Source organism: Rhodothermales bacterium (genome assembly GCA_017643395.1).
Taxonomy (GTDB): Bacteria; Bacteroidota; Rhodothermia; order Rhodothermales; family UBA10348; genus JABDJZ01.
This window is the reverse complement of the sequence record JAEPNP010000005.1, coordinates 346,029-403,277: the sequence shown is the minus strand read 5'-3', so window position 1 is coordinate 403,277 and position 57,249 is coordinate 346,029. Positions and strand designations below refer to the sequence as shown.

General features: G+C 63.0%; 53 protein-coding genes (2 of these 53 running past the window's edge). 24 read left to right on the top strand and 29 right to left on the bottom strand.

Annotation, left to right across the window (positions count from 1 at the left end; genetic code table 11):
• A protein-coding gene (aroC, locus tag JJ896_16165) for a chorismate synthase (protein MBO6781191.1) crosses the window boundary here: on the top strand, window positions 1–506 show its 3' portion. It extends 667 nt beyond the left edge of the window; only the last 506 of its 1,173 coding nucleotides appear in the window; its start codon lies off the left edge, out of view; the stop codon is at window positions 504–506.
• A 65-nt stretch (window positions 507–571) separates the two neighbouring features.
• Here the strand turns inward: aroC and JJ896_16160 are convergent, their stop codons facing one another.
• The 4 genes from JJ896_16160 to JJ896_16145 all read right to left on the bottom strand — a co-directional run bounded on the left by JJ896_16160 (window position 572) and on the right by JJ896_16145 (window position 4,503).
• Entirely contained in the window at window positions 572–1,321 is a 750-nt protein-coding gene (locus JJ896_16160) for a hypothetical protein (protein MBO6781190.1), read from the bottom strand.
• 122 nt (window positions 1,322–1,443) lie between these two features.
• Entirely contained in the window at window positions 1,444–2,361 is a 918-nt protein-coding gene (locus JJ896_16155) for a metallophosphatase (protein MBO6781189.1), read from the bottom strand.
• Window positions 2,358–3,101 carry a 5'-nucleotidase C-terminal domain-containing protein gene (locus tag JJ896_16150; GenBank protein MBO6781188.1) on the bottom strand — a complete coding sequence of 248 codons (744 nt, stop codon included), beginning with the start codon at window positions 3,099–3,101 and terminating at the stop codon, window positions 2,358–2,360. The genes JJ896_16155 and JJ896_16150 overlap by 4 nt, the downstream gene beginning before the upstream one ends.
• A gap of 34 nt (window positions 3,102–3,135) precedes the next feature.
• Window positions 3,136–4,503, bottom strand: a complete 1,368-nt coding sequence (locus tag JJ896_16145; GenBank protein MBO6781187.1) for a DUF839 domain-containing protein — start codon at window positions 4,501–4,503, stop codon at window positions 3,136–3,138.
• Between the two features lie 100 nt (window positions 4,504–4,603).
• Here JJ896_16145 and JJ896_16140 point away from each other — a divergent pair, with 100 nt between their 5' ends.
• The 3 genes from JJ896_16140 to JJ896_16130 all read left to right on the top strand — a co-directional run bounded on the left by JJ896_16140 (window position 4,604) and on the right by JJ896_16130 (window position 9,992).
• Window positions 4,604–6,790: a carbohydrate binding family 9 domain-containing protein gene (locus tag JJ896_16140; protein MBO6781186.1), complete on the top strand. Its 2,187-nt coding sequence runs from the start codon at window positions 4,604–4,606 to the stop codon at window positions 6,788–6,790.
• Window positions 6,791–6,936: 146 nt separating this feature from the next.
• On the top strand, window positions 6,937–9,003 hold the full coding sequence (locus JJ896_16135) for a PAS domain S-box protein (protein MBO6781185.1): 2,067 nt from the start codon (window positions 6,937–6,939) through the stop codon (window positions 9,001–9,003).
• A 44-nt stretch (window positions 9,004–9,047) separates the two neighbouring features.
• On the top strand, window positions 9,048–9,992 hold the full coding sequence (locus JJ896_16130; protein MBO6781184.1) for a hypothetical protein: 945 nt from the start codon (window positions 9,048–9,050) through the stop codon (window positions 9,990–9,992).
• On the opposite strand, the gene JJ896_16125 is transcribed toward JJ896_16130, so the two are convergent.
• The 15 genes from JJ896_16125 to JJ896_16055 form a co-directional block, all read right to left on the bottom strand.
• Entirely contained in the window at window positions 9,897–10,295 is a 399-nt protein-coding gene (locus JJ896_16125) for a hypothetical protein (GenBank protein ID MBO6781183.1), read from the bottom strand. The genes JJ896_16130 and JJ896_16125 overlap by 96 nt on opposite strands.
• Window positions 10,296–10,422: 127 nt before the next feature.
• On the bottom strand, window positions 10,423–11,181 hold the full coding sequence (locus tag JJ896_16120; protein ID MBO6781182.1) for an SDR family NAD(P)-dependent oxidoreductase: 759 nt from the start codon (window positions 11,179–11,181) through the stop codon (window positions 10,423–10,425).
• Complete coding sequence (locus JJ896_16115) at window positions 11,181–11,435, bottom strand: DUF2164 domain-containing protein (GenBank protein MBO6781181.1); 255 nt, start codon at window positions 11,433–11,435, stop codon at window positions 11,181–11,183. The genes JJ896_16120 and JJ896_16115 overlap by 1 nt, the downstream gene beginning before the upstream one ends.
• 62 nt (window positions 11,436–11,497) lie before the next feature.
• A complete protein-coding gene (locus JJ896_16110; protein MBO6781180.1) occupies window positions 11,498–11,944 on the bottom strand; it encodes a nuclear transport factor 2 family protein in 447 nt (148 codons plus the stop codon).
• Window positions 11,945–11,981: 37 nt separating this feature from the next.
• Window positions 11,982–13,073 carry an endonuclease/exonuclease/phosphatase family protein gene (locus JJ896_16105; GenBank protein ID MBO6781179.1) on the bottom strand — a complete coding sequence of 364 codons (1,092 nt, stop codon included), beginning with the start codon at window positions 13,071–13,073 and terminating at the stop codon, window positions 11,982–11,984.
• A 21-nt stretch (window positions 13,074–13,094) separates the two neighbouring features.
• Complete coding sequence (locus tag JJ896_16100; protein ID MBO6781178.1) at window positions 13,095–14,372, bottom strand: PD40 domain-containing protein; 1,278 nt, start codon at window positions 14,370–14,372, stop codon at window positions 13,095–13,097.
• 5 nt (window positions 14,373–14,377) lie between these two features.
• Entirely contained in the window at window positions 14,378–15,046 is a 669-nt protein-coding gene (locus JJ896_16095) for a hypothetical protein (protein MBO6781177.1), read from the bottom strand.
• Entirely contained in the window at window positions 15,033–15,497 is a 465-nt protein-coding gene (locus JJ896_16090) for a DUF1499 domain-containing protein (protein MBO6781176.1), read from the bottom strand. The genes JJ896_16095 and JJ896_16090 overlap by 14 nt, the downstream gene beginning before the upstream one ends.
• A gap of 15 nt (window positions 15,498–15,512) precedes the next feature.
• Window positions 15,513–17,189, bottom strand: a complete 1,677-nt coding sequence (locus tag JJ896_16085) for a hypothetical protein (GenBank protein ID MBO6781175.1) — start codon at window positions 17,187–17,189, stop codon at window positions 15,513–15,515.
• Between the two features lie 106 nt (window positions 17,190–17,295).
• Window positions 17,296–17,493, bottom strand: coding sequence for a hypothetical protein (locus tag JJ896_16080; GenBank protein MBO6781174.1), 198 nt, complete (start codon window positions 17,491–17,493; stop codon window positions 17,296–17,298).
• A gap of 184 nt (window positions 17,494–17,677) precedes the next feature.
• Entirely contained in the window at window positions 17,678–18,193 is a 516-nt protein-coding gene (locus tag JJ896_16075; GenBank protein ID MBO6781173.1) for a dihydrofolate reductase family protein, read from the bottom strand.
• Window positions 18,190–19,050, bottom strand: a complete 861-nt coding sequence (locus tag JJ896_16070) for a hypothetical protein (protein MBO6781172.1) — start codon at window positions 19,048–19,050, stop codon at window positions 18,190–18,192. Before JJ896_16070 ends, JJ896_16075 begins: the two co-directional genes overlap by 4 nt.
• A complete protein-coding gene (locus tag JJ896_16065; GenBank protein MBO6781171.1) occupies window positions 19,047–19,556 on the bottom strand; it encodes a hypothetical protein in 510 nt (169 codons plus the stop codon). The genes JJ896_16070 and JJ896_16065 overlap by 4 nt, the downstream gene beginning before the upstream one ends.
• 4 nt (window positions 19,557–19,560) lie before the next feature.
• Window positions 19,561–22,341, bottom strand: coding sequence for a hypothetical protein (locus JJ896_16060; GenBank protein MBO6781170.1), 2,781 nt, complete (start codon window positions 22,339–22,341; stop codon window positions 19,561–19,563).
• 60 nt (window positions 22,342–22,401) lie between these two features.
• Complete coding sequence (locus JJ896_16055) at window positions 22,402–23,874, bottom strand: serine hydrolase (GenBank protein MBO6781169.1); 1,473 nt, start codon at window positions 23,872–23,874, stop codon at window positions 22,402–22,404.
• A gap of 255 nt (window positions 23,875–24,129) precedes the next feature.
• Here JJ896_16055 and JJ896_16050 point away from each other — a divergent pair, with 255 nt between their 5' ends.
• Both JJ896_16050 and JJ896_16045 read left to right on the top strand, forming a co-directional pair.
• Window positions 24,130–24,492 carry a nuclear transport factor 2 family protein gene (locus JJ896_16050; protein MBO6781168.1) on the top strand — a complete coding sequence of 121 codons (363 nt, stop codon included), beginning with the start codon at window positions 24,130–24,132 and terminating at the stop codon, window positions 24,490–24,492.
• 171 nt (window positions 24,493–24,663) lie between these two features.
• Window positions 24,664–25,470 carry a hypothetical protein gene (locus tag JJ896_16045; GenBank protein ID MBO6781167.1) on the top strand — a complete coding sequence of 269 codons (807 nt, stop codon included), beginning with the start codon at window positions 24,664–24,666 and terminating at the stop codon, window positions 25,468–25,470.
• A gap of 23 nt (window positions 25,471–25,493) precedes the next feature.
• On the opposite strand, the gene JJ896_16040 is transcribed toward JJ896_16045, so the two are convergent.
• Window positions 25,494–26,159, bottom strand: coding sequence for a response regulator transcription factor (locus JJ896_16040; GenBank protein ID MBO6781166.1), 666 nt, complete (start codon window positions 26,157–26,159; stop codon window positions 25,494–25,496).
• Between the two features lie 344 nt (window positions 26,160–26,503).
• On the opposite strand from JJ896_16040, the gene JJ896_16035 reads away from it, so the two are divergent.
• From JJ896_16035 to JJ896_16005, 7 genes are all read left to right on the top strand, one after another.
• Entirely contained in the window at window positions 26,504–27,787 is a 1,284-nt protein-coding gene (locus JJ896_16035; GenBank protein MBO6781165.1) for a response regulator, read from the top strand.
• A gap of 3 nt (window positions 27,788–27,790) precedes the next feature.
• A complete protein-coding gene (locus JJ896_16030) occupies window positions 27,791–28,969 on the top strand; it encodes an HDOD domain-containing protein (protein MBO6781164.1) in 1,179 nt (392 codons plus the stop codon).
• A 93-nt stretch (window positions 28,970–29,062) separates the two neighbouring features.
• Window positions 29,063–32,656 carry a PAS domain S-box protein gene (locus JJ896_16025; GenBank protein MBO6781163.1) on the top strand — a complete coding sequence of 1,198 codons (3,594 nt, stop codon included), beginning with the start codon at window positions 29,063–29,065 and terminating at the stop codon, window positions 32,654–32,656.
• 140 nt (window positions 32,657–32,796) lie between these two features.
• Window positions 32,797–33,621, top strand: a complete 825-nt coding sequence (locus tag JJ896_16020; protein ID MBO6781162.1) for a nuclear transport factor 2 family protein — start codon at window positions 32,797–32,799, stop codon at window positions 33,619–33,621.
• Window positions 33,621–34,403: an alpha/beta hydrolase gene (locus tag JJ896_16015; protein MBO6781161.1), complete on the top strand. Its 783-nt coding sequence runs from the start codon at window positions 33,621–33,623 to the stop codon at window positions 34,401–34,403. Before JJ896_16020 ends, JJ896_16015 begins: the two co-directional genes overlap by 1 nt.
• Window positions 34,404–34,449: 46 nt before the next feature.
• Window positions 34,450–34,665 (top strand): hypothetical protein, encoded by a 216-nt coding sequence (locus JJ896_16010; GenBank protein ID MBO6781160.1) that lies wholly within the window; start codon window positions 34,450–34,452, stop codon window positions 34,663–34,665.
• A gap of 257 nt (window positions 34,666–34,922) precedes the next feature.
• Window positions 34,923–35,393, top strand: coding sequence for an EVE domain-containing protein (locus tag JJ896_16005; GenBank protein ID MBO6781159.1), 471 nt, complete (start codon window positions 34,923–34,925; stop codon window positions 35,391–35,393).
• Between the two features lie 543 nt (window positions 35,394–35,936).
• Here the strand turns inward: JJ896_16005 and JJ896_16000 are convergent.
• Together JJ896_16000 and JJ896_15995 are read right to left on the bottom strand one after the other, a co-directional pair.
• Window positions 35,937–37,310, bottom strand: coding sequence for an amidohydrolase family protein (locus tag JJ896_16000; GenBank protein ID MBO6781158.1), 1,374 nt, complete (start codon window positions 37,308–37,310; stop codon window positions 35,937–35,939).
• 5 nt (window positions 37,311–37,315) lie between these two features.
• Entirely contained in the window at window positions 37,316–38,425 is a 1,110-nt protein-coding gene (locus JJ896_15995) for a glycerate kinase (GenBank protein ID MBO6781157.1), read from the bottom strand.
• A 52-nt stretch (window positions 38,426–38,477) separates the two neighbouring features.
• Here JJ896_15995 and JJ896_15990 point away from each other — a divergent pair, with 52 nt between their 5' ends.
• Both JJ896_15990 and JJ896_15985 read left to right on the top strand, forming a co-directional pair.
• Entirely contained in the window at window positions 38,478–38,726 is a 249-nt protein-coding gene (locus tag JJ896_15990; GenBank protein ID MBO6781156.1) for a hypothetical protein, read from the top strand.
• 2 nt (window positions 38,727–38,728) lie between these two features.
• A complete protein-coding gene (locus JJ896_15985) occupies window positions 38,729–39,298 on the top strand; it encodes a nicotinamide mononucleotide transporter (protein MBO6781155.1) in 570 nt (189 codons plus the stop codon).
• 5 nt (window positions 39,299–39,303) lie between these two features.
• Here JJ896_15985 and arfB read toward each other — a convergent pair whose 3' ends face one another.
• Both arfB and JJ896_15975 read right to left on the bottom strand, forming a co-directional pair.
• The gene (arfB, locus tag JJ896_15980; GenBank protein ID MBO6781154.1) at window positions 39,304–39,720 is read right to left on the bottom strand and encodes an aminoacyl-tRNA hydrolase; all 417 of its coding nucleotides are present in this window, start codon (window positions 39,718–39,720) and stop codon (window positions 39,304–39,306) included.
• Window positions 39,717–40,571, bottom strand: coding sequence for a DoxX family membrane protein (locus tag JJ896_15975; GenBank protein MBO6781153.1), 855 nt, complete (start codon window positions 40,569–40,571; stop codon window positions 39,717–39,719). The genes arfB and JJ896_15975 overlap by 4 nt, the downstream gene beginning before the upstream one ends.
• 86 nt (window positions 40,572–40,657) lie before the next feature.
• Between JJ896_15975 and JJ896_15970 the strand changes: the two genes are divergently transcribed.
• From JJ896_15970 to JJ896_15955, 4 genes are all read left to right on the top strand, one after another.
• The gene (locus JJ896_15970; GenBank protein MBO6781152.1) at window positions 40,658–41,740 is read left to right on the top strand and encodes a DNA alkylation repair protein; all 1,083 of its coding nucleotides are present in this window, start codon (window positions 40,658–40,660) and stop codon (window positions 41,738–41,740) included.
• 63 nt (window positions 41,741–41,803) lie between these two features.
• Complete coding sequence (locus JJ896_15965) at window positions 41,804–42,670, top strand: hypothetical protein (GenBank protein ID MBO6781151.1); 867 nt, start codon at window positions 41,804–41,806, stop codon at window positions 42,668–42,670.
• A gap of 64 nt (window positions 42,671–42,734) precedes the next feature.
• Complete coding sequence (locus tag JJ896_15960; protein MBO6781150.1) at window positions 42,735–43,637, top strand: mechanosensitive ion channel family protein; 903 nt, start codon at window positions 42,735–42,737, stop codon at window positions 43,635–43,637.
• A gap of 63 nt (window positions 43,638–43,700) precedes the next feature.
• On the top strand, window positions 43,701–44,960 hold the full coding sequence (locus tag JJ896_15955) for an NAD(P)/FAD-dependent oxidoreductase (GenBank protein ID MBO6781149.1): 1,260 nt from the start codon (window positions 43,701–43,703) through the stop codon (window positions 44,958–44,960).
• Here the strand turns inward: JJ896_15955 and JJ896_15950 are convergent.
• From JJ896_15950 to JJ896_15940, 3 genes are read right to left on the bottom strand one after another with little or no spacing between them, the layout of a single operon-like run.
• A complete protein-coding gene (locus JJ896_15950) occupies window positions 44,957–46,303 on the bottom strand; it encodes an ammonia-forming cytochrome c nitrite reductase subunit c552 (GenBank protein MBO6781148.1) in 1,347 nt (448 codons plus the stop codon). The genes JJ896_15955 and JJ896_15950 overlap by 4 nt on opposite strands.
• On the bottom strand, window positions 46,303–46,722 hold the full coding sequence (nrfH, locus tag JJ896_15945; protein ID MBO6781147.1) for a cytochrome c nitrite reductase small subunit: 420 nt from the start codon (window positions 46,720–46,722) through the stop codon (window positions 46,303–46,305). The genes JJ896_15950 and nrfH overlap by 1 nt, the downstream gene beginning before the upstream one ends.
• Window positions 46,723–46,779: 57 nt before the next feature.
• The gene (locus JJ896_15940; protein MBO6781146.1) at window positions 46,780–47,268 is read right to left on the bottom strand and encodes a SprT-like domain-containing protein; all 489 of its coding nucleotides are present in this window, start codon (window positions 47,266–47,268) and stop codon (window positions 46,780–46,782) included.
• Window positions 47,269–47,350: 82 nt separating this feature from the next.
• Here JJ896_15940 and JJ896_15935 point away from each other — a divergent pair, with 82 nt between their 5' ends.
• Window positions 47,351–48,226, top strand: coding sequence for a hypothetical protein (locus tag JJ896_15935; GenBank protein MBO6781145.1), 876 nt, complete (start codon window positions 47,351–47,353; stop codon window positions 48,224–48,226).
• A 1-nt stretch (window position 48,227) separates the two neighbouring features.
• Here JJ896_15935 and JJ896_15930 read toward each other — a convergent pair whose 3' ends face one another.
• Window positions 48,228–50,432 carry a hypothetical protein gene (locus JJ896_15930; protein MBO6781144.1) on the bottom strand — a complete coding sequence of 735 codons (2,205 nt, stop codon included), beginning with the start codon at window positions 50,430–50,432 and terminating at the stop codon, window positions 48,228–48,230.
• A gap of 3 nt (window positions 50,433–50,435) precedes the next feature.
• A complete protein-coding gene (locus JJ896_15925) occupies window positions 50,436–51,326 on the bottom strand; it encodes a hypothetical protein (GenBank protein MBO6781143.1) in 891 nt (296 codons plus the stop codon).
• Window positions 51,327–51,433: 107 nt separating this feature from the next.
• On the opposite strand from JJ896_15925, the gene JJ896_15920 reads away from it, so the two are divergent.
• The 4 genes from JJ896_15920 to JJ896_15905 all read left to right on the top strand — a co-directional run.
• Window positions 51,434–53,149, top strand: coding sequence for a chorismate-binding protein (locus JJ896_15920; protein MBO6781142.1), 1,716 nt, complete (start codon window positions 51,434–51,436; stop codon window positions 53,147–53,149).
• Window positions 53,150–53,316: 167 nt separating this feature from the next.
• Complete coding sequence (locus tag JJ896_15915; protein ID MBO6781141.1) at window positions 53,317–55,701, top strand: ABC transporter permease; 2,385 nt, start codon at window positions 53,317–53,319, stop codon at window positions 55,699–55,701.
• Between the two features lie 79 nt (window positions 55,702–55,780).
• Entirely contained in the window at window positions 55,781–57,079 is a 1,299-nt protein-coding gene (locus JJ896_15910; GenBank protein ID MBO6781140.1) for an amidohydrolase family protein, read from the top strand.
• Window positions 57,080–57,197: 118 nt separating this feature from the next.
• Window positions 57,198–57,249, top strand: the 5' end (the start) of a protein-coding gene (locus JJ896_15905) for a hypothetical protein (GenBank protein ID MBO6781139.1). It continues 596 nt past the right edge of the window; only the first 52 of its 648 coding nucleotides appear in the window; the start codon lies at window positions 57,198–57,200; its stop codon lies beyond the right edge, outside the window.

The window sequence follows — 57,249 nt, the reverse complement described above, 5'->3', positions numbered from 1 at the left end:
TCGGCGGAGCCTATGAGGTTGTCGTCACGGGTCTTCCCGTGGGCCTTGGCTCCTACGTCCACTGGGATCGGCGCCTGGACGGCCAGTTGGCCCAGGCAATCCTGTCCATACAGGCACAGAAGGCCGTTGAGGTCGGCGACGGAATTGCTGCGGCCTCCGAACCCGGATCGAAAATCCACGACCCCATCACGGCCGAAAACGGCGGATACGGCCGAACCCAAAACAGGTCTGGTGGAATCGAGGGGGGGATGACCAACGGGCAGCCCGTGCTCGTCCGCGGGTACATGAAGCCCATTCCGACACTGATCAAGCCACTCGGCACTGTGGACATCGCCAGTGGCGAGTCGCAGCCTACGAGGTATGAGCGTAGCGACGTGACCTCCGTGCCGGCAGCATCGACCGTTGCGGAGGCCACCGTCTCAGTCGTACTGGCAAACGCGGTGCTGCGCAAGTTCGGCGGGGACTCGTTCGATGAGATCCGCGAGCGCGTCGAGGCTGCGCGCTGAGGACCGGACAACAAAAAAACGCCGGCGCCTGGGGGCACCGGCGTTCCTGGTCCCAGGCGGGACGATTATCTGCGTCGCATGCGATGTCGATCATTGGCCGCCATACGCGGCGGTGCCAGTATGGCCGCCAGGGCGCCATGAATCTCAATGATCTGCTGCTGCTCTTCCGTTAGCTGAAGGGCCGAATCGCGGGAGCGAGATCGGTCTCGCGTTCGATTCATCTGTGATGAGCGGCGCCGCTCCATGGTCTCGAGGCGCTGCTTCTGCTCTTGCGTCAACACATTGTGAGCGCGATCGCGCATGTCATTGCGCATGTCCCGGCGGGCCGCCTCGAAACTCTCCCGATCCAGCTCTCCCGCCCGGCGCTGCTCGGCCAGCGCTCTGGACCTCTCGCGATACTCGGCGCGCATGGTCTCGAACGCCTCCTTCTGCTCGGGTGTCAGGTCATCGAGTCGATCCACCATGGGTCTGCGCTCGGATCGGCTGCGGTCACGGCTTCGACGATCCGACCGCTGTCCGCGGGTTCTGGCGTGCTGACGCGTGCGGCCGTCCCTGACGCCTTTTCGGTACGCACCGGCCACGCGGCCATCCTCCAACAGCTGTTCCCGTTGGGCTGGCGTCAGCACCTCGCTGAGAGCACCGGCAAGCGCCCAGAGGTTCGGCTGAGCATCCGCTGTGTGCTCCCTGATGGCCTGAAGTTGGTTGTCGGAAAGGTCCAGTCGCTCCGCAATGCGGCCGGTCCAAGCACGGTTCTGAGACAACGCGGGGACTGCTGTCAGAACCGCAAGCGTGACAATCGAAAGTAGTCTGTACATGGTTCTGGTTGGGTTTTGGCTCCACTACGGCCCTCGACCAGGCGTGTTGTCACGACACGGTCACAACCCAAGCGCGATTTCATCGCGGTTCCTTCACAAACCACCCCTCGGGGCAGGCCAGGCTAGACGTAGTCCAGTCGACGGTCGATGTCGTAGGTGCTCGCAAACCAGCGCCGTGTGCGCCCGTCACGATCGACAATCAGGTCCAGACGCCCCAGCCGAATGCCGGCAAAACCGACCTGATTCACAATGCGCGTGCGTGCGCCGTCCTGCACGACCTCCGGTTCATCGAGGAAGGTGTGGGAGTGCCCGCCCAGCACGATGTCCACCTCCGGCACCTCGCGGGCGATGGCGTGATCGGACGGCCGGTCGCCGCGACTGAAGTGGCCAAGGTGGGAGAGGCAAACCACCAGGTCGCATCCTTGCTGACGGAGCTCTTCAGCGGTTGATCGCGCCGAGAGAATGGCGTCGTTATAGGACACCCCTTCATGAAGCGGGGCAAGTACCAGGCCGTCGAAGTCGATCCCGATGCCGAAAATGCCCACCTGGATTCCGGCAATGCGCCGGATGGTGAAGGGCTTCACATACGGCTCAAGTCCGGAACCGGCCACGTCGTAGTTGGCCGAGACCCACTGCCAGTTGGCATGAGGCTGCATGGCCACGAACCCGTCCACAGCGTTGTCAAAGTCGTGGTTACCAAGCGTCGCGACATCGTAGCCCATGGCCGACATGGCTTTGAACTCCACTTCCCCGTGGTAGAAGTTGAAGTAGGGCGTGCCCTGAAAGATGTCGCCGCTGTCGAGCAACAACACGTGCTCCTGTGCTGCTCGAATTCTCTTGATCAGCGCGGCGCGCCGTGCCACGCCGCCCAGTCCGGAGTTGCGTCCGCCGTCCTCCGGAAACGGGTCGATGCGGGAGTGCGTGTCGTTGGTGTGCAGAATCACCAGGCGGGTCTCGTCCCACGCCAGCGCCTCCAGCGGCAGCAGCGTCGAGCCAATGGTTCCGGCAGCTACGGTCCTGAGAAAACGTCGTCTGTTCATTGCTGTACCCGGATGAGTCCGTCCACGCGATTCTCCATGATGCCGATGGCGCGCAGGTGATCTGTGAAGGCGTCCCGAAGCAGGTAGGCCAGCTCCTCCCGTGGCACGTCTCCCCACAGCACGCTGTACGGACCGCCTCCGTTGGCCAGATAGTCTGACGTAACCAGGCGATAGGTGCGAGCGGAATCCAGCGGTTCATCCGCTACACGCACATTGACCGCGCGCTCGTCGGGCGTAATCAGAAAGGAAAAACCGGCGATGGGGTCTCCGCCGGACCGCGCCAATTGCTGGGCCAGCGAGTCCACCTGGGCCGCAGAGAAGTCGAGCACAATCATCATGTTCTCGAACGGCATCAACTCGAACATCTGCCCGACGGTGATGGCCCCGGGCCCCAGCGGCCTCCGCAGGCCTCCATTGTTCGTGAGCGCGAGGTGCACAGGCCGGTCCGTCAGGCCCTGCACGACCGAGAGCATGGCCTCGGCGGCGAAGGTGCCCAGCGGGCCTTCGGGGCGCCCCTTCTGAATCTCCACTTCGGCTCGTCCGACGACTTCCGAGACCTGAGCCTCCAGATTCTCCCGATAAGGCGCCACCATCGCAGCCACCTCGGGATCCGGGGCCAGGGAGTCACTGAGGACCGTAAATGAGACGGCCGCTTCCGGTGTGGGGGCCTGGAAAACGTAGTTGGTGCCGCCACAGCCCGCCAGGACGAGGGCAGCGAGAAACAGAAGAAGACGTGCCATGTCGCTACTTATTCCGCGTCGGCGCGGAGGTTCGTCAGGCCCACGGCCCGGTGATCGCCAGCGTGACGCCTTCATGCTGGATGTTGAGAAACAGCGTCGACCCGTCTGGCGAGAAGGTCGGACCCGCCAGTTCGGAATTGGATCGGGAGTTGCGTCCGATGATCCGGATTGTTCCGTCCGAGCCGATCATGGAGAGGCGCGGATGTGTGCTGGCGTCCTCGGCAATCACCACATCGCCCCAGGGAGCGACGGTCAGGTTGTCACAGTTCTCCAGAAGCCCGGTGTCGTTCGGCTCGGCGTACAGCTGTAGCATGCCTGGTGCCTGCGATTCGCGGTCAGTGCCTTCGTACGGGCTGGGCACATAACGAAGAATCTGCCCCTCGCGATTCTGGCCTCCGCTGGTGCACGCGATGAACACCTGCCCGTTTGCATAGAAGATGCCTTCGGCGCGCGCCATCGGCAGTCCGCCGCGTTCCATGCCGCGGAAGCGCAGATCGTCGTCGGGATTGTCCATGTTGTCCATGGGAATCCATTCTACGGGCTCGGAACGCCCGGGCTCGAACGCGGCACTGTCCCAATTGCGCACGTCCAGGTTCGGGTTGTCGCGCAACTTGAGCGCCTCCACGCGGCCACCGGCCCGGAGGTCACCCGGCACATCCGGCAGATATCGGTAGAGCAGCCCATCGCCCAGGTCTTCCGTCATGTACACCGCGCCGGACTCCGGGTCCACCGCAACGGCCTCTCGATAGAAGCGCCCCATGGCGCGAAGAGGCTCAGGATTTGCCAACCCGGGTTCGGCGCTCGCGGGGACTTCAAAGATCCACCCGTGGTCGCGCACGTAGCGCTCGCTGGCCCGGGTTACGTCTTCCTCACAGGTCAACCAGGAGCCCCAGGGAGTCGGCCCGCCGGCGCAGTTGCGCAGCGTGCCCGCGAGGCTCAGGAAAACACGCACGGTTTCTCCGGTCCGGGTGTCGTAGACCACATTCGTGGTGCCGCCGAGCGCTGGTACCTGACCTTCGTGGCCGCCATCGAACAGTCGGCCACCGGCCAGTTCGAGCCGTTCCAGCCCGGCACCGAATGCGCCCTCCTCGGGACCGGCGCTGCGTCCGTGAACCTCATGGTTGCGCACCAACACCGTCAGCCCGTCGGGGCCCGGAAACGCGGCCATGCCGTCCGGGCGATGGGGTACGAGCAGCCCGTCGGCCATCTCATCCCCATAGCGCGAGATGATGCGGTAGCTGAAGCCTTCAGGCAGATCAAACAGGCCTTCCGGATCGGGCACCAGTTCGCCAAAGTCGACCGGTTGGTCGGGTCCACAGCCGGTCACCAGGTGCTGTAACCCACCGAAGCCGAGCGCCGCAGCGCCGGCGTTGCGAAGGAAATGTCGTCGGGAGAGCGTCATGCGCGTAGGGGTTTGGGTCAAACTAGCGTGCCCGACGGCATAGAAAAGCCCCGCTGGCCGTCTTAACGATTAGTTTAGGGCACCCAAACCCGGAATGGCGATGCGAGCAGTTCCCGTCCTGATTCTGACCGGTATGCTGACCCACGGCGCGCTGGCGCAGGCGCCCGAGCCAGTGCGAACTGAGGCCGTGGCGCACTATGCCGAAACGGCACCTCGCATTGACGGCATTCTGGACGATGCGATCTGGGCGTCGATTCCCCCGGTCACCGATTTCCGGCAGCGATGGCCGGAGGAAGGTGCGGAGCCGACCGAACGCAGTGAAATGCGCATCGCGTTCGACGAGGATCATCTCTACTTCGGATTTCGGTTCTTCGATTCGGAGCCGGATCAGATCCGCGCCAACATCTTCGAGCGGGGCGGCCGCATCGACAAGGACGACAACATCTGGATCACCATCGACACCTACGATGACGACCGGAATGCGTACCTGTTCGAGATGAATCCCCTGGGCACCCAGGATGACGCGACGATCACAGACGAGTCCATGTCCATGGACGACTGGAGTTGGGATTCGGTCTACTACTCGGAGGGCAACATCGATGAGGAGGGGTGGACGCTGGAGGTGGCCATCCCATTCAGGCAGATCCGGTTTTCCAAGGAAGACCGTCCGCTGATGGGTCTTGCGGTCGAGCGGCGGATTAATCGCAAGAATGAGCGCGTCATATGGCCGTTCATCCCGCGCAGCTACACGGCCGGTATCCTGGCGGTCTCTCAATACGGCAGCTTGCGCGGCCTCGAAAACCTGCGTCGAGGCAAGAACATCGAGGTGAAGCCATACGTCATCACCGGTGCGCAGGAGTCGCGGCCGGACCTGGCTGTCGCCGCCACCGAGTCCGAGGTGACGCGGGATCTGGGGATCGACATGAAGTACGGCATCACGTCCAACCTGACGCTGGACCTGACGGTCAATACGGATTTCGCGCAGGTCGAGGCCGATGCGGTGCAGATCAATCTCACGCGCTTCAATCTCTTCTTCCCGGAGAAGCGCGAGTTTTTCCTGGAGCGCTCCGGACTCTTCACACACGGTGCGGCCCGCAATGCACAGACATTCTTTTCCAGGCGGATAGGAATCGCCAACGAGATTCTTGCGGGTGCGCGACTGACCGGTCAGGTGGGCCGGTTTTCGGTCGGCTTGCTTAACATCCAGACCAAGCGCGACAGGGTGCTGGATGCACCGGCCACCAACAACGCGGTGGCCCGGGTGCGCACCTCGCTGACACCGAGAACCACGCTCGGCGGGATCGTGACGAATTTTGATCAGGGCGAACGCTACAACCGGGCGTTCGGCGTAGATCTGCAGCGGCGTTTCTGGAGCTCATCAAGCGTGGAGGCCTGGTTTACCCGCGTTCAGGACTCCATGCCGGACCTGGACGGAGGCACAGCGGGGGAGGTGCAGCTTCGGTTGGCCAACGATCTCTACTCTGGAAGCGCCGGCTTTCGAAGTGTCTCCAGTTCCTATGCCCCGGCGCTGGGGTTCGTCGCCCGCCGTGACATTCGGCGCTACACGGCCGATGTGGCCTACAGTCCGCTATTCAGAAGCGAGCGCCATCCGATCCGCCGCATGGTTGCGGGGACCGGCGTGCACTACATCACCGGTCAGGACGGGGAGAAGCAGTCCTGGTCATGGGGCGGAGTGGCCAACTTTCAGCTGGAGCGGCGGGACCGATTCTCGGTCGAGCTGAATCGCTCATTTGAGCGCCTGGACAGGTCCTTCTTCATTCGTCCGGACGCCGAAATTCTGACGGGCGACTATTATGAAAATACAGTGTCTGTCAGGGGCGGCACGGATCCCAGTCGGCGCGGATTTCTCCAACTAGGTGCATCCCGGGGCGGGTTCTTCGGTGGCACCCGATACAATCTGAACGGTGGTGCCGGCTTCCGGCAGTCCAGGTATCTGAAGCTTGAGACCGGCTTCAGCTATTCCAACATCGACCTGCCGATCGAAGGCGGCTCCTTTGACGCCACCACCGTCTCGCTTGGTATCCAGGCTGCGACTGGCCGCAAGCTCTTCGCGAACGCGCTGGTCCAGTATGACAACTTCTCGCGCGATGTGCGCGCAAACATTCGCGTGGACTGGATCCACAAGCCGGGATCAGACCTCTTTCTGGTGATCAATACCAACTACCATGTCACCGAGCCCGGAGAGGATATTTTCGACCCCCGCCGGGATGTGGTCATGAACAATCAGTTGGGGGTCGCCAAGCTCACCTACCTGATTCTCCTGTAGACTGGTGCCGACTCTCGCGCCGGACCTGCAAACTCTTATTACAGGAACCTACAGTAATTAGGTAGTGACCCTCCCGGGACCTACCGATCTTTACGTAATTCGCGCCGACCTGCTTCTGCAGCGCCCCGATTCGCCGATGGTCCCGAGTGGACTCGCTCACAAACGGATCGGAAGCAGGTATGGAGGGGACGTTTGATCTTACACTCGTAAGCCTCTCGTATGTGGTGGCTGTCGCCGCATCGTATACCGCGCTGGAGCTCGCCCGCCGCGTCTCCAGCGCTTCCGGTCCGTCGGCAAAGGCATGGCTTGTTGCGGGAGCCCTCTCGATGGGCCTGGGCATCTGGACCATGCATTTTGTGGGCATGCTGGCCTTCAGCATGGAGATGCCGTTCACGTACGACGTGTTCACAACTGTGCTGAGCCTGTTTGCGGGCATGTTGGCGTCGGCCTTCGCCATCTATGTCGCGTCACGCCAGGACAATTCGTTCCGGACGATCGGCATGAGTGGCGTGCTCCTTGGCGGAGGCATTTGTGCCATGCACTACACCGGCATGGCCGCCATGCGCATGCCGGCGAGCATCTCGTATGACCCGGTCCTCCTCGCGCTGTCGATTCTCATCGCGATTACAGCCGCCTGTGCCGCCATTTGGATTATCGCCGCCCTGACTAGCCAGGTTGGCCGTCGGGTCATCCTCTGGAAAGCAGGGGCGGCCCTGATCATGGGTATCGCGATCTGCGGCATGCATTACACCGGCATGGCTGCCGCGGTCTACACTCCATTCGATACGGAAATGGTGTTTGGTGACGGCCAGCAGGACAACACGGCGATGGCGGTCATTCTGGGCATTGTGGCGCTTCTGATCCTCGGTTTTACCCAGCTGACTATCTTTTTCGATTTCAAACTCAGCCACGAGCGGCAATTGAGTCAGGCAGCGCAGGAGCGAGCGCTGAGACTAAGTCAGGTGCTCGATGAGTCGACCAACGAAATCTATTTCTTCGAAGTCGAAACCCTGCTGTTCGTCGGCGTGAACCGCGGAGCGAGCGACAACACGGGATTCACGGAGGAGGAGCTGCTGGAGATGCGGCCTACAGATCTGGCCGTGCGCATGCACGAGGACCATTTCTTCGAGCTGCTGCACACGCTGGTGAGCGGGATGCGCAAGGAACTGTTCCTGGAGACGACGCACCGTCGGCGTGACGACTCCGAGTACCAGGTTCAGATGCATCTGCAGCTATCCACCGTGATGGAGACGCCGGTGTTCGTGGCCATTGTGGCGGATATCACCGAAAAAAAGAACCTCGAGGCACAACTGCATCGGGCCCAGAAACTGGAGGCGATCGGTCAGCTTGCAGCCGGGATAGCTCACGAAATCAATACGCCGACACAGTTTGTGAGTGACAATGTCAGTTTCCTGAGAGAGGCCGTTGACGACCTGCTGGAGACCGCCCGCGCAGCGGGCCGTTTGGTCGACGGCGTGGACGGTAGGCCCCTCGACTTGCTGGTTGCCGACCTCCGGGACCGGTTGGAGGCCTCCGACCTGGAATACCTCGAGTCAGAGCTTCCTGCCACCTTTGAGCAAACCGAGGACGGCATCGATCGCATCGCGACCATCGTGCGGGCGATAAAGGAATTCTCCCATCCGGGTGAGTCTGATCGAAAGTTGGCAGACATCAACCGGGGCATCCAGAATACCATCACCGTCGCGTCCAACGAGTGGCGGTACGTGGCGGATATCGAGACGGACTTCGACGACAACCTCCCCAGGGTGATGTGTTTTGCGCAAGAGGTGGACCAGGTCGTTTTGAACCTCATCGTAAATGCTGCGCATGCCATAGAGAAAACGCAGGAAGAGGGAGGCGACAATGTCAGGGGCACCATCCGGATCGCGACTCGCAGGCTGTCGAAGGCCGTGGAGATCACGGTGTCCGACACCGGATGTGGCATCCCGGAGTCCATCAAGGACCGGATCTGCGATCCGTTCTTTACGACGAAGGAAGTAGGGAAGGGAACCGGTCAGGGTCTTTCCATGGCTCACCACACCATTGTCGAAAAGCATGGAGGTGCCCTCAAGATTGACTCCACGGAGGGCGAGGGTTCGACCTTCACGATTGAGCTTCCTCTGGAAACCACTCCGGGGCGTCAAGATCGCCCCGCCCGGATGGCCGGGGCCCCTGCCATATCCAACTGGGCGGACCGGAAACTCGGCGCTTGACCCTGGATCACCTGCGAACGCCAACCGCTCTCCAACCACCAACCATGTACGCCTCCCCGGATCCCCTGCTGGGCGCGGTCGCGCTGCTTGCCGCTGTTGCGGTGGCATTCTCTACGTTCGGCGTGCTGCAGCGGGTTCTTCGGTCAACGGGTCGACGCGCTGCCTACTGGCATTGGGGCGGCGCCGTGTCCACGGGAATCGGGATGTGGGTGACGCAATTCTGCACCATTCTGGCCTTCGATCCGTGGATTCCCTTTCGCCTGGCACCGCTCGCTATTCTTGCAGGCCTCTGCATCGGCGTACTGACGGCGGCCATCGCCGTGACACTGCTTGTTTCCGAGCGTTCCGTGCACCACCACATGGCGGGCCTTGTGCTTGGCCTGGGAGTCTGCCTTTTGCACGTCGCCGGTGTGCAGGCGCTGCAGATGGAAGTCGCTCCGGAGATTACCCGATGGAAGCTCTGGTTGGGCGCGTCCTTCGCCGTAGCCGCTTCCGTAGTGGCGACGCGGGTAGTGGCCGCGCTTGCGCACTCCCAAGACGCCTACGCGATCTGGACGCGCAGCCTGTTCGCAGCGCTGTTCCTCGGGATTGCGTTGACAGGAGTGCTCAGTCTGGGGGCATCGGCCTACGCCTATCTGCCGCCCTCCTCCATGGAAGTCGCCGACGGGCATTTGCGGAGATGGCTGGGCTCCCTTGCCGGCCTCTTCTCGCTCTTCGGCACCGGCCTGTGTCTCCTGGCCCTGGTGTTCGAGGAGCATATCACGCGGGCAAGGCTGCGCTACATCGAGGCCGAGCGCAAGGTCCGTCGCCTGCATGACGTCATGCGAGTCACCAACCGCGTCTACCGGCCGGGCATGTCGGTGGAAGACGTGCACACGCCGTCCCTGCCGGCGTCACCGCATGCGATGGAAGCCGACGCGATTTCGGGTGCCGGCCGGCGTGTAGACCACAATGTTGCTGAGGCGAGCGCCCTCTGGCAGGGTCGGTAGTACTACCGTGGTGTCGATCCGGAACTCCTTGAGGCCGTCGCGCTGAAGAATGGGTACCTGCTCGACCCTGAAGGACGTGCCGATCTCTTCAGCGTCCAGGCCAAACTCCAGATCCGCGCTGCGCACGTCCAGCGCACTGATGATGTCTATCAGGACGCGTACCTCACTGCCTGCCTCGACCGTTTCCGACCGAGCAGGTTCGAGGAAGGACAGTGCGAATTCGGGAGCGGCCTGGTAGGAGTCGCACGAAACAAGGGAGACCAGCACTGGGAAGACCAGCAGGAGGGCAGGGAGGGCTCGCATGGCGATCAGAGATAAGTGAAACCCGTATCCAGTGTCGGCGACGATCCCGGTCTTGTTTGCTCTGTAAGGTATAAACCCGGACTGGGCCAGCAACCCAATCCGGAGTCCCTGTCGGGCTACCCAGGGCTCACTGGGAATACCCGGTGGATCTGAGCAGATAACGCGTCAGCCAGGGGGCTACGGCAAAAAGCGCGTAGTTCAGCCTCAGGCTGAGCGGGTGGTACACGTTCTTCCGGGGATGAAGCACCGTCCTGACAACAATGCGCGCCGCCTCCTCCGGCTGGATGGTGCGCACAATGTTGCCGATGCCCGGTATGCGTTCTGCCGCATGGGCATTCCGTTCAAAGTAGGGGCTTTCCACGCGGCCAAACACTACGTGGCAACTGGCAACGCCCGAGCCGTGAAGGTCCATGCACAGTGCTTCGTGAAGCCCTCGCAGCGCAAACCGCGACGCGGCATAGCCGACACTGGACGGCCAGGGGCACATGGAAGCGGGAGACCCCACATGCACAATGACGCCCTTGCCGCGCTGCAGCATGCCGGGCATGACGGCGTGTGTGGCATTGAATGCGGCCTGATAGGGAGCGTTCATCATGACCACGGCCTCCTGGGGCGAGGTTTCCTCAATGCGCTTCCATGCTCCGGCGCCTGCCGAGTTGACCAGCACATCGACCGCGCCCAGTGCTCCGACGAGATTGAGAACGGCATCGCCGTCTGACGCGTCCAGAGCATGCACGGTGGCCGCTTCGCCCAGGGGATCGGCCACTTCGAGCAGCCGGTCCATGGAGCGAGCGACAAGGGCCACGCGATAGCCCTCAGCGACAAGGGCGGACGCGGTCGCGGCGCCAATTCCGCTCGATGCGCCCGTCACAAGGGCCAACGGCATCAGCGCTTCCCGTTCCAGTGGGTGAAGGTCGGTTCTTCGAGTTCGGCCTCCACGTCCAGCAGTTTGGCCTGCGCACGCCGACTGGCATCCAGAACACCCTGGTTGTAGACCGACGGGGCGATCTCCTCCAGAAAGAAATCGATCAGGAAGCCCGCGGCCAGGTCTCCCATCGGCTCATCAAAGTGCTCGCGCGCGTACTCCTTTACGGAGTTCACCGCATTGGCGCGGTCCTCATCGTTCAGTGTGATGCCCATGCCGGCAATCTACGCACGCGAGGGCTGGGGAGGACCCAGGCCGGGAAGCACGGCGGCCTCGACTAGCGCCGATTCCCGTTGTCCATGTCAGATGCGATGTACCAGCGTCCGTCCTCCAGCCTGCGGAGTGTAAGCGTGTATTTCCCGGAGTCGATGCCGTCCGGGTCGTACCGGTATCCGCCGATGATGTACCCCACGTCTCCCTCATGGGCGTAGGCGTAAGCAGTCAGAATCAGACCGGCGCCCCCGCTGTTGGCGTAGGCCTCTCGGATAGCCTCGCGACCACGAACCGGACCGTGGCCCGGACGGAGGATGAAGCCGTCAGGTGTGAACAGTGCCGCAAGCGCGGCCTCATCGCTCCCCAGCCAGGCGGCCTCGTAGTCGCGCAGGACCCGGTCCAACTCGTCGGGAAGCTCGATCGCGTCTGGCACCGGTGGCAAGGGCGTGCGATTCTGGGCATTGGCACTGGCCGTGAAAGCAAGAAATACAACGAGGGGGAAGGCGCGCATGGCAAGTAGCGGACTTGGTGCGAATCGTGCTACGGACTTAACGCGGCTCGGGTACGTCTTCTGATGTGACATCCTTCCTTTCTGCCAATTCCTGTGCCAACGAACGGTCTTCGGCTTCGGCGGATTCCGGTTCCTGGTCGGCGTGCGGGCGCAGCACGAGTTCGCTGTACAGCGGAAAATGATCGGAGCCAAAGTGACCCAGGCGTTCCAGCTTCACCAACTGAAAATGGTGGCTGTGGAAGATGTGATCCAGCGGCCACCGGGCGAACCAGTAGTCGGAGTGGAACGTGTTGAACGTTCCGCGACCGATCCTCGGATCGAGCAGTCCGGAGATCTTGCGAAAGAGTCTGGTGGTCTTGGACCAAGCCACATCGTTCAGGTCACCGGTAACGACCACAGGCAAGTCGGCACCTTCTACGGCCTGCGCCACCACAATCAGTTCGGCGTCGCGTTCAGCCGATTCCGGGTTCTCCGTCGGGGACGGCGGAGCCGGGTGCAGGAAATGCGCACGCACGCGGTCTCCCGACGGTAGATGCACGCAGGCATGCATCGACGGCACGTCCCGCTCCACCAGAAACTCAATCCGGGGATCGCTCAGCGGCAGTCGGGAATAGACATGCATGCCGTACAGATTGTCCAGTGGGCAACGGATCGTGTGGGCATACGCTTCCTGCAGAGCGTCCAGCTGCGACTCCCACCAGGAATCAGACTCAAGGGTGACCAGAATGTCCGGATTCCGCTCACGCACGATGGCCAGCAGCTTCGCGGCGTTCCGGTTCGGCGTCAGCACGTTCGCGTTGATGATCCTCAGCGTTCGGTCCGGGTTCGATTCACGAGCCAGCTTCACCTGAGCCGGGTAGAAGGGCGTGTATGGAACGATCCACCACGCCTGGTAGATCAGGCAAGCTGCGGTGATTCCAGGCACCAGCCAGGTCTGCCACCAGACATACTCCAGCAGGGTCAGCTGGGCCCCGAGTAGCAGTAGTGCGAAGCCTGCCAGCTGCAGCCGTGGGAAATCCCAGCCGCGCACCCACCACTTTGTCGAGCGCGAGAGAGGAAGCAGCGTCACGCCCACCAGGAGGGCTGTAAGGGCTGCCAGATACGGAAAAGCTGCCGGGAACAGAGCCATCGACTACGATGACGGACCCGGTTAATCATGAGTCAGGTCCGTGTCCGGCAAAGGTAGCGCAAGAATGTCGTCGCCGTCGGTGAAGACCAGGATCCCCAGCGCCGGTACCGGCTGGGCGCCCCAGGCATAGGGCACACCCCGGATCTGGCGGAGCGAGCCGTCTTCAAGGATCTGCAATCCGTTGCCGGCTGCAACCCCGCATCGCTCGTCTCCACACCACGTCAGCAGCAGCCGGCCGTCGCCCAACGGAACCGCGTCGAAGGCCTCGCCCGACTCCGGCACGAAGAGTGGCTGCGGGGGTGCCCAGCCGGTGCCGTCGGCCGGCGCACGGGTGATGCCCCGGATCTCCGGATCATGGGCAAAGAGGTTGCCATCCTGGTCAAACGATACATAGCCGCCCTGGATGCCAAATTCGGCCGTCAGGTCGCGCACGGCTCCTCCCGCGACCGCTGCGCTGAACACGCGGTCCTCTCGCGAGAAGAAGACCGTTTCACCGTCCGGGGACAGGGCGAGGTTGTAGACCGGCCCCAGGTGTTCCAGGGGGCGCACGACAAAGGCTCCGTCCTGTTGGCGGGCTATGTAGGGGACTTTGGCACCCCAGTCTTCGTAGCGCGCAAAGACCATGACCTGTCCATCGACAGAGAAAGAGGGAGAGGTCTCGAATGCCGAGGTCGAAACGATACCTGGCAGGAACGGCACCGGGACGGGTTCGGTCGATGGGCTCCGTTGCTCAAGCCGTTCGGCGACGCCGTTTCGGGAGCGCGTGCGGCGCGTCCACGCTCCCCGTTGCAACGGCGCGTAGGAGTAGCGAAAGGAGGACCCGCCCTCCCGTTCCACATAGCTGAAATCCCACCCAAGCTGGTTTCCGGCCTCGTCCCAAAGGACCTCCTCACGACCATACTGTGTGCTGTCGCTACGGAAATAGCGTTTCCGGATTTCACGGCCTTTCGGATCGAGGATCGACTCGGTACGAGCTCCCGGAGAGCCGTCATCACGTAGGTAGGTGGTAGTCTTGAGGGAGTCGCCGGAATAGGAAAACCGCTCCCAGTTCGCGTCCAGGTTACCTCCCTCGAAATACACACCTTCCTCCTCGCGGCCCAACCGGTCGTGTCGCAGGAAGAAGAGCAAAGAGGCGTCTCCGGACGGATCGGTGATCTCCAGTCTCAGGCGATTTCCTGTTGGGGAAAACCAGCTGGTTTCGGCTCCGAGATAGCCCCCGTTACCAGGATCGTACAAATCGATCCGCTCAACGGGCACCTGCTGAGGGACAATCAAAACCAGGGACAACAGAGCAAGCATGGGTGTCAGATGCGATTCAGGGGCACCCAGTCCACGCCATCGTCAGTGAGCACGGTCTCTCCCTTGACGAACCAGGACCAGCCGAATGCCCACAGGGCGATGGACTCCAGCCAGAACACCGGCTTCCAGTGTGCCAGCGCCGTGTCCTCGAATCCCCATTTGTACACGGCAATCAGGGCGATGCAAAGCAGCATCAGCACCCCACAGATTCGGTAGACGCGGTTCCGTAGACGCTTCTCTCGCGTCATGGGGGTGCCGACGCGACTCTTGGTAAACAGATACAGTGAGAAGTAGGCCAGCACGAGAAACAAGAGGGCGGCACTGGCAAAGTGCACGTTGCGAATGGCCGGGTCGGCGCTGGTCGTGGGAAAAAGCGCTACGCCCATCGCGAACAGGCAGGCGAGGTCTCCGGCCAAATCGTCCCGCACATCGTACCCGCGATAGGAAAACAGGAACCAGCCGATGGCGAACAGTACGCCCACGAACACATCGCGCATGGCAGTGCCGTAGTAGTCGCTGATGCTTTCCTGCAGCCCCGGCTGGGGATCCAGAGCGTTGGATCCAAGGACCAGGACGATCGGGAGCAAGACACCAAGTGCCCCCACGACTCGCCGCAACGTCAGGAAGGAAACCAACGTGCGGCCATCGGAGCGTGACGTGTCACGAACTGCCATCCAGCGCGGCGCGGAATCGAGCACGGACGGCCTCAACACGCTTTCGATTCACTCCCAGGTCGGAGCGCCCGAGGCGAGAGGCTGATCGGATGGCGATGTGTCCTTCCTCGGCCCGAAGGTGGAGCTCGACATCATCGACGAAACGGAAGACCCGGCTCGTGCTCTCGGCATGTGCCCACCCTTCTTCCTCGGCAACGACCTCGGTGCGCGGATGGCTGCGTACAGCATCCAGAGCAGCGGCCCACGCGCTTTCTGCGGGGCCGCTGAACGACAGCGGATCTATGTAGTGCTCCTCATCATCCGGATCCGCGTCTGACGACACACAATTGGGCGTGCCGGGACACGGGGCAAGGCGTCCATCCCTCTGCACGCCGAGTGTATCGGGGCGTGTGCCGGTGCAGGAAAACAGGGCCATGGACAGAAGCACGAACGGAAGGGGTGAGCGGCGCATGCCGCAGAATAACGGTCAGGAGACCAGTTCGCCCAGGACTTCCTTGACCTTGGCGCGGGAGAAGCCCCATGCCTGCTCAAGTTCAATCTTGGGTGGCATGGTCAATTCCCCAGGGTTGACGTGCACGTCGAGCACGTAGGGGCCGTCATGCGCCAGCGCTTCCGCCACGGCCATGCGCAGGTCAGCGGGGTTTTTCACCGTCTGTCCGGTCGCTCCGAATGCTTCTGCAAGCAGCGCGTAGTCCGGATTGTGCAGTCCGGTAAGGTGCTCCGGGAACCCCTCGACTTCCTGCTCCATCTGGATGAGACCGAGTTTCCCATTGTTGAAGATGATGATCTTGATGGGCAGTCGGTACCGCACGGCGGTCAGCAGGTCCCCCATCAGCATGTTGAACCCGCCATCGCCCGATAGCGAAAGCACCTGGCGGTCCGGGAAGGCCAGCTGGGCGCCGATGGCTGCCGGCATGGCGTAGGCCATGGAGGCGAGGTTGTAGGAGAGTGACAACCGCTGAGAACCGGTCATGCGCAGATGCCGGGCGGCCCAGACCGAGACGGCTCCGGTATCACATGTGAATACCGCGTCTCCGTCGGCGAGCTCGCCGAGCACACGCGCCAGCCCCTGCGGATGAATGAGGTCCTTGCTTCGCTCTGGATTCGACGCCAGTTCGAGCAGACTGTCCCACCGGGACCGTGATCGCTGCACGGTGCGGAGCAGGGCGTCATCCGTCTTCTCATCCAGCTGCTCGAGAAGGGTGCGAAGACTTTCGGCGCTGTCGCCCACGATGCCGATGTCCCGGGGTGTACGCCGCCCAATGGTGGATGCGTTGCGGTCGATGCGAATGATGGGCGCGTCCGGATACCAATCCCGATACGGGAAATCCGAGCCGACGACAAGCATGACGTCACAGCCCTGCGCGGCAACCACGCCGCCACGATCTCCCAGCAAGCCCAGTCCGCCGGCGATGTTAGGATAATCCGAGGGCAGGAGGTCTTTGGCTTTGAGAGAATGGATGATGGGCGCTTTCAGGTGCTCGGCAATCGCTTTTAACTCCGGCACCGCATCGCGACATCCTTCTCCATACAGAATGGTGATGTCGTCCGCCCCATTGATGAGCTCGGCAGCATCGGCCACGTGCTCGGGATCTGGCAGCACGCGGTGTCGAGGGGACCATTCCTTTGCGTAGTCTGCATCCGGGACCTTCTGGCGACCGATATCGGCCGGCACGGTAAGCACCGCCACGCCAGACTCCGCCACCGCTGTATTGCATGCCTCCAGCGCAACGCGAGGCATCTGCTCGGCGGTGCGTACAGAGGTGTGATAGACAGCCACATCAGAGAAGAGGGCGTCCAGATCCACCTCCTGGTGGAAGGTGAGACCCAGTTCGTCCGACGGGACCTGGCCGGCGATGGCCAGCACCGGTGCGTAGTCCTTGCTCGCGTCGTAGAGGCCGTTCAGAAGGTGAATGGCACCCGGACCGACCGTGCCACAGCAGACGGCAAGGTTACCTGTCAGTTTGGCCTGAGCGCTTGCGGCGAAGGCTCCCGCTTCTTCATGGGCCACATGCACAAAGCGGACCTGGTCCTGCTTGCGTATCGCCTCGATGAGCGGGTTGATGGCGTCACCGGGCACGCCGAAAATGGTGGTCACTCCCCTGGACGCCAGGATGTCGAGGAGTTGGTCGTAGAAATGCATAACTGTCGACTTGAGGGTGGAAACGAAAAAAGGCGCCCCACGCCACGCGTGAGGCGCCCTTGAGTCGGCTGCTGCCGTTGCTGCAGCCGCTTCGCGCTAATTCGCGCTAATTCGTGCTGAACGATGCGCGGAGACGATCGATACCGTCGCTCACGCTGCGCTGGAACTCGTCAAATTTCTTGTCGAGGTCCAGGGCCGCATCGGCACCCTCCTGTCGGGCGCGGGCTTTCAACTGGTCGAGTTCGGCGCTCCACTCATCGAGTTTCGCTTCTGCCTTTTCGCGATACAGGGTATCCCTGTCCATAACTAACCTCCGAATACTGTTTGTTCAACGAACTGCCGGCCCAAGACTAAACTTGCGTCTGAGAGCCGGATTTCGACGGTCTGTAATTATCCGTCGCAACAACTATACGGGATCACCTCGCTCGAAGTTCCGAATTTCGTCCAAATCGTCCGCCGGTGGAGCGGAGCGGACCAGCCGGTTGGCGTCAGCGCTTCACCTCGTAGTCCAGCAGGACCGTGCCGGTTTTTCCGAACACGCGGGAACGGAGCAGGGTCAGCGAGGGCCCTCGCTTCCCGCTCGGCAGCAGGGGCAGCCCGCCACCCAGGAGCACCGGGATAACGGCAACCTGAACCTCATCCACCAGGGCCAGATCAAAGGCGGATCGGAACAGGTCTCCACCTCCGAACAGCCAGATGTCCCGGCCGCCGGAGGCTTTAAGCTCTGCCACCGTCGCAGCGAGATCCGGAGAAACCTTACAGCCCCGACCCTCATCCTCGGCCAGGGTCCTGGATATCACCCAGGCATCCAGGCCGTTGAACATGCCTCCCCCGTAGTTCTGCTGCTCCTCCCACGATTTGCGGCCGACCAACAGGGCATCGAAGCGGCCTATCAATTCCCCGAAATCGATGTCCGGATCCATCAGAATCCAGTCGATTTCGCCATCGGGGCCGGCAATGAATCCGTCCAGACTCACTGCGGCCGACAGAACGAGCTTTCTCATTGCGGTGGTCGAATGAAGGTGTGGAAATACGATCCGATTCCGCTCCAGAGACCGTAGCCCTGCTGTACGTTGGACAGCACTCCGGGCTGGGCCAGGACCTCCGGGTCAAACTCGCCGTCGGGTGGGTCCCACTCCTCGGCAAGCGTTCGGACCTGCAACTCGATGGCATGTACCCCCGCCAGCGGCGCGGTCGGGGGCAGCCCCATCACCTCTCGCATTTTGCCGGCATCGTCAGCCAGATCCACGGTGAACTCCCAGCCGCCGTCTACGCGACGCCCGGTCCGTCCGTAAGGCACCCGCACCCATCGCCCGGACAGATCGTACATCAGATGGATATCCCACGGTGACGTGATGCCCGGCAGAAAAACCCGCTGGGTCAGGGCCGAGTCCGGGTTCACCTCCCAGGGAAAAAACAGCGTGTCCGGCACGGGTCGAACAGCCGGAAACCGTGGAATGGTCGTTTCCGCCCAGGTCACTGTCCCGTCGTTCCTGGTGATCTCAAGGAGGTAGGAACGACCCGCGCGAGCAGGGAAGCGCGCTCGGAAGACGTGCCCGTAATTGCCGTCGCTCAGGCGATCCAGCCGGTGATTCCAGCGTGTGACCTCGCCCGTGCGCAGGTCCGTGGAGGTCACCACTCCGTCGATCGATGCCTGTGGGTCGGACGGATCCGTGATGTTCTCGGCCAGCCGGGTAAGTGGAATCACGCGGAGGGTGTGCTGGGCGTCCCGTTCGTCCAGATAGCCGAACACCGTGAAGTACCGCCGGTCGTTGTCGAACGGGTCGAAGTCGCCCGAATCGCAACTCAAGCCCGCCAGGCAGGCGAGAATGACGCCGAGTATGTTCGCGCCCCTTGTCACCATCCGCGGGTCTTCTTGTCCTCGGGCCTTGGCTTCGGCAGCGCGTTGAAGCGCTCGTGCCGGGGGCGCTCCTGGGGCTCGGACTCCGTGGCGTCGAGCTGCTCGGGGTCGGCGCTCCCGGTCTCCGTGGCGTCGAACTGATCGGTGTCGGCCCCCTCGTCCTCGGCAGTCGGATGGAAGGCCGAAGCCTCACCTCCAGTGAGGAACGCCTCCCTGAAGGTGACCGGGAGCTCCCGGCCGGATGCCCGCGCTTCGGTCAACTCCAGCTCGTCCGAGCTAAGCGCCCGAAACTCAGGCCGAGCATAGAACTCCAGATACCCGCAGTTGACGCACCGCAGCACTCCAATCGGGATTTCCTCCCCCGGGTTCTTCACGCCGGTGAAGAAGGACTTGCGCGGGTGTCCCGGGTGCCATCCCATCACCCGCCTGGAGCCCTGGTTGATGTCCAGGGTAAAGCCCAGCTCCATGCGCCCGGCGCAGCGCAGACAGACGTCGTGCTCACTCATGCGATCAGTGGTGTTTGGTCCACTCCAACAGTCCGGCATCGTCGGATTCGCCTTCCTCGTCATCGTCGCCCGGCCGCTCCGGCCAGCCTGTGCGCAGGTCGTTCCAGTGGAGGATGGTATTGAAGACCAGCGCGTGGTTTCCGTGGGTATTCCAGCGTCTCACGGGGCGACCGGCGAACAGCACGACATGCCCCAGCCCGACGGGTACGTTCACAACCGCAGGGGTGCCCTGCAGTTCGGACTCACCGGTCAACATCCCCGACATGCGCAGGTCTCGCTTGGCAAAGGAGACGACCGTGCGAGGCACCTCGGCGCTCCAGGCGGCATCCTTGTACCAATCCGGCGTGCGCGCATCGCCCATGGAGGTGTTTACGCTGAACACAGGCCCCGCGCTGAAGTACATCGGGATGTCTCCGGTATACCCGTAGGTGATAGGGCTTGCGGCATCCTCGACGGTGGTGCGAACCAGCGAGCCCCGGGCTTGCAGGTTGCGGGTATCCCGGATGGAAATCCGTCGCGTGATGCCCATGTCAATCGGGAATGCGGACGATGAGCCCGAGGTGATAAAAACGCCGCCGTCCTGAATCCACGAAGCCAGATTGCCCAGGCCGTCATAGCCCATGCCGCGCCGCTGATCGTCCGTCTGATCGATCTTGCCGATGTGCGGGTAGTCCTCCGAAGGCATCCAGGGCAGGGCGGGCCCTACCCGGCTGTTGCCGGCCACAAGAGCCTGACTGGAAGACCGTGCCCGGGGAAGGATGAGTACGTCGTAGCCGGAAAGGTCTCCGGCAAGGTCCTGTTCGGAGAGGTAATCGTACGGAATGCCGATCTCGTCGAAAGCAAAATGCCACCAGCCCGCGTCCTGTGGCGTGGAGGTCCAGGTATGGATCAATCCGACCCGGGGCACCTCCACGACGTGGGTGGGCACGTCCGGCCTGTCCCTGAAGGCACGAACCTCTACGCCAAGCCCATCGGCCAGGGTCTCCAGGCCGTCCACCGGACCGCGCATGATGTAGGATCCTGCATTGAACCGATGGTCTCCGTGCTCGAAGGCTTGCTCTGCCGCGAGCACCTCGACGTCGGCGCCCAGTTCAAATCGAAGCACGGCGATGTTGTCATCGGTGGTGTGGTTCACAACCAGCCAGCGCCCGCGACCGTCGATGCCGCCGCTGTGTGACACATGATCGCTGAGCAGCGTCATCGGCGCATCAAGGACGGCTTGGTCCTTCACTCGGTGCACGTCCACGTTGTGGGCCAGGGGCAGCGTCCACCCGGTGTCGTCGTACGGCGCGTTGGCACCGCGAGGAAAGGTCTGTTCCTCCAGCAGGATGCGAGCCAGGGTATTGTAGGGCTGATCGGACCGCACCACGTAGTCGCCGGCCGAGGCAGCTCCCTCATCGTTCCAGCTGAGATCCTCATCGGCGCGATGCACCTCGAGACCCTGATCCATCAGCAGATTCACGAAGTTGGTCACGCCGGCACGGCGTACCTGGTCACGCGGGATGATCCAGGCAAACGGGGGTTCTGTGCGACCACGCTCGAGCGAATTGTTGGACTTGATCCAGAAGTTCTCGACGAACTCCGTGGAGTTGTCCGCCATGTATCGAAGTGCAGCCAGAACGCCCGATTGCATGTAGTTGGTATTGTTGCGCAGGCTCCACATCACCTTCTCCAGTGGTGGATTCGGTCTGTACCACTGGCGACTGGTGGACCGCGACGACAACTCCCGCTCGACCGTCTCGGGAATGGAGTTGCCAAAGGTCTCGTAGAACTTGCCGGCTGAATTTCGGGTGTTGGCCATCCAGATGAGATAGTTGGCCGCCCAGCCGTTGTAGAACGCGTGTGTCCACACGCCGGGCATGCCCCGCCGAGTCAGCTCGGAGACTTCCTCGTACGCCAGGTTGTGCCACTCGTCCACCGTGATCGGGTCAATCCACTCGTTGTACGGCCCGAGCCCGGTCGATGTGTAGAGGTAGGGCACCGACTCGTGCAGATCATGCATGAGCTGCGGCTTCCAATGGTTGAAGCTGCCCAGAATGTTGCGGGTCAGGTTCAGTGCCATACCGTACCCGTCACGGTTGTTGTCGTGCGCGGCGTAGGCACCCCAATAGGTCAGGCTCGGACCCACACCCTCATGGTCGGCGCGGTAGCGGTAAATGTCGACGATGCGGTCTCGCCCGTCTGGTTCGGCGGCGGGAGTGAAAATGAGAATCACGTTGTCCCGAATCGCCTGGATCATGGGCGATGCGCTCACAGCCATCCTGTAGGTGAGCTCCATCACCATCTCCGGGCTGCCAGTCTCGGGTGAATGCAGCCCGGCCGTGATGTAGTAGATGGGCCGGGTGGAGGCAATCAGTTCGGCCGCTTCCTCCTCCGAGACACCGCGTGGATCCGCAAGCCGGTTCAGGTTGAGGCGATTCTGCTCCAGGTCGGCCATGTTTGCCTCGCTGGTTACGATCACCTCAACCATTTCACGCCCTTCCTCACTGGTACCGATGGTTCGAACCGAGACCCGTGGTGAGGCGTCGGCTACGGCCCGCAGATAGCCATAGATCTCATCGGTGTAGTGCAGAATGCCGGGCGCGCCGACGATGGTGCCGAAGTGTTCCAGCGGACTCGGCACCGCATCGGACACGGGAAGGTGGTCGACCCAGTGGTTGAGAAACCGCTTGTCGGTCGTGTATTCGGCGATTTTCGCCGCGTACTCCTCGTCCATGGTCTGCTGGGCGATCAGGTCGAGCGGGACGGTGGCCGCGACGAGGGCGGCCAGAAGAAGCGTGCGCATGCGCATTCAGGGGTGAGTGGGGAGTCAATATCCCCACGCTCGCGCCGGAATGCACCTGGGCTACCTCCGGGTTAGCCTGCGGTCGAACATCTCGATGGCCGTGGCTGTGTCCTGTCCATCGAACACGAATCGAGCCACCGATCCACCCCCGAGCAATTCATGGCGCATCGCGTTGGTAGTGGCGTCGAAGACGGTCATCGGGCCGGAGAGCACGCCCCAGTGCATGTACAAGGTGTCCCCGCGCGTCTCTACGTCCACCACACCGAGTGCGGGGTCCTGATAACTGCCCGCGTACGCGGTCAAGGGGTGCGGTAGTGGCTGGTCGCGCTGCTCCTGGATCTGCTCAAACTGCCGCACGCGATCGGGAAGCTCAGCCGTTTGGGCGGCGAGTTCCGCGATGCGCGCATCTGCCAGCGAATCGGCGTCGGCACGGCCCTGCAGCACATCGAATGCGTAGGCGGCAACAATGTCTGTGATGGCCGAACCGGCGGGTCCGTTGACCTGGGCCACCACGCCGATGCCCGCCTCGGGCAGGAACGAAATGTGAGACCGGGTCCCCTGATAGCCGCCGAAGCGACTCACCATATGCTGTTCCCGGTAGCTGCCGATGTCGAAGCCCATGCCCCAGCCGTCGCGCTGGAAGAAGGCGAACTGGCGGTCCTGGGGGCGGAGAATGCGATGGGCGTTCGCGACGACATCGGCAGGAAACACCCGGTCGCCATTCAGCATGCCACCATTCATCTGGACGCGCACCCAGCGGGTCAAATCGCCAATGGTGGACAACGTGCCGCCCGCGGCGTTCATGGTTCTGTCCGTCTTGACGAAGGGCATCGTAGCCAGGGATCCGTCCACCAGGACTCGATGGGGCTTTGCGATGCGATCTCGATTGATGCCCGATGTGCGGGCATGCGTGTCACGCATACCGACGGGGCTCAGCACGCGCTCGTCAAGGAAGGACTTCCAGGACAGGCCCGTGACCCGCTCAATGACCATGCTCGCGACATTGTAGCCAAGGTTGCTGTACGCCAGCGAGCGATCCTCCCTCGGGGTGTTGTACTGCAGCAATCGCGGAAAATCGGACTCTGGAAATTCGCCCGTAAATGCCGCCGATAGCACCAGCGGTCCGTTTCCGAGGCCGTGTGTGTGGGCGAGGAAGTCGGCGACCGTACTCCCTGCCGCGTCGTAGCCCGAGGGCCACTCAGCGTCGGGCAAGTAGTCCGAAATGGGCGATTCTGCATCGACGAGGCCGTCCTCCACCAGCAGCGCAAGCCCAAACCCGGTCAGGGACTTGGAGGTGGAGGAGATGTACCACAGCGTCTGTTCAGTCACTGGAATCGCGGACGATGCGTCGGCAAGCCCCAGGTGGGCTTCGTAGATCACCTCGTCCCCCTGTACGATGGAAACTCCAAGACCTGCAGATCCGCCAGTCGCGAACGCGGCGCGCACCACGCGGTCAATTGCCGCCTGTTGAGGATGGTGAGCCTGGCGGCAGGACACTGACAGCAGGGCAAGCAGAATCAAAAGGGGGCGCATGGCACGAGGCGTTGGGCTTGCGGGCGCTACGGTCTGCGGAAGTGCCGGTTACGGTGACGGAGCAAAAAATCTTAAATCATTAAAAGTTTTGTGGCTGGTGCAGGGGTTGTGGCTCCGTCCGGCAACCCTGGCGGCCGGAAAGGGCACGCAGAAATAACCGCGCACATATATTGCACCTATACCGGGGCATTTGTACAGTGGTCGCGGCATCGGAGGCGCGCGGAGATGCCATTACCCACCATACCCGAAAGCACAATGAGCCTGAAAGACAACGTCCAGGATTTCGTCAACAAGTGTGACAGCGGCCAGATGATGGACGCATTCGAGCAGTACTACGCGGACGACATCAAGATCACCGAAGCCAACGGAGATACCTTCCATGGGAAGGATAACCAGCGGCAACGCATAGCGGACTGGATGTCCACCGTCGAAGAAATCCATGGGGGCGCCCATCCGGCATGGGGCGTCAATGAGGAGACGGGAAGCGCGTTCATTCAGTCACAAACGGACGTGACTTTCAAGCAGGGAGGCCGGATGCTGTTTGAAGAGGTCGCCGTACAGACCTGGAAGGACGGCAAAATCGTCGAAGAGAGGTTCTTCTATAACATGCCGGGGTAACGCCGTCCCGATTTTGCCCGAAGGGTCGCAGCACTACGTGTTGCGGCCCTTTTTTGTGACGTCTGGAACGCAAAACAGGCTTTAGTACACGCTCGGTGGCGCGATACCACGGGGAACCCACCACCACGACCGTCGAGGTCAACGGTCCCCCTGGCATCCCCTACCACGACCATGGAATCCCACAACGCTGCTCCCGGACGTATGGCTTCACTTGGCAAGCTTGCGGCCGGCGTAGCCCACGAGCTCAACAATCCTCTTGGGTTCATCCGAGCCAACATTGAAACCCTCACCGAATACACCGGGGCCCTGACGGACCTCGTCTCACGGTACCGGGCAGCCTGTGACGCGATGATGCGTGACGGTGCAGTTCCCCCACCGGGTTTCGACGCCATCGAGCATGACTGGGAAGAGCATGACGTGGAGTTCATCATCGAGGACTCAGAGGACATGCTACGAGAGACCATGGCAGGTGCCGATCGCGCCACAGAGCTGGTCTCTGCGCTGAAAGTCTTCGCCCGCAATGATTCGCCGGATACGGAGGCGTTGGATGTAAACAGGTGTGTGGGCGGCGCGCTGCTCATCGTCAACAACGAGCTGAAGTACCACTGCACCGTGGTCAAGGTATTTGGTGAGTTGCCACCCGTTACCGGCAATTCAACTCGGTTGAGCCAGGTGTTCGTCAACATTCTTCTGAATGCGGCTCACGCAATCCCGGAGAACGGCACTGTAGAAGTGCGGACGTGGGCCGAAGCCGGGACGGTAAACGTGAGCATCAAGGATGATGGCGTCGGCATGGATGCCGACACCCGGGCACTCATGTTCGAGCCGTTCTTTACGACCCGCGACGAACCCGAGGGCAAGGGGCTTGGGCTCGCGGTTGCCCGCGAAACGGTCCGGGAATTCGGGGGCAGCGTGCATGTCGGGACTGCGCCGGGAGCGGGCACCAAGGTGACGATCAGCCTTCCGGCACGCGTCTAGTCAGAGGCCGCCTCGGGTCGCACTCAAGCCGCCGCTACGGATCCCGAACCGGGACGCGCACGGCCCTCAAGAATCCACATGGTAGCGTAGTGTGTAAGTCCGCTTCCGGCCGGCACGCCCAGTTTTTCCTTGATGTTCGCCACGTGTTTGTAGACCGTGGCCAGCGCGATACTGAGGCAGTCCGAGATCCCCTGGGGTGACAACCCGCGACCTAGGAGTGTGAACACCTCCAATTCCCGATTCGAGAGAATCTCCTCGGGCTCACCGCCAATGGTCGACGACTGGTTGACCAGTGCGGAGAGCACGGCTTCACTAAAAGCGAGTTTACGTTTGGCAACCCGCTCGCACGCTTCAACAATGCGATCCTGGGTTGCGGTCTTCGGCAAGAACCCGGCCGCGCCTGCTCGCAGCACGCGCAGGGCATAGACCCGCTCCTCAAATGTGGAAATCACAAGCACCCGGGTATCCGAGCTGGACTTGATCTCCGCGATAAGCTCCAGACCGGCTCCACCACCAAGCGAAGGGTCGAGAATGAGCACGTCAGGCGCCTCGGCCTTAATGGCTTCTCGCACCGCCTCAATGGAGGCGCATTCCAGAACTTTTTCGAATGCCGGCGCATCCGCCAGCATTGCACGCAGCCCTCTGCGCACCACGGGGTGCGCGTCTGCGACGACGACTCGGAAGCTCATGCTGTAGGGGAGGCCTTGACTGGTTAGGCCTCAGACGACACCGTGCCTGCTCGATGACGTGTCGACCGCCAGAGGGAAAGCGGTCCAGGTATGGGGGAGACAAATCAGGGATGGCTATCTCTCGCCAGGATACCCGGGTCGCTGCCGGTCGACATGGGTATTCCTACGTAAAAAACTGGCCGGGCGTCAGAAAACACTTGGTCGAACTACATAAAATCTGTAGGCATATGGCGATTGAGTACCTAAAAACTGTAGATGCAAATACGTATCGCTACCTATTTGGGCTGGCACACACCGTTCGATACCAGCAGGAGTCAACCCCCCCCCAAATCGCCTTCAGTCTTATGAACGGCGCTCCAACATCAGGCTCCCCAAAGCTCGAGCGGGAGGCACGTCCACGTGTGCTTTGCGTGGACGATGAACCCCATATCCTGTCGGCGATCAGGCGCCAGCTCCGGAAGCTGTACGATGTGACCATCATCGACACTCCGGAGCAGGCGCTGGAGTTGCTCGAGGACCAGACTTTCGAGGTCATCATTTCTGACGAGCGAATGCCCGGCATACCGGGGCATGAGTTTCTGGCTGAGGCTAAAATGCGCGCTCCTGACGCGATGCGCATTCTCTTGACCGGGCAGGCAGACCCGGAGGATGTGGCCTCGGCCATCAACAAGTCCGGCATCTTCAAATACCTCCAGAAGCCCTGGGGAGACTCAGAGCTGAAAGAGGCCATCGAGGCAGCCCTCAACAAGCGGCGCGAACTCGCGATGCAGCGGGAGGCTCGGGAAAAGACCGAGGCCCAGAACTTCCGGTTCGCCGAATACAATCGGAAGCTGAGCGCCAAGGTCCAGAAGTCAAACATGGAGCTGACCGAGGCGCAGCGCACGATTCGGGAGGCGGCCGCTCAGTCAGCCGCCGCCATGGTCGCCATGATGGATTGGGCAGACCCCGTTCTGGGAGAACACTGCAAACGGGTGCACGACCTGGTCAAGGCCATGGTCGAGCGCATGAGCCTGGTCAAGGCGGAAGCGCGGGCTGCCTGCCACGCGGCGCTGCTGCACGACATCGGGAAGCTCAAGACGGGCCGAAGCCGGAGTCTGGATCCAGAGCTTGCGTTCGCACATGCTCAGGTGGGTGCGGAACTCGTTGCCTCCGTGCCCGGCCTGGAATACGTAGCGCAGTGCGTTGCTGCGCATCACGAACGATTCGATGGACGAGGCTATCCAGGTGCGCTGTCAGGCGAAGAAATCCCGCTTGGGGCCCGAATTATCGCCGTATCGAACGCATTTGACCATGCCTTGTATGGCGCGGGTCATCACAATACGGCCTCCAAGGAGAAGGCCATGGAGGAGGTCCGCAAGCTGACCTCAAGGGATTTTGACCCTCTCGTCGTCGCTGTCCTGATTGAGGAGGTGAGCAAAGACGCCTGGGTACCCTCGCCGGGCCTGACCAGCGTCGACATTCTCAACCTTCAGCCCGGAATGGAAATCGCACGAACCTTCCGAAGCCTCGATGGCAAGGTGGTCGCTCCTGAGGGCCACCTGCTGAAAGAGCAGGACGTCCAGCGAATCCGCAAGCTGGGCCAGACCAACACGGTTCCGACACACATCATCATAACGCAACAGGCCTAGATCATGAGTGTCCCGACACGCATCATCTTCGTTGATGACGAAGTCAACATCCTGACATCCCTTCGCAGACTGCTCAGACGCATGCGGTCCGAGTGGGACATGGCCTTCGTCGAGGGCCCGGAGGAGGCGATCGCTGAAATGTCAAAAGCGCCCTTCGACGTGGTGGTCTCGGACATGCGTATGCCGGGCATGAGCGGCGCCGAACTGCTCGAGATCACCAGAAGGGAGAATCCGGGCGTGGTGCGCATCATTCTTTCGGGGTACGCGACCCAGGAGGCGCTTCTACGCGCTGTCGGGCCGGCGCACAATTTTCTTTCAAAGCCGTGCGACCGGGAGACCCTGGTCGAGAATATCCACCGCTCGCTGGCTGTACGTCAACGTCTGGAATCACCGGCGATCCGGGACCTGATTCTGAAGGTGGACTCACTTCCCAGCTTGCCCAGCGCCTACGAGCAGCTGACTGCAGCCGTGGCGGCGGGCGAATCAGACGTCGAGGTGATGGGCCGAATTGTGCGGAAGGACATCGGGATTAGCACCAAGCTGCTCCAGTTCGTCAATTCCTCCTACTTCGGTTTGGCAGAGTCTCTCAGCGACCCACTGGAGGCGGTGCGCTTTCTCGGACTGGGCACGGTCAAGGGTCTGGTTGCATCCAACAAGCTGTTTAGCCAGGCCGAGTCCTCGGCCGTCGGAGCCTTGCATCAGACTGCCTATCAGACGGCGGCGATCGTGCGGGATCTCGCCAGCAGTGTGCCGGGAGTTCCGGAGGACCAGGCCTGTCTGGCGGCGCTTACTCATGAAGCGGGGCGACTGTTGCTGGCCGAAAGCTACCCCGACGCCTATCGCGAGGTGGTGACGGAGTCGGAGAACTCTGGGCGTGGCCTGTCGGATGTCGAGCGCGAGGCCTTCGGGCTGACGCACACCGAGATCGCCGGTCGACTGCTCGAAATCTGGGGCATCCCGGACCCGGTGGTCGAGGCGGTCACGTTCTGGCAAACGCCATCTGAATCCGGGGCCCAGACGGTCACACCGCTAGCCTTGTTACACACGGCAAAGGCCCTTCAGGCGGAGGCACAGGGCGCCTCATTTCTACCGGACTGCGAGTACCTCGATCGAGTCGGACTGGCCGGCAGGCTCGCAAGCTGGAAGCGCGAGTTCCTACCCCGTCTTGGCCATGCGGCGTGAGCGCCCTATGCCCGCAGCCTCCGAATCCCTCCAAGCGGCTCTAGTGCCCGGCCACCCACCGGCCGGGCACCTGAGCCGACAACTTCCAATGTCATGCGTCGACTCCAGCGCTGGGCCTTAGCCCTCCACTGTCTTGCTTTGACCCTGGCGGCATCCCCCGCTGTGGGTCAGGAGGCGATGCTGATTCAGCATTCTGTGGACGAGGGCCTGCCACAGTCTCAGGTGTACGATGTGCACCAGAGCGCCCGTGGATACCTCTGGGTCGCTACCCGCGGAGGCGGTGCCGCCCGCTTCGACGGCAACAGCTATTCGGAGTTTACCACCGCGCACGGGCTGCCCGACAACGTGGTCTACGACATCGCAGAGACCTCCGACGGGGCCATCTGGATGGCCACCTCCAGGGGAGTTGCGCGGTTTGACGGGCGTCGGGTCGAGATCGTCCAAGGCCTGCCGGACGACACCGAAGTGTACGCACTGGCTGTAGGACGGAACGGGGCCGTTTGGGCCGGCAGCGAGCGCGGACTGTTTGTCTCCCGGGACAAACGATTTGTCACTCCGGAAGGCTTTCTGCCGGTTGGGGCCGTTAGAGCTTTGCTGACCACGCGCGAGGGAGAACTGTGGGTGGGCACTGCGATGGGAGGACTGCTGCACTACAAGGCACAGGGCGACCACCGCGGTTTCAGTCCGTCCGGCGTAGCTAAGGGTGCGTCTGTAGAAGCGCTCGCCGAGTCCGAGGACGGCACGGTGTGGATCGGCACAACAGCGGGTATCGTCGTCTATGACGGCGAACGCATGCGCGGTCTTTCGAGCGATGGGCTCCCCCACCCATCTGTGAGGGCGCTACTCTCTAGCCGCTCCGGTCGACTTTGGGTCGGCACAGATCAGGGAGCGGCATTCTGGAACGGTGCACGCTTTGAAGAACTCGCCGGGTCCGAAGTGCGGAGAGTACCCGTCTGGGGGCTGGCCGAGGACCATGAGGGGAGCATCCATTTTGGTACCAGCGGGCGCGGATTCGTGACCTACGCCCCGAGCCGATTCCTTCACATCCCCGCGGGCCAGTTTGACGGGCGAACGGTTTGGAGCATCGCCCAAGACAAAACCGGAACTACCTGGTTCGGGCTGGAGGGCGGTCTTATGAGGCTCCGCAAGGGCTCCTTTGAGGACTTGTCTGGCCGGGCAGGTGTGGAGAGTAGCGCAGTGCGGTACCTCTTTCGTGACCGCAATAGTCGCTTGGTGGTTGGCACACGTGAAGGGGTCGGCTATCTGGGCGAGTCCGGACGCGTCACCCCGCTACCGGTGGCGCCCGGGCACACCTTGGCAGAGGTGCGGCAGATCGCCGAAGATTCTCGGGGTCGGCTCATTGTTGCGACAAACGGTTTTGGCGCGTTTCGAATGGAAAGGGGAGTGCTGACGCCACTTGCACCCCAGGCCCAGCTGGGCGTCTCGCAGTATGCCGCCATGGTGGACGCACAGGACCGGATCTGGCTTGGCGGAGAGGACGGTCTCTGGATCATCGAACCGTCCGGTGAGGTGACCCTCTACAGCGAGGCGAATGGCCTCCCTGATGCATTCGTCCTCAACTTTCATCAGGACCGGTATGGATCCATCTGGGCCGGCACGCACGGCGGAGGGTTGGTGGTGTTCGACCCCGACAGGGACCTGAAATCAGCCATTGTCGATACTGTGAGCACAACTGACGGGCTTTCCGATCCGGCCATCCTCTTTTCAAAGGTGGACCGGGAAGGCGGACTATGGATCGGCACGAATCATGGCCTGAATCGCATTGATCTTCCTCGATACCATGAAGAGGGTCAGGTTTCCATCGACAATTTCGGACATGCCGAAGGCTATACGGGTATCGAGGCAAATCTGCATGCGGCCTGGCAGGACGAACAGGGCCGCATGTGGTTCGGCGACGTGGGAGGTGTCTCCGTCCTTAACCCATCCCAGGAAGGGTCCAGCGTGGAGCGACCACTTACCCAAATCACAGGACTGCGTATCAAGTTCGATACGCCCAGTTGGGAAGGTGCCCTGGACGCCCGCGGCCTCCCGGTTCGCCCGGCTCTGTCCTATGCGGACAACCACCTCACATTCGACTTTGTCGGTCTCAGCTACAAGTCTGACCGAGTGGTACACCGCTACCGTCTGCTGGGCTTTGAGAATAGCTGGTCACCTGCAGGCAGCGCCAATTCGGCTACCTACTCGAACCTGCCGTCCGGAGACTACACGTTCGAGGTACAGTCGTCTCCGGACGGGGAAATCTGGCCGGACACGGCGGATCGTCTGTCTTTTCTAATCAAGGCCCCGTTTTGGGCTACATGGTGGTTCCGAGTGGCTTGCCTCATTGGGTTGGCGGCCCTTGTGCATGCCTTTGTCACGATGCGGACGCGATCGGCGCTGGCGGCCAAGCAGCGGCTGGTCGAAATCATCGAGAGACGAACCGGCGAGCTCCAGGATGAGATGGACCGCAGTCGAACCGCCATGGATGCACTCAGAGCCAGTGAGGAGCAGTTTCGTTATCTGGTTGAAAATGTCAACGACGTCATCTTCTCGACTACGCCCGACGGCCAGATTACCTACATCAGCCCGGCCGTGGAGCCCATTGTCGGCGTGGCCGCGAGCGTTCTGGTAGGCGAGAAGCTTTCCGTGCTCCTGCAGTGCGACGAGGAGGAACTCAACGCGCTGGCGTTAGGCAAAGGCAAATCGCGCACTCGCGAATACCGGGTGGGAGAAGGAGCACAACACCACTGGCTGCGGGTTTCGGAGAAGGCAACGATCGAGGATGGGGAGGTGATCGCCGTTCAGGGTGTCTTGACCGACATCACCCGCCAAAAGGGCCTCGAGCGGCGGTTGGCTCAGGCCGGGAAACTGGAATCGATCGGTCAGCTCGCAGCCGGCATCGCTCACGAAATCAATACGCCGGTCCAGTTTGTCTCGTCCAATACCAGCTTTCTGCAGGAGTGCGTAGAAGACATCCAGGAACTGGGAGAACGGCTTGAAGAACTCACGGCCAAGCGCCAGGACCCGAGTGCGGACCTTCACGAAGCGGTCGGACGCATCGAGGCTTTTGTCGACCGGATCGAGCTCGCTGCACTACTGGAGGACATACCTGCCGCTATTGAGGAATCGCTGGACGGCCTCGCGAGAATCACCGAGATCGTAGGAGCGATGAAGGAATTCTCACATCCCGGAGCCAAGGAAAAGGCTGCGGCGAGCATTGAAAGAGTGGCTCGCAGCAGTGCATCGGTAAGTCGCAATTCCTGGAAAGAACTTGCGGAGGTCGAGTTTGCGTTCCCCGAGGACATGCCTCTCGTGCCGTGCGTCGCCTCCGAGCTGAGTCAGGTCTTCCTGAACTTGATCGTCAACTCGGCGCACGCCATGGAGGGACTTGGTCGCGAGGGCCGAATCGTCGTGTCAGGAAGCGTGGAGGGCGATAGTGCCGTGATTACCATCGAGGACAATGGCTGCGGCATGCCGGAGGAGGTGCGGGCACGCATCTTTGATCCCTTCTTTACGACCAAGGGCGTGGGCAAAGGTACGGGCCAGGGACTGTCCATCGCGCGCGACGTTGTCGTAAGCCGTCACGGGGGACACATCGAGGTGGAGTCGGAGCCTGGACGCGGTACACGATTCATCATGCACCTGCCGTTGACCGCCATGGAGGCAGATCCGTCTCGGGCTGCGTGAGCCGCTCCGGCTACCGCGCTGTGGCGGCAACTCGCTGACAGCCCGGAGGCGCTGGCGCGCGGGCGGTGGACCCCGGAGGCGGGGCGCGCAACTCTGACCGGTACCGCGCGTCTTGGAGGCATCACCCAATCTCCAAGGCCATGTCCCGATTTCTGGCTCTATTGAGCTGCGCGTTCCTGCTTCTCCCCGTCACTGCACAGGATAGATCCGTCCATGAGGTCAGAGCCAAGATCGACCAAATGTTCGACGGCATGCGGGCAGGCGATTCCACCGCCGTTCGCGACGTGTTCGCTCCCGGCGCGCGCCTGGTATCTAGCGGCAACCGTCCCGACGGCACGCCGGTCATGCAGGCAAGCGACATTGATGGATTCGTGACCGCCGTAGGTTCGCCCCAGGACCGGGCCTGGAACGAAAAGATCTGGAATGTCGAGATAGATGTGCAGGACAACCTGGCATCAGCGTGGATGGAGTATGCCTTCTTCCTGGATGAGGATTTTTCGCACTGCGGCGTGAATCACTTTCAGTTTGCGCGCAACTCGGAGGGAGCCTGGAAGGCCATCGCCCTCGCAGACACCCGCGCGCGAGAGGCGTGTGACCTGGACCCCGTTGATCTGGCCACGTCCGAGGTGGAGACTGCCCTGCGACACTACCTCCGAGGTCATGCCACCGGAGACGGGAGTCACCACGAAATGGTCTTCAACCCGGTTGCCAGCCTGTATTGGATGCGAGACGGAGAACTGAACACGCGTTCCAGCGAAGCCTATATCGCCGGCGCCTCGGGATCGCCCGCCGACAACGAAAGTGACCGGTTCCGCTATGTAGACTGGGTCGATGTTAGCGGTGATGCCGCTGTGGGCCGCATCGTCCTGGATTACCCCGGTGCGTACATCGTCGACTACATGTCGCTGTTGAAGATCGATGGTCGCTGGCAGATCGTGAACAAAATCTTCAGCGTGGAGAACTGATGACTCCGCGATTTCGGGCGATGGGGTCCTGGGTGGCTCGGACCAGTGCACTGGCCGCGACCGTTCTGCTGATCAGCGCTTGCGGCGATCCCGGACCGGAGTCAGGTGAGGTGGTGCTTGTGGCGTCCGACGGGCTCGAGGTCGTCGCGGACTGGCATCGGGCCGAGGGCCCGGTCCGGGCGACCATCGTCGCTTTTCACCAGGGTGGTGGTGAGGTCCGGGGAGAGTATGCGCGCATCGTGCCCCGACTGACGGCCGAGGGGTTCCAGGTGCTGCTGGCCGACCTGCGACGCGGAGGTGACCGGTTCGGATTCGAGAATCGCACCGCGCCACCGGGTTCGGAAAGCCTGTACTCTTATTGCGATGCCGTGCTGGACGTCGAGGCGGCCGTGCAGGAGGCCTGGCGCTTCTCGGACCAGGTGGTGCTTTGGGGCAGCAGCTTCTCTGCGACACTTGTGATCAACCAGGCAGCCCGCGACCCGGCTGGTGTTCTCGGCGTGCTGGCGTTCTCCCCGGCAAGCGGGGATCCCATGGAGGGGTGTCGGCCGGAGGCTTCCTCGGCGGACCTTGATGTGCCGCTCCTGGTGCTGAGAGGCGCTCATGAGATGGAATTCCCATCCGTCCGGGAGCAGATGTCCGTATTTGACGAGCAGGGGCACCTGACGTTCGTGGCCGATCCTGGCCGCCACGGTAGCTCCATGCTGGATTCGACACGCGTCGAGGCCTCTACCGAGCACTCCTGGCGCGAGGTGAACGCCTTCCTCGATGGACTGACGCGATAAGGGAACGGGCCTTGCAGGGACGGGGGCAACCAATCCCCACCCCGCCATGCAGTTCATTATCTGGGCAGGAATCGCTGTTCTCGGCCTGATCACGCTCAGCGCCACCGGAATGGTTTTCTTCCATGCCGTCGGAGAATTCCGAAAAGGAAAGATCGCGGAGCCCATCGCAGAGCCGATTCGGCCGGCCAGTCGACGCAACCATTTGCGCAAGGTCGATCTGGACGCGCTACGCGATCGCCCACCGGTGCGGCGCGCAGCCTGAGCTGCCGCTGCGGGCGCGGCCTGAGCGGCCGCTGCGGGCGCGGCCTGAACGGCCGGTGCGGCTCGGGTCCTGAACGGCCGGTGCGGCTCGGGTCCTGAACCGCCGGTGCGGCTCGGGTCCTGAACGGCCGGTGTGGCTCGGGTCCTGAACCGCCGGTGCGGCGCGCGGCCCGGACCGCCCCCAGGGCGCGCTGCCGACCAGTCCCCCTGCTCCCGCGCGGGTAGTACCTTTGGATCTGAATCCAACGGAAAGATCTCATGGCGGACCACCGCTACTGGCTCATGAAATCGGAGCCGGACGTGTACTCCTTCGCGGACCTGGAGCGAGACGGCAAGACCCACTGGGACGGCGTGCGCAATCACCGCGCGCGTAATTTCCTTCGTGACGAGATCAAAGTCGGGGATCGAGTGCTCTACTACCACTCCAACGCCAAGCCGAGCTCCATTGTGGGCCTGGCCACTGTGGTGCGGGAAGGATATCCGGACTTTACGGCTTGGGACCCCGATTCGGCCCACCCGGACCCACGCAGCCCGGAGAGCAACCCGCGCTGGTACATGGTGGACATCAAAGCCGACATGGCGCTGCCGAACCCTGTCTCCCTGCATGATGCCAAGGCCAATCCGAAGCTGGCTGAGATGGTGCTTGTCCGGAATCCCCGCCTGTCCGTCCAGCCGGTGAAAAAGGAGGAGTGGGATGAGGTGCTGCGCATGGCGGGCGTAGAGGAGTAGGCGCCCGGTCGGATTCGCGCTTTCGCCGGCTGCGGGGCCGTTTCTCGCGGTGCCTGCGCAACCCTAAGTGTAATCAAGCAGGCTATTCCACTCGGGAGCAGTTGCTGCGACGCGGCGAGTGTAATCAGGTGGGGCTATTCCACTTGGGAGTGGTTGCCGCGCCTCGCCGGGTGTAATCGGGCGGGGTGATTCCACAACGGAGCTGTCTTCGTGCCTCGGCGGCTCGCCGGCTTGCCGGGCTGGATTTCCAGCGGCGCCCGCGCCGCCGGATGTGTGATCAGGCGGGGCTATTCCACTCGGGAGCATGGCCGCGGCTCGCCGGGTGTAATCGGGTGGGGCTATTCCACTCGGGAGCGGTGGCCGCGCCTCGCCGGGTGAAATCGGGCGGGGTGATTCCACCCCAGAGCCGCGCGCCCGCGAGCGCACCGCCGATCCACCCCGGAGCCGCGCGGCCGCAGGAGCACCGCCTGCCGATCCGCCCGCGCCCGAGCGCCCGCGCGGCCACACCAGCCCCCGGCACCCCGCCCACTCCGCCGCAGCCCCTCAGCGGCTGCGAACCACCACCCCCCTAGACACAACGGCCCGGATCTGCCGGGTGTTGTTGATGTCGTCCAGCGGATTTGCCCGCAGCAAGACCAGATCCGCGGCCATGCCGGGATCAATGGTGCCGAACCGGTCCTCCAGGCCCAGGAAACGCGGGGCAGCGCGGGTGCCGGCCCAGAGGGCGTCACGGTTTGAGAGACCTGCCTGCACCAACAGGTCCAGTTCGTTGTGCAGGCTGTATCCCGGCAACGCCAGTCCTATGGGTGTGTCGGTGCCGGCCCCAATGGGCACGCCCGCCTCGTGCATCATGCCCGTGAGCTGCATGCTCCAGCGAGCGAACGTGGTGTTGACGGGCGACGTGGACGCCTGCATCCTTCCGGCGCTCGCCCGCATCGACTCGGCCAGCTCCCGCGGCAAGCCGGAGAGGGCCCTCTCCCAGTCGGGTCGGGTGAACGGCGCAGCCATACTGAGTGTGTTCAGTCGAAGCGTCGGGACCTGAATCGTTTGCATCAAGGCCTGCACCACGAGGTCACAACGGTCCGGTTCAAAGGCGTCGATGGCCGGGATGCGCTGGGCGCCATGGATCTGCCCGCGCAAGGTGTGCCCGGGGATGCCGTCCTCGTTCCGGAGGAGATCCTGTCGCACGGTCAGCAGAGAATCGCCGTTTGCGGCACAGTCAAGCTCCACATTGCGCAAGTGCTCCATGGAGTCCACGTGCGGCCCGGCCTCCCGGGCCGTCATCGAGAGCGGGACGTGAGCGGCGACAGGCAGGTCCAACTCGCGCGCGGCTTCGACAAGCGCCGCAAACACCTCGGGACTCACCAATTCGTACACCTTCACGAAGTCAACCCCGGCGGCTGCCAGCGCCTGCACCTGCGCTCGCGCCGAGTCGGGATTGGGGTTGCCCACCCCGATGGCCGGGCGCTGCTGCCCATCGTACACGACATCCTCTCCGTCCAGCAGTGGGCCCGCGAAGAACACCCGCGGTGCCTCCGGCAGTGCTTCCAACCGGTCCACGATCGGCAGTATCTCTTCCAGAAGGCCACCTGTGTCCCGGACGGACGTGATCCCCCAATCCAGAAACTGGGCGGCTGCGACCTCGGGCTCCGGTCCCTCGTAGGCCAGATGCACGTGCATGTCCCACAGGCCGGGGATCAGAAATCCCCCCTGGCCATCGAGCACGCGGAGCGCCCGATGCCGGCTATCGGCCGGAATAACGTCCGCAATCTCGTCGCCACGGATGAGCACGGTGACCCGCTCCCGGATTCCGTTCTCGGCATCCACGGCGGTGACATTGCGGATGGCCAGATCGTACGATGGAGGTTCGCACGCCGCCAGCAGCGCCGCGAGAAGGAGGGGAAGGATGCGTCTCATACGCGTCAAAGTAGCGCGTCGTCCGGCCAGTCCGAAAGCAGTCTGGCCGCAGCATTTTCCAGGTGGAGAGCTGCTTGGCACAAGGCCACGCCGAGCGCAGTGCCCGGTGGATTGATCTCCACGGTGCGGTCGAACCCCGTCGAGCCCGGTGCCACGGATCCCCCAAACCCAGCCACCGGAATACCTCGCACCACGGCACGTCGCGCGACTTCTCCAGGCACTTTGCCCTGAACGGTTTGGTGGTCGATGCGACCTTCGCCCGTCAGGACCACATCTGCTTCTTCCAGCAGCGCGTCGAAGCCGACGAGGTCGAGCACGGCCGCACTTCCCGGCAGCAGTCGTGCGCCAAAAAAAGTCATTAGCCCAAAACCCAGGCCGCCTGCCGCTCCTGCACCCGGTTCGTTCCGGCACTCGCGCCCGGTAATCCGCTCAACGACATCCGCGAAGCCCGACATGCCGTCCTCCAGAACCTCAATCTCTGCTTCTGTCGCGCCCTTCTGGGCTGCGTAGACGCGAGCGCATCCCCGGGGACCCAACAGCGGATTGTCCACGTCGCAGACCACATCGCACAGGAATTCCGGTAGCCCGTCGAGTCCGTCGATATCCTTCACGAGGGCCAGAGAGCGCCCGATTGGAGGCAACTCGATGCCTTGGCGGTCCAGGAATCTGACGCCAAACGCCGTCGCCAGCCCCATGCCCGCGTCATTCGTCGCGCTGCCACCGATACCGAGCAGCACACGCGAGGCCCCGGCGTGCAGCGCTTCCAGCATCAGCTGCCCCGTACCTGTCGACGTGGTTCGGCCCGGGTCGCGCTCCTCGGGACTGAGTAGCGCCAGGCCGCTGGCCAGCGCCATTTCGATCATCGCAGTCCCGGAGGCCAGGGCCCAATCCGCACGCACCGCGCGCCCAAGTGGGTCATCCACCTCAGTGGTCCGGGGGTTGGCACCCAGCGCATCGCGCGCCACCTGAAGCAGGCCGTCTCCACCGTCAGAAACCGGGCAGAGCAGCAGTCTGGCCGAAGGACGCACCCTACGGGCTCCGCGGGCGATGGCCTCTGCGGCCTCCCGTGCCGTCAGGCTCTCCTTGAACGCGTTGGGCGCAATGAGGATGGTCATGTCAGTGAATCGCTCCCGGCCGTATCATCCGGCCGCCAAACCAGGACCCTCAATGACGCTAACCGCAGACATCAGCATGTACCCAAACCGGGAGGAATTCATACCCCCGATTGACGGGTTCATCGCGCGCATCAATCAGTACGAGGGGCTGGCAGTAAAGACGTTCCCCACCAGCACAGTCGTGCAGGGCCCGTATGATCTGGTGATGCGCGCGGTGCACGAGACCATGGCGGCATGTCACGCCGAATTCGGCATGGCCGTATACGTCTGCAAGTTCATCCCGGGATACAGCGCCCTGTGACCGTGGAGACCTGGCTTACCTGGGAGAATCTGGCCGTGGTGCTGGCGGTAGCATATCTGCTGCTCGCCATGCGCGAAAATATCTGGTGTTGGCTGGCTGCGTTCCTGAGCACGGCCATCTACACCTTCGTGTTCTGGAATGTGAGTCTGGTCATGGAGTCGGCGCTGAACGTGTTCTACATGGGCATGGCGGTGTACGGCTGGTGGCAGTGGACCCACGGGGGCCAGACGGACGATGGGGTCGCGATCCATACCTGGTCCGCGCGCCGCCACATTGGAGCGATTGGCCTCATCCTGGCGCTGACACTCGTTTCCGGATCCCTGCTTGGGGCCACGGAGGCCGCACGACCGTTTGTGGATTCATTCACCACCATGGCCAGCGTCGTGACCACCTTCATGGTGGCTCGCAAGGTGCTCGAGAACTGGCTCTACTGGGTGGTGATCGATGTGGTCTCGATCTGGCTCTACCTGGACCGGGGCCTGCAGTCCACAGCCGCGCTGTTTGCGCTGTATGTGGTCCTTGCGGTGGTCGGTTTTGTGCAGTGGAGGCGCCGGATGTCCTCCGACGCGTGACGCGGTCAGGGGCGCGGGGGTCGGCGTGACTTCTTGAGTTCGCCCCGCTGCTTCTTGGCCTCGAGACGGCGTTCGCGAGAGGCCCGAGTCGGTTTGGTTTTCTTCCGGCGCTTCGGGGGCACGGCAGCTTCCCGGATCAGGGCGACCAGGCGATCCACAGCATCCCGCCGGTTGCGCTCCTGGGTGCGGTAGCGGCGTGCATTGATGAGCAGGACCCCATCGCCCGTCAACCTGCTTCCGGCCATGCGCAGAAGCCGTTTGCGCACCGGTTCCGGCAGGTTGGGCGAGCCCGCAGCGTCGAATCGCAATTGAACCGCGGTCGCCACCTTGTTTACGTTTTGGCCCCCGGGCCCGGACGCGCGGACGAACTCAAACTGCAGTTCGTCATCGCCGAGTTCGATGCCCGGGCCAATCCGGATCATGGCAGCGTTTCTGTGCGGTCGAGTGAGTAGGTGAGGGAAGTCAGGTCCACGCGCAGGCGATAGGAGCCCGCTTCCGGAATGTAGCCCCTGATATTGCCGGGCTCTCCGTCGGTGGACAACTCAAGCGTTCCACCCAACGGAAAGCCGGTCGTCGACTGGTCTAATTCGCCGCCGTTCAGTGTCCACGACTCGTTGGCCGCAAACTTGAACTCTATGGGCATCTCGCGCTCAAACTGCACGTCAGCCTGCCAGACGCCCGGGGACACTTCGGCCAGGGGTGTGGCCGTCAGATCCCACCCATTGAACGATCCGGGCACGCTGACACGAGTGATGGCGACCTCCTCCTCCTGCTGAACCGGGGCGTCGGGTGCGCTTGCCTCGAGATAGATCCCGAATGCAAGGAGGGAGGCCGCAGCCACGGGGGCCAGCCGTGATACCCAGGTGGCCTGCACGGCATCCAGTCCATAGCGACCGGAGCCCGTACCCACCAGCGCCGCACAGGCCCAGACGTACCCCTGGGCGATGTGCATGTCAACCAGGGGCAATAGACCGTGGAAGCCGAAGCTCGCAACGGCCATGCTGAATCCCACCAGCAGGGCCGCGGGGCGGGTCAGCAAACCCACGGCGATGAGGATTCCACCGGCGAATTCCACCCAGCTGGCCACGAAGGCAAAGAGCACGGGAAACGGGAATCCGACATCAATCACCTGCTGTACCATCCACTCGGGCGTAGGCAGTTTGTCGAGGCCTGCGCCGGCGATGGTGATGCCGAAATACAGGCGCAGGAGAAGCAGGCCGGAATTGGCGGCCGCGGAATCAGGGCGCATACCGCCGAACAGAAATCGTTTCATCGGTGAGTGCGTTTGCGAGAAGAACGGGTCAGTCCGGCCGCGTGTCACAGCTTCTGCGACAAACGGCTTGCCCCTAGTTTGAAGACATGCCGGAGCCGTTCAAGAACTTTATCAACCCGGAGTCCATTGCCAGGTTGGGCACCTGCCTGAAGGCGGCCGGTCCTTTTGACGCAGACGCGTTCCAGTCGGCCTGTGTGCACCAGCTGGAAGATCGAGAGCTCAAGGACCGGGTACGTCACGTGGCAGGCGTGTTGCGAGAGATGCTTCCCTCTGCCTATCCAGCCGCCTTGGATCACGTCCTAGCATCGTTGCCTGTCGACGACACCTCCGACCGGGGTGCCATGCACTGGTGGTGCTTCGCGCAGTTCATCGAGGAGTTCGGGCTTCAGCACCCCGAGGAGTCGCTGGATGCCATGACGCGGTTGACGTCCTGGTTCAGTTGCGAGTTTGCCGTGCGGCCGATTCTGGCCGCGGACCCTGAGAATGTCATGAGGCGCATGCGTGGCTGGACTTCATCTGGCGATGAGCACGTTCGCCGGTTGGCCTCCGAGGGCAGCCGGCCGCTATTGCCGTGGGGCATGCGACTGCAGGTCTTCCGGGAGGACCCGGAGCCGGTGCTGAACCTGTTGGAGCTCCTGCGAGACGACGCGTCGGAATACGTGCGTCGATCCGTGGCCAACAACCTGAACGACATCGCCAAAGACCACCCGGAACGCGTCATCGCAGTCTGTAGGGCGTGGTTGCAGGAGGCCTCCGACGAGCGCACACGCCTGGTCAGGCACGCGCTGCGCACGCTGTTCAAGAAGGGGCATCCACAGGCATTGGCATTGTTTGGATTTGGGCCACCCCGCGTGGAGGCCGCGCTGCGTGTCACGCCGGACTCCCTGCAGGTCGGCGAGTCGCTGAGCCTGGAGCTTGACATCCGGTCCGGCTCCGAGCAGCAGCTGATGATCGACTATGCCGTGCACCACCGGAAGGCCAATGGCATGCTGACTCCGAAGGTCTTCAAGTGGACCCAGCGCTCGTGCACCGAAGGAGAGCAAGTGCTCCTGGAGAAGCGCCACTCCATGGCTCCCGTGACGACGCGCCGCTACTACCCGGGGGAGCATCGCGTGGAGATTCTGATCAATGGTCAGTCCTGTGCGGAGGCGTCTTTTGAGTTGACCTAGCGGGGCCCAGGCGGAAATCGACGCATCCTGTGCGTACATAGATAGACCCGACCGCCAGAAATCATGCTAGTTCGACTGTTGCTCGTGGTGCTCTTTCTGGGGTGCCACTCAGTCTCGTTCGCCCAGGAACGAGGCGATACCATCAAGGGCCGCAAGGTCCTGCTCTCAACCGGACACGACCGCACGGCCTCCGAATCGGAGCGACCGGCGCCCAGGGTGGCAGTGTCTGGTGAGCGGGAGATCTATATCCCTGCGTCATCCATGGTCTGGCTTGACCCGCTGTGGCCGGTTACCGCGAGTCGTACGCACGTCGCCTACGCGGCACCAGCCCTGCGCGCGCCCGTGACCATTCAGCCGGACGTCCGCCTGGCGAGCTCCGGCATTTCTGATCGTCCGCTCCTGAGCGGGCCTGATCCCGTGGCCGGACCTCCCGGCAGGATTCGATACCGGGACGATGTGGTCCCGACGTTCGAAACGGCTTCCCTGGACGGAGAGATCGAGATCTTTGAGCCGTCACCGGAGCAGTGGGTTGATGACGCCGCACTTCCTCGGGCCTATCAGGTGTCCGATCCTGTCGAAGCATTGACCGAACCCGCATTCGGCGATTCGGCGCCCGTGATCGACACCCGCATCGTACAGGCACCGGGATTCACGCAGTACTACTCCGATGGCGTGCCCGTGTACCTGCGCTACGACGCCGGGGACGGCTGTCTGCTTGAATATGACTACGGGCTCGACGGACATCGTTCAGAAAGCATTGGCGAGGCGGATGCGGCGCTGATCGCTCCGGAATGGGGTCGCGTGTGGGTGCGTCATCGAGGATACGCCCGGGTTGACCTTGATCTGACCCAGGTCGACCTCGAAGGCTGTACGCTGCCCCGGGAAATCACGCTCGTGCGATCCGGTCGGGTCTGGTCCGTGCTGGACTGACCGGGTTGGTGGACTTGGCCCGGCCAACGGGCTAGCTTGAGGGTTCTCAAAGGAATTGATTGTTATGCAGGACCCCAATGCCTCGACCCAGGAGGTCGTAGACGCGACGCAGACCGTACTTGACAAACTGACGGGCTGGCTGGAGTCGGCCATTGCCCTGTTGCCCAACTTTGTAGTGGCGCTGTTGGTGGTGGTTCTCTTCACCATCATCGCAAAGATCCTGCGCCGATTCCTGGGCAAGGCCCTGCACAGGACCATCGACAATCAACAGGTTGCGCGCCTGCTGAACTCGGTGGTCTATACGGCCGTGATCACCATTGGGGCGTTTGTCGCCCTGTCGGTCCTGCAGCTGGACGGCGCGGTTACCAAACTGCTGGCCGGCGTGGGTATCCTGGGTCTGGCTCTGGGTTTTGCATTCCAGGACATCGCCGCCAACTTCGTCTCGGGCGTCCTGCTTGCCGTGCGCCGGCCGTTCAAGGAGGGCAACATCATCGAGACCAGCGGCATCACCGGACGTGTCACAGAGGTCAATCTGCGCTCGACCATTATCGAGCAGTTTGACGGTCAGAAAGTCTACGTGCCGAACGCCCAGGTCTTCGGCAACCCCATCACAAACCTCTACGACGGAGGCGATCGCCGTATTGACCTGCCCTGTGGGGTGTCCTACGATGACGATCTGGAGTTGGCCCGGAAGGTGGCGCTTGAAGCCGTTTCCAAGGTGCCCGGACGCGATGAAAACCGGGATCCGGACTTTGTCTTCACCTCGTTTGGCGGGAGCTCCATCGACTTCGTCGTCGTTTTCTGGATTCTGAGCGCGGACGATCATGCCAAGTATTTGCATGCCCGCAGCAACGCGATCATGCTGCTGAAGAAGGCATTCGATCAGGCCGGTCTGAACATTCCGTTCCCCATCCGTACCCTGGACGCCGGCGATTCCCTGAAGGAGCTCTTCGCAGGGCGCGCCTAGCGGCTTCTTCACCAACTCGGTCGGCCGGGCTCCGTAGGCGAGGTAGCCCTTACGGAGTCTGCCATGGCCAAAGCCCCCCATGTCGTAGTGCTCGGCGGTGGTTTCGCCGGTATCAACGCCGTGCGCGAATTGCGCAAGGCGCCGGTGACCATCACCCTGCTGGACCGGGAAAATCACCACCTGTTCCAGCCGCTCCTGTACCAGGTGGCCTCGGCGGTGCTCAATCCCGCCGATATCGCCTACCCGCTGCGGCGCATTTTTCGCAAGCAGGACAATGTGACGGTTCTCCTGGGCGATGCGGTCCGCGTACATCCCGAGGCGGGTGAGGTCGAACTCGATCACGGCAGGCTGTCGTATGACTACCTGGTCGTCGCCACGGGGGCGGGTCACGCTTACTTCGGCAATCCCGAGTGGGAGCATGAGGCGCCGGGGCTGAAGACCGTCGAGGATGCGCTCGAAATCCGCCGCCGCATCCTGCTCGCCTATGAGGGGGCCGAGCGCGAGAAGGACCCCGTAAAGCGGCGCGAGTGGCTACAGTTTGTGGTCATCGGAGCGGGCCCCACAGGCGTGGAGCTGGCGGGTGCGCTGACCGAGATCGCCCGAGCCTCCGCCTCAGACTACAGGCGCATTGACCCGGACGAGGTCCAGGTTCTGCTGATTGACGGCGAGGACCGTGTGCTGCCGGGCTACGAAGAGTCCCTGTCGCTGAAAGCCGAGGAGCAGCTCAGGGACCTGGGGGTTCAGGTGCGCACAGGTGCCCTCGTAACCGAACTGGATGCCGACTCGGTGCTGCTGGATTCCGGGGAGCGCATCGCGTGCAAGACCCGGATCTGGGCCGCCGGCGTGCAGGGTTCAGAGATCGCGCAGTCCCTCGGAGCCTCCATGGATCGCGCCGGTCGGGTAGAGGTTGCGCCCGACCTGAGTGTGCCTGGACAACCGGAAATTTTTGTGGCGGGTGATCTGGCGGCGGTCAAGAACGTGCCCGGCGTAGCCCCGGCCGCCATCCAGGCCGGCAAACATGTGGCAGGGGCGATTCGCGCCCGTCTGGCCGGTCAGGATCCCGCTCCGTTCGTCTACAGGGACAAGGGCTCGATGGCCACCATTGGTCGGGCAGCGGCCGTCGCGGACTTCGGCTTCCTGAAGCTCTCCGGCATCCTGGCCTGGTTCGCCTGGCTGTTCGTGCACATTCTCTTCCTGATCGGGTTCAGGAATCGGGTGTGGGTGCTCTCTGGCTGGGCGTGGTCATACCTGACCTGGCAGCGAGGCGCGCGGTTGATAACCGGTCGTCGCAGGCATCGCGACCTGCCGACAGTCTCCGGCTAGCGCAGCTCGTTCAGCACCCGCTGCCCCAATCGGGCAGCATCAATGGCCTCGCCGAGAATGCGCGCGCCCTCCTGGTCCGCGTGGAAGCCGGTGGAGTTCTCAGCCTCCACGAAGTCCACGTAGAAGGAGGCCTTGCGCTGGAATTCGCGTGCGCGGTCCAACCGTGCGTCTGCCATGCCGGCATCCTGGGCAGCCACGATGTCATCGATGAGGTCTACCAGGGCAGCCAGCGCGCGATCACGCAGCCGGGCATGCCGGTCCTGAATGGTCTCAGCGCGGGCCAGCAAGGCTGCTTCCGAATCCCGATGGCAGGTTGCGCAGGAGGCGTTCACGTCCAGCAGCGGACTGCGCACCTGATGGTCAGAGACCTTCTGTGCGCCGAGGCGCCTGTAGGGCATGTGGCAGTCCGCACAGGTGACACCGGCCGATGCGTGGGTGCCCTGAGAGAACATCTCGAACTCCGGGTGCTGCGCCTTGAGCATGGGAGCGCCGGTCTCGGCATGGGTCCAGTCCTTGAAGCCCTCCGCTTCGTAGTACGCGTAGATGGAGTCCACCGACGTGCCGCGGGCCCACGGGAAGGTCAGGCGTTTGTCGCTCCCCCTGAAGTAGTACTCCACGTGGCATTGTCCGCAGACGTAGTTGCGCATCTCCGCATGTGAGGCGTCCCGGTTTACCTCGAAGTCCGGAATACCCTGCGAAGCCTTCAGCGCCCGAATACCGTCGATGAAACCGGGGCGGGTCACCCTAAGCTGCATCGTTTCCGGCTCATGGCAGTCGATACAGGAGATCGGGTGGCTGACCTCTGCCCTTGCGGAGTCGTAGGGCAGCGGATTCAGGAGTTCGAATCCGCGTTCCAGGTCGCCGTCTCCGGCCTTGAGCCACGGCACCACCATCGAGGCGTGGCAGTTCAGACAGGTGCCGGGCTGCGGGACGGCCTGCCGACCGGTAAAGATCTGATCCTCCAGCATGTAGGCGTGGCCGCGCTCTTCCCTGAAGTCGCGGGCGAACGCGTACCCTGCCCACATCCGCCGCAACGCCGGCAGATGATCCAGCTTGCTCTGGGACGTCACCTCTCTGGGGTCGTCTCCCGTGGGATCTCGAAGGACTGACTCACTGCCGCCATGACGGGTACGCTCCATGTCCACCGTGCGCAAATACCCATCATATTGGTACGGAAAGTTCTGGCCCCAGATGGCAGCCGATTCCGTGGTATCCGTGAGTTCGGTGACCCGGAAGAAGGGATTGCGCGCCTCGGACCGCTTTTCGACGATGTCCACCAGGAGCAGCGCCCCGGCGAATGCGATGGCAATGCCGACAAGGCCGAGGAGGAGATTCTTTCGCATCAGTTTCGGGTGTTGTGTCCTACGCCGGCGTGGCACCGGATGCAGGACATGGCGTCGTCGGATAGTGCCAGCGACTGATGGACGGCCTGTTCGTGGCAGTGGCGGCAGGCCGCCTCCGTTACGCGGGTATTAAGCGGCGTGGCGCTCAGTCGCTCCTTGTACCGGCCGGTGGTAAACGCCCAGGAGTGGTTGAATCCGTTGAGTCCTTTCACCGCCAGCTTGGCGGCGATGTTGTCGTGCGGCGCATGGCAGTCGTTGCAGGACGCCGCACGGGCGTGGGAGCCTTTCATCCAGGCATCGAACTGCGGGCGCATCACGTGGCAGTTGACGCAGGCCTCCGCGTCGTTGGACAGGTACGACGCGCCGTCCGCGTAGGCGAACGTGAAGACAGTCAGGCCTATGAGGAGGCCCGTGATCACAGTTACGACGGGAGGGACACGGTTCACGGTGCCAAACTACCCCGTCGCGTCGCTCTATCAAGGCTCGGGATTCCCCGGAACCTTTGCGGGGGATTCCCCCACAAAGGCGGTCAGTCGAAACTCCGACCCGCCACATGAGCGATGACGCCATCGCCCGGAATCCAGATCCCGGCGAGGACGTCGGTGGTAGTCCCGCATGCGTTTCCCGCACTTCACACACCAGAGTGTGTATCTGGGATCGATGTCCATGTCTGCCTGCGTGCAGCGCTCCGTGGGTGCACCCAACTCGCGTGCGATGCGCTTCCAGCGGGGTCCGTGGCCGGCTTGCGGGCCGGCCAGGGCGTGTGCGATCTCGTGCAGAATGGTGCCTCGCACTTCGTCGGCTTCGTTGGCGCGCACGTAGTGTCGCGAGAGGCCGATGACACGATCGTCGTAGCGGCACACCCCAGCCCGGGTACGCGCGTTATCGAACCGGAAGGACCACGCGGAAAGTCCATGCGCCAGGAGCAGAACTTCTGCCATGGCGCGGGCGTCGGGGAGGTGCATGCAGGATCGGACTGAAGTCGCGTCTCTACCGTGTGCCGAGGCCCCGGTTTCCCGTATGCTGACATCAGCAAACGAAGTGACTATGCGTGTCCTGAGTGTATTTCTTCTTCTGGCGATGTCGGGCTGCCGGCAAGGCGCGCCCCCTCCGGGCATACCGGCTGCGCCCACCTCGGCTGATTTCGGTGCGTACTGGTACCAGGGCCAAGCCGAGCTGACCAGTTATCGGCTGGAGCAGCCCCGATACGGCGAGGTGCGGGAAGGGGAGGCGGTGCTGATTTACGTCACCGAGGCGCTGTCGCGAGCGCGGCAAGTGAAGCTGGACAATCCGTCAGGCGCCGGGTCGGATCGCGTGGATGTCATGAAACTCAACATGACCAAGAACTTCGTTACCGGCATCTACCCGTACTCGATGATGATGAGCGTATTCACGCCCCTGGAGGGTGCATCCGATGCAAAGACCCTGAAGGTCACTACGACCTCCCAGGAGTGGTGCGGGCATACGTTCACGCAGATGAATCTGGAGGAGGATGCCTATCGGATTCGGCACTACTCCTACTTCGAAAAGGAAGGGGACACGGATCAACGGCTTGAGCCGGCTCTGCTCGAGGACGAGATCTGGACCAAACTTCGCATCGACCCGGATGCGCTTCCTACGGGCGACATCCGTGTCATTCCGGGCACCATGTACCAGCGGTTGTCGCACATCGATTTCCAGGTGCTGCCTGCGACCGCATCGCTCGTCTCAGACGGGGCCGAGTCCGCGTACCGGTTGGACTATGCGGAACGCTCGCTAAGTATTCGCTTCGAGACGGCGTTCCCTCACGCGGTTCTTGGCTGGGAGGAGTCATGGCGAGGGCAGACCACCCGCGCCGAGCGCCTGCGGGACATCACCATCGACTATTGGACCCGAAACAGCGTGGTTGACGAGGCACTTCGGGACTCGCTGGGGCTTCGCTGAGTCAGGCCAGTGCGCTCTCCCGGCCGGAGTCCAGAGCGAACAGGCACGACGAGCGCGTCTCGCGCACCACCATGCGCCCGAATTCGAAGTCCGGCTCCTCAGGAAGTCCGAAAATGCTGAGGTCCGCCTGCGGGGCATTGGGCAGGTACTCCGAAAACGGACCCTTGGCTACCACGACCTCCGTATGCGGGAGTCTGGCAAGGTCCATGAGTTCGCGCATGAACGCTCGCGCAGCCTCTTCCTGGCTGTCGTCCCGGATGACGGTGATCAGGCGGAGGTGAGCCTTCCAGTTGAGGCGCAGTTTGTAGGCCGTCAGGATGGACAGGTCCATGTTGCCGAGTTCGGAGCGCAAGTTCCAGTCCGGACTGCGATCACGGATCCACACGTTTACGGTTTGGCGTTGACCAAGGCGCGCTTCAGGATGGGGCATGTACAGCAGCATGCCCAGATGGGACTGCGTAGCCGCCGCCAACACGTCCCGGTAGGATTGCTCGCGCTCCGGAGCCCGTGGTGCCTGAAGAAATACAATGTTCGGCCGGAAGAACGCTGCATTCAGGACCTGAATGCCGTTGGAAACTCCGCTCTCGAAGGTCGTCCCGTCGACGACTGTCGACGACGCGAAGACACCGCGCTGGCGAAAGTCTTCGGCAACGCCAGCCAGCCTGGCACCGAGCGAATCGGCGTCCATGAGCGTCGGGATACCAAGCAGTTTGACCGAACCCTTGGAGTACGCGATGTCCTGCAGCAGCAGGAACGCGCCTCGCAACCGCTCCGGGTCTTCGGTCGGGATGAGCAGGTTTGGTTTCCATGCGCGCTCATTCTGGTTGGAGAGAAGGGAAGCCTTTTTGGCCGCCCACTCGGCGAAGGACACGAACAGGCCACTGCGCACGTCTTCGAATGGCGCATCCAGGTGCCGACGGGTCAGGAATGCATAAAAGCCCAGGACGACCAGGATGGAGACCAGACTGACGATGGGGTTGATGATGAACATCACGTACACCGACCCGATCAGACCTGTCCACGGCACGATCGCCGGCAGCCTGAGCAGAGGACGGAAACTGATCAGGCCGAGTCCCTGCTCGATCAGCACGACCATGTTCAGCATGGCGTAGGTGATCAGGAAGAACATGGTGATCAGGGGCGCGATGACGTTCAGGTCCCGCATCAGGAGCGAGCAGAAAACAATCGCGCCCGTGACAAGCATGGCGTTGCGCGGCTCAGCCTTGCGTGTCAGTCGGCCCAGCCAGGGGCTCCAGGGCAGGATGCCGTGGCTGCCCATCGCCTGTAGAATGCGTCCCGACCCCACCATGGAGGCCAGGGCGGATGAGAATGTGGCACCGAAGATTCCGGCCACGATGGCCCAGCCCCAGTAGGCCTTCTCCACCATCACGTAGTAGTTGGACACCAGCTCCTCCGGTGTCGCGGATCGGGCCAGCCAGTACGCCACCAGCGCATAGACCACCATGCTCACCGCGATCGCACTCATCGTGCCGATAGGGATCGAACGGCGCGGGTCCTTCAGGTCTCCGGACATGTTGGCGCCAGCCATGATGCCCGTGGCGGCCGGGAAGAACACCGCGAAGACCGTCCAGAAGTCCGTGCCGGCGAACCCGTTTTCCGGCGATCCGGCAAAGGAGCCCCAGAGCCCCACCTGTTCGATGGGGTGGATCATTGAACCCCGGGCGGCTGCGATGGCGATGGAGACCAGCGACAGGGCAATCACCCCCATGATGAGGTACTGCGTCTTGATCGCCAGATCGGCGCTCTTGTAGGCAATGCCCCACAGCAGCAGGAACACCACCATGTCCACGAGAAATGCCGGGTGATCCGGAAACAGCCACAGCCAACCTTCGCGAAAGCCGAAGATGTATAGCGTGATGGCAAGGGCCTGGGACAGATACCGGGGAATGCCCAGGCTGCCGCCGACCTCAAGGCCCAGGGACTGGGAGACAATGGCGTAGGCACCTCCCGTGCCGATGCGGATGTTCGTCGCAATCGACGAAATCGACAGCCCCGTGCAGATCGTGATCAGGAACGAGAGGCCGATGATCAACGCACCGCCAAGGATGCCGGCGTTTCCGATGACCCAGCCCTCGCGCAGGTACATGATCACGCCGATGATGGTCATCAGCGTTGGCGTGAACACGCCGCCGAACGTGCCGAATCGGCGTTGGTCGGGTGCGGATGGGTCGGCTGAGTCGGACACGGTTCAGTCGAGTTCGTACTCCCAGAGGGTACGCACCTCGCCGTCAGGGTTCACCCTGCGAATCCGCGGCCGCAGGGTCGAGTCTTGCCAGAATTTCCAGGCCGGAGCCGGGGTGACGGACTCCAATACGTAGACCGTGCCTTCGAACACGTCCACGCCACTAGGGGACCAGGGGCTGTCGGCTTCCAGGATCACCTCGCGTATGCCCTCTTCCGAAACCCGCAATACCTCCCGGTTGCCGTAGTACGCCAGATACGTGTAGGAATCATCCGCCGCGACGTCGAAGAGGATGTTGGCGCCTGCAAACGGCACTTCAGGTGGGTCTTCGAGCCGTAGAGCTTGGGAGACAACTCGACCGTCCCGCACCAGTGTGCTGCGGGTGACGTGAATGCGCAGGCCCTCCTGTACCAGCAGGTTGGAGAACCGGTCGGGGGCGTCTGCTTCCCGCTGTGGAGGCCCGTCAGGCGTGCGCTGCCAGAGCGCTCCGTCGTGCTGAAAGCGGATCACGCCGGATTCGTCGACCGAGTAGGGATCTGCGTTGAACTGGTCGGGCCCCAGGAACGGAAGAATCAGCTCTGCCGTGCCGTCTGCAGCAAACCGCCAGAGGCGCGTGCGGAACGGATGGGAGCCGACGCGCTCGGCCGCGTAGATCTGTCGGCTGCGGTCCCGCGTCAGGACCAGATCGCTGGGATCGGAAGAGGCCACCAGCACCGGCTCGGGCTCTGCAGCGCCGGGCGCAAGGCGCCACACGCAGGCCGTGTGGCCGTCAGAAACGACGGGGCAGACGAACGTGAAATAGATGGAGCCCGCTGCGTCCACCACCAGGCCTCCCCAGGGATGGGCGCCCGCAGTCCAGGCCAAGCAGCTGAAGAATACCAGGAGCAGGATGCGCATGGGGGCGAGAATAGGCACGCGGCCCGACCTGAAGCAGGCCATTTCGCGCCACTCATTTTGTTTTTCGGGAAGCGCGAACAGGCGGGCCGGCTGGGCGTGCCGTGGCGGTGACGGAACTTCACCTTCAAAGCGCCTGGATTCGGGATGCCGCCCGCGGGCAGTGGCTGCGATTCCATCGGCCGCTGCGTATGCACGTGGCCCGAACGCTTCCCGAGGTCGTACCGGTGCTGGAAGCCCTCGACACCGCTCTGGAGGCCGGGCGATGGGTGTGCGGCTACCTCGGCTACGAGGCGGGGCCGGCCATGGACGATGCGCTTTCGGCCCATCCATCGTCCGGAGAGCCGCTTGCGGTCTTTGCCGAATTCGACGAACCCGAGGTTGTCGAGGAGCCCCCGTTTCCCCGGCACTGGATTACGGCGCGCGGAAATCCGCCTCCCGAGTTGGCCTTCCGAGAGGGGGTCCAGGCTATTCGGGAGTCCATCGCCCGGGGAGATGTCTACCAGACCAATCTGACCTACCCCATCGAGGTGCCCTGGCGGGCGAGTCCGCAGGCCCTGTTTGCCCAACTGGTGCACGCGCAGAACGCCACTTATGGCGCGCTCCTGGATCTGGGCGATGTGGTCGTCAGCTCCGCTTCGCCCGAGCTGTTCTTCTCCGTGGACGCGGGACGCATCATCTCCCGGCCCATGAAGGGCACGCGACCACGGTCGGCTCCAGTTGCGGAGTTGCTCGGGTCCGACAAGGAGCGCGCAGAGAACCTTATGATTGTCGACATGGTGCGCAACGATCTGTCCCGGGTGTGTCGGCCGGGATCGGTGGATGTACCGGATCTGTTCACGCCGGAGGCCTATCCGACTGTCTGGCAGTTGACCTCCACGGTGGTCGGAGAGACGCGCGAGCCGTTGTCCCGCGTCATGCGTGCGCTGTTTCCCGCCGCGTCCATCACCGGGGCACCCAAGTCGACCGCCACGCGCATCATTCGGAACCTCGAGTCGGGTCCTCGGGGCGTATATACAGGCACCATAGGATTTGCCTCGCCGGACGGCCGGGCGCAGTTCAATGTGGCCATCAGGACTGCGGTGGTAGACCCCGATGGCGGGCGCGCGCGATTCGGCGTCGGTGGCGGCATCGTCTGGGACTCAAGCCCCCAGGCGGAGTTTGAAGAGACGCGCACCAAGGCCGCCGTGCTTTCCTACACCCCGCCGGAATTCAGCCTGTTGGAGACCATGCTGTGCCGGGACGGCGAAGTGGTACTGCTGAAGGAGCACCTGGAGCGCATGCACGCCGGCGCGAGCTTCTTCGGATTCGTGTTCGATGGGCACGCAGCCAGAGCCCGGGTTGAGGCCGCGGCTCCCGCAGAGGGAGGGTGGCGGATGCGCCTGTTGAGCGATCGGTCTGGCATCCTCACGCTGAACGTATGGCCATTGCGGGAGACCGCGTGGTCCAGCAATCCGCGATTGGTGGTCGGTGGCCCGCGCGTTTCATCAGCGGATGTGTTTCTTCGACACAAGACCACCCATCGTCAGATTTATGCAGACATGCTCGCGGCCCACCCCGATGCGGATGACGTGATTCTGCTGAATGAGCATGGGGAGGTCACCGAGACCTGCTTCGGGAATCTGTTTCTGGATCGCGACGGGGTGCTGCTCACCCCGCCGGCCTCGGCGGGGCTGCTGCCTGGCACGCTTCGGGCGCAGCTCATCCGGCAGGGTCGAGCAGTTGAGCGCAGCCTGCGTCCGGACGAACTCACGGCGAGCCGCACGCTGATAGGCAATTCCGTACGTGGGCTCTATCGGCCCCGTGAGATCGGCCGCCTTTCGTAGCGGGCGGGCCACGCCTCCTGTTCGGAATCGACCACCGCTCGTGCGGCCGTGGACATCATTCCAGACGCGACGGACGCCTCAGGCCCTTCTGAGGCGATAGCGTAGGTTGGCACAGCGTTCGCAAAGCCCGGAACGAGCCGCTACGGAACCCACGCATCCACGACTTCATGTTCCTGACCCACTTTCGGATGGCGCTCCGCCATCTTCGGAAACACGCTTACTACACCGGACTGAATCTGCTGGGCTTGGGCCTTGGCCTTGCAAGCGTACTCCTTATCGGGATGTACGTGCGCCACGAACTGTCGTACGACCGCTTTCATGAGGCTGCCGACCGGATCTACCGGGTAGCCAAGTTTGAACCCGTGTCCAGCTATCTGGGCAACAACGGCTTTGCGGTTACACCGGCACCGCTCGAGCCAGAGTTGGAGGCGCAGTTCCCGGGTGTGGAAGCGGCCACGCAAGTTCAGCGGTGGACGTCCGCCATGTCTTCCGGTTCGGTGCGCTCGGATGAGTCCGGACTGGCCGCGACACCGGGCTTCTTTGAGGTGTTCAGTTTTGAGCTGGAGGAGACGGAGGCTTCAGAGCCGCTGTCGGCACCCGGCAATGTGGTGTTGACGCGCTCGTTGGCCGAAAAGCTGTTCGGCGCAGAACCGGCAGTTGGCAAGGTCCTGAGCGCGGCTGGAGAGGCTGACCTCACGGTTGTGGGCGTCATGGAGGACGTGCCCGCGACCAGCCATCTGAAGTTCGACTTCGTGGTTTCCATGTCGTCCGACCGATGGCACACCCGGAACCTGGAGCGCGGCGAGTGGGACAGCAGCAATTACGTGACCTACGTCAGGCTGCATGCCGGTGCCTCGGTGCCGGAGTTTGAGCGGCAGCTCGGCGGACTGGCCAGGGAGAAGCTGGCCGGACTCTCCTACTACCAGGAGAATCCAGACCGCATTTCCAGCTACTTCGCCCAGCCGCTGACGCGCATCCACCTGCACTCCAGGCTGAACTTCGAGTTGGGTCGCAATGGCAACGCATCGGTCGTGATGCTTTTCGGAACCATCGGCCTCTTGATTCTGCTGCTGGCGGCGTTCAACTACATCAATCTGGCCACGGCCAAGGCACTGACCCGGATCCGAGAGGCGGGCGTTCGCAAGGCCCTGGGAGCATCCCGGGGGCAGCTGGTACGGCAGTTTCTGGCCGAATCCGTCGTGCTCTCGATGGCAGCGCTGGTTCTGGCCGCGGTGGCCGTCGAGATGGCGCTGCCCTGGTTTGGGGAAGTTTCAGGCCGGGCTCTGGGCTGGGGGCAGGCCGGCCCTGCTTCGGTCCTGGTCTTGCTGGGCCTGGGTCTGGCTGTAGGCGTAGCGGCCGGGGGGTATCCCGCCCTGGTGCTGGCCTCTGCCGATCCGAAGCGCATGATGGTCGGCTCGGGAACCACGGGCGCCCGATCCCGCTTGCGCAATGCGCTTGTAGTGGCCCAGTTCGCTGTGGCAGTCGGCCTGATTGCGGGCGCGCTGGTGGTGGAGCGTCAGTTGGGCTTTATCCAGAACGCTGCCCTGGGTGTAGACCGCGAGCATCTTGTCGTGGTGCCCATGCGCAACGACGACATCCGGGAGCGATATGAAACGGTCCGGGAGGAGCTGATGCGCAGCCCGGCCATCGTGGACGTGACAGCCAGTCGCAGCAATCCCACGAATATCATCTCACAATCCGGGGCAACCGGCTGGGAGGGTGCAGAGGAGGGGCAGCGCATCGAGGTCTACAACTCGCCGGTGGCCCCCAATTTCACCGAGGTACTGGGTATTCGGGTTGTCGAGGGGCAGGCATTGAATGCGCCCGGCGTGCCACGAGCGGGCATGCTCATCAATGAGGAGATGAAGCGGCAGCTCGGTTGGGACGTGGCCGTCGGACGGAATTTTGAGTTTCAGGGCATGGAGCTGACGGTTGCCGGGGTCATGGAGGACTTCAACTTCCTTCCCTATCGCCAGCAGCTTGCTCCCCTCGCCGTGTACCAGAGCACGCGCTGGGTCAGTCAGTTCCTCATCCGTATTCAGGGCCAGCAGACCGAGGAGGCGCTGGCGCACATCGGCGAGGTCGTCTCCGCTTCTGCGCCGGAGTACCCATTCACCTACCGGTTCCTGGACGACGCGTATGACGCCATGTACCAGTCGGAGCGGCGCCTGGGTGATCTCTTCGCTGTCTTCACCCTGCTTGCGCTGGTGATCGCGTGTTTGGGTCTCGTCGGGCTGGCGTCATTTGCGGCCGCGCGCAGAAACAAAGAGATGAGCGTGCGCAAGGTGCTTGGGGCGAGCGCCCTGGGTATCGTAGCGCTGCTGTCGCGCGACTTCCTGGCGCTCATCGCGATCAGTCTCGGAATCGGACTGCCGGTTGCCTGGTACTTCGCCTCCGACTGGCTGGAGGGCTTTGCCTATCGCGCCCCTCTTGGTGTCGGTGTCTTCGCGCTGGCGGCGGTTGCCGTGCTGGTACTGGGCCTGGCGAGTGTGGCCTGGCAGAGTGTTCGGGTAGCGCGAAGCAACGCAGCGGAGATGTTGCGCACGGAATAGGGGGGCGGCGCGGGCGCGCTTTGCTGCATCGCCATCGGGCGGCTAGCTTGGCGGCTTCCCTCTCAGCCCCCCGAACGCCATGTCTCGCCTGGTTGTCCTGCTCCTTGTTCTCCTGATCGCCGTGCCTCTGCAGGCCCAGGACCTTGTCCTGCATGCCGGTCGCCTGCTCGCCATCCCCGGGGAGACCGACGCCACGAACCAGACGGTGGTCGTGCAGAACGGCCGAATCACGTCCGTGATGGATGGATTCGTCTCTGCCTCTGACGCCGGTCTGCCAGACGCGAAGGTGGTCAATCTCCGGGAGCACACGGTGATGCCCGGCTTCATGGATATGCACACCCACCTGACGGGTGAGCGCGATCCGGAGCGCAATCCGCACGCATGGACCACCAAGATGGACGGCGACGTGCTCCTTGAGTCCCTGCCGTATCTGGAGCGCACGCTCATGGCCGGGTTCACTACGGTGCGCAACACCGGCGCCAACCATGAGATCATCCTGCCGCTCAAGCGTGGCGTCGAGGCCGGCCACATTGTCGGTCCGCGCATCGTGGCTGCTGCCGGAGGCATCACGCCGACAGGCGGGCACGGCGAGCTGCATGGCTACCGCGAGGATATCCTCCATGCCGTGAACAACAGCGTAGGCGTCTGCGACGGTGCCGACGATTGCCGCCGGGCTGCGCGTGCCTTGATCAAGCGCGGGGCAGACTGGATCAAGATCACGGCCACTGGAGGCGTGCTTTCCAACACCGCTGCCGGCCTCGGCCAGCAATTGATGGACGATGAGCTCGTCGCCATTGTCGAGGCGGCGGCGTCCATGGGGCGCAAGGTCGCAGCGCATGCGCACCAGGCTGAAGGAATCAACGCGGCGCTAAGGGCGGGCGTGGCGTCCATTGAGCATGGCTCGTACGCCGATGACGAGTCTGTGCAGCTGTTCCAGGAGACCGGTGCGTATCTGGTGCCGACGCTCTATGCCGGGGTGCACCTGCTGGAGGAGATGGAGGTGAATGACAACATCCCACCGCCCATCCTGGCCAAGATCAATGAGGTGATTCCGAACGTGAAGGCTTCCTTTCAGCGGTCGCTGGCGGGCGGAGTCAACATTGCGTTCGGCACCGACTGCGGCGTGTGTCCCCACGGCAAGAATGCGCGGGAGTTCGAGCTGATGGTGGAGTACGGCATGGAGCCCATCGCCGCCATCCGATCCGCGACCGTGATGACGGCCCGGCTGCTTGATCGCACGCACGACCTCGGTACCATTCAGGCCGGCAAGATTGCGGACATCGTGGCCGTGGCCGGCGACCCGACGGCGGACATCACGGTGCTGAAGTCCGTGGACTTCGTGATGAAGGACGGGATGGTGTACAAGGCGCCGGAGTAGTCGGGCAAGGGGGCGGAGCAGTGGCACTTCCAACATTGTGGGCGGGCCATTGAGCTTCGGCGTAGGCAGGCCGATACCGACTGCAACCGGAGTCTCCTTCAGTGCTGCCCCCAATCCCGTGCGCTATTTCTTCCTGTTGTTTGTGCTCGTCGCTGCGTGCGATTCCACCG

Coding starts and splice junctions, on each gene's coding strand:
- JJ896_16160 (MBO6781190.1), bottom strand. CDS start 1,321: ATGTACAGACTACTTTCGATTGTCACGCTTGCGGTTCTGACAGCAGTC.
- JJ896_16155 (MBO6781189.1), bottom strand. CDS start 2,361: ATGAACAGACGACGTTTTCTCAGGACCGTAGCTGCCGGAACCATTGGC.
- JJ896_16150 (MBO6781188.1), bottom strand. CDS start 3,101: ATGGCACGTCTTCTTCTGTTTCTCGCTGCCCTCGTCCTGGCGGGCTGT.
- JJ896_16145 (MBO6781187.1), bottom strand. CDS start 4,503: ATGACGCTCTCCCGACGACATTTCCTTCGCAACGCCGGCGCTGCGGCG.
- JJ896_16140 (MBO6781186.1), top strand. CDS start 4,604: ATGCGAGCAGTTCCCGTCCTGATTCTGACCGGTATGCTGACCCACGGC.
- JJ896_16130 (MBO6781184.1), top strand. CDS start 9,048: ATGTACGCCTCCCCGGATCCCCTGCTGGGCGCGGTCGCGCTGCTTGCC.
- JJ896_16125 (MBO6781183.1), bottom strand. CDS start 10,295: ATGCGAGCCCTCCCTGCCCTCCTGCTGGTCTTCCCAGTGCTGGTCTCC.
- JJ896_16120 (MBO6781182.1), bottom strand. CDS start 11,181: ATGCCGTTGGCCCTTGTGACGGGCGCATCGAGCGGAATTGGCGCCGCG.
- JJ896_16115 (MBO6781181.1), bottom strand. CDS start 11,435: ATGGGCATCACACTGAACGATGAGGACCGCGCCAATGCGGTGAACTCC.
- JJ896_16110 (MBO6781180.1), bottom strand. CDS start 11,944: ATGCGCGCCTTCCCCCTCGTTGTATTTCTTGCTTTCACGGCCAGTGCC.
- JJ896_16105 (MBO6781179.1), bottom strand. CDS start 13,073: ATGGCTCTGTTCCCGGCAGCTTTTCCGTATCTGGCAGCCCTTACAGCC.
- JJ896_16100 (MBO6781178.1), bottom strand. CDS start 14,372: ATGCTTGCTCTGTTGTCCCTGGTTTTGATTGTCCCTCAGCAGGTGCCC.
- JJ896_16095 (MBO6781177.1), bottom strand. CDS start 15,046: ATGGCAGTTCGTGACACGTCACGCTCCGATGGCCGCACGTTGGTTTCC.
- JJ896_16090 (MBO6781176.1), bottom strand. CDS start 15,497: ATGCGCCGCTCACCCCTTCCGTTCGTGCTTCTGTCCATGGCCCTGTTT.
- JJ896_16085 (MBO6781175.1), bottom strand. CDS start 17,189: ATGCATTTCTACGACCAACTCCTCGACATCCTGGCGTCCAGGGGAGTG.
- JJ896_16080 (MBO6781174.1), bottom strand. CDS start 17,493: ATGGACAGGGATACCCTGTATCGCGAAAAGGCAGAAGCGAAACTCGAT.
- JJ896_16075 (MBO6781173.1), bottom strand. CDS start 18,193: ATGAGAAAGCTCGTTCTGTCGGCCGCAGTGAGTCTGGACGGATTCATT.
- JJ896_16065 (MBO6781171.1), bottom strand. CDS start 19,556: ATGAGTGAGCACGACGTCTGTCTGCGCTGCGCCGGGCGCATGGAGCTG.
- JJ896_16060 (MBO6781170.1), bottom strand. CDS start 22,341: ATGCGCACGCTTCTTCTGGCCGCCCTCGTCGCGGCCACCGTCCCGCTC.
- JJ896_16055 (MBO6781169.1), bottom strand. CDS start 23,874: ATGCGCCCCCTTTTGATTCTGCTTGCCCTGCTGTCAGTGTCCTGCCGC.
- JJ896_16050 (MBO6781168.1), top strand. CDS start 24,130: ATGAGCCTGAAAGACAACGTCCAGGATTTCGTCAACAAGTGTGACAGC.
- JJ896_16045 (MBO6781167.1), top strand. CDS start 24,664: ATGGAATCCCACAACGCTGCTCCCGGACGTATGGCTTCACTTGGCAAG.
- JJ896_16040 (MBO6781166.1), bottom strand. CDS start 26,159: ATGAGCTTCCGAGTCGTCGTCGCAGACGCGCACCCCGTGGTGCGCAGA.
- JJ896_16035 (MBO6781165.1), top strand. CDS start 26,504: ATGAACGGCGCTCCAACATCAGGCTCCCCAAAGCTCGAGCGGGAGGCA.
- JJ896_16030 (MBO6781164.1), top strand. CDS start 27,791: ATGAGTGTCCCGACACGCATCATCTTCGTTGATGACGAAGTCAACATC.
- JJ896_16025 (MBO6781163.1), top strand. CDS start 29,063: ATGCGTCGACTCCAGCGCTGGGCCTTAGCCCTCCACTGTCTTGCTTTG.
- JJ896_16020 (MBO6781162.1), top strand. CDS start 32,797: ATGTCCCGATTTCTGGCTCTATTGAGCTGCGCGTTCCTGCTTCTCCCC.
- JJ896_16015 (MBO6781161.1), top strand. CDS start 33,621: ATGACTCCGCGATTTCGGGCGATGGGGTCCTGGGTGGCTCGGACCAGT.
- JJ896_16010 (MBO6781160.1), top strand. CDS start 34,450: ATGCAGTTCATTATCTGGGCAGGAATCGCTGTTCTCGGCCTGATCACG.
- JJ896_16005 (MBO6781159.1), top strand. CDS start 34,923: ATGGCGGACCACCGCTACTGGCTCATGAAATCGGAGCCGGACGTGTAC.
- JJ896_16000 (MBO6781158.1), bottom strand. CDS start 37,310: ATGAGACGCATCCTTCCCCTCCTTCTCGCGGCGCTGCTGGCGGCGTGC.
- JJ896_15995 (MBO6781157.1), bottom strand. CDS start 38,425: ATGACCATCCTCATTGCGCCCAACGCGTTCAAGGAGAGCCTGACGGCA.
- JJ896_15990 (MBO6781156.1), top strand. CDS start 38,478: ATGACGCTAACCGCAGACATCAGCATGTACCCAAACCGGGAGGAATTC.
- arfB (MBO6781154.1), bottom strand. CDS start 39,720: ATGATCCGGATTGGCCCGGGCATCGAACTCGGCGATGACGAACTGCAG.
- JJ896_15975 (MBO6781153.1), bottom strand. CDS start 40,571: ATGAAACGATTTCTGTTCGGCGGTATGCGCCCTGATTCCGCGGCCGCC.
- JJ896_15970 (MBO6781152.1), top strand. CDS start 40,658: ATGCCGGAGCCGTTCAAGAACTTTATCAACCCGGAGTCCATTGCCAGG.
- JJ896_15965 (MBO6781151.1), top strand. CDS start 41,804: ATGCTAGTTCGACTGTTGCTCGTGGTGCTCTTTCTGGGGTGCCACTCA.
- JJ896_15960 (MBO6781150.1), top strand. CDS start 42,735: ATGCAGGACCCCAATGCCTCGACCCAGGAGGTCGTAGACGCGACGCAG.
- JJ896_15955 (MBO6781149.1), top strand. CDS start 43,701: ATGGCCAAAGCCCCCCATGTCGTAGTGCTCGGCGGTGGTTTCGCCGGT.
- JJ896_15950 (MBO6781148.1), bottom strand. CDS start 46,303: ATGCGAAAGAATCTCCTCCTCGGCCTTGTCGGCATTGCCATCGCATTC.
- JJ896_15940 (MBO6781146.1), bottom strand. CDS start 47,268: ATGCACCTCCCCGACGCCCGCGCCATGGCAGAAGTTCTGCTCCTGGCG.
- JJ896_15935 (MBO6781145.1), top strand. CDS start 47,351: ATGCGTGTCCTGAGTGTATTTCTTCTTCTGGCGATGTCGGGCTGCCGG.
- JJ896_15925 (MBO6781143.1), bottom strand. CDS start 51,326: ATGCGCATCCTGCTCCTGGTATTCTTCAGCTGCTTGGCCTGGACTGCG.
- JJ896_15915 (MBO6781141.1), top strand. CDS start 53,317: ATGTTCCTGACCCACTTTCGGATGGCGCTCCGCCATCTTCGGAAACAC.
- JJ896_15910 (MBO6781140.1), top strand. CDS start 55,781: ATGTCTCGCCTGGTTGTCCTGCTCCTTGTTCTCCTGATCGCCGTGCCT.